Consider the following 57,671-nt stretch of genomic DNA (forward strand, 5'->3'; position numbering starts at 1 on the left):
GTCATGCCACGACCGTACAAGGACAAAAATCTTGTCGTCAAAGTCTGTCCAGCCGGGTTTGATGTTTCGGGGATCAGTTGCGGCTCAAAGCTGCTTTGCCGGTCGCGCGGAATTTCGATAGGCAATTCGCCAAACTCACCTTTGAGCGTCTTGCGGCTGGTGCCATTACGGGCGTTGCCAGCGGTATTGGCGATGGGCTCATGCTTGTCATGCCCAAGGTGGGCTGCCATCTCGGCTTGCAGCGCACGTTCCACGACAGCCTTGGTGAGCTGTTTAAGCAAGCCATGCTCGCCCAGTATATCTTCGGGTTTCTGGTAGCCGGCCAGCAGTTGGTCAATCAAATCAGGCGAGGGGGATTTCTTTGTTACGGTCATGTTCACTTCCTTTTCAAAGTTAGGCAGATTTTCCTGCCAAATGACCGTTTACACAAAATTTCTTACACCCTCAAACCGTCGGTGCATTATCGCCCCAAATAGTCCTCCATTCCTTTTCAGCCTGACATGCCTCACGAAACACCGAGGTCCCAATTTCTAATATGATACGACTGGATTCTGCTATCGGAATAAACATTGACGGAGGAATATCTTCTCCTAAGAGACTCCAACGTAACAGTAATTCTGCACTGACAATTCGACCAGATTCAGACTCTACAATAGGCTGAAAGCGAACAGACAACTCATTTCTCTCTATTGCTAATCTAAGACCATTAATAATTTCAAGGCGTTTTTGTGCAAGTTTTTGTAAGTTATTATTAAAAAACACCCAACTGTCTCTTCCTTTTTCTTTCACAGAGTACATGGCTGTATCAGCTTGGCGTAATAGTTCGTCTGCGTTCTGCGTAGTAGAGTTGCTAATAGCTATCCCTATACTTGCACTAAGAAACAATACCCGTCCATCTACCTCAATTGGCTTTCTCAGTACGATGTTAATTCGTTCAGCGAGTGCTGATAGAGCTGAGGGTTGATCCACTTGTTCAAAGAGGATAATAAATTCATCACCCGATAATCGAGCGACTGTATCACTGGGTCTAACTTGTTCAACTAATCTATTGGAAATTATTTTGAGTACATCATTTCCAGTTTCGAATCCGTGTAAATCATTAATTGGCTTAAATCCGTCAAGATCAATATAGAATACAGCTACCAAACTTTCATTTCTCAGTGAATACTTTAATGCGTTTGTTAATCTTTCTTGGATAAATATTCGATTAGGTAGTCCCGTAAGTGGGTCATGCATAGCACGATAAATTAACTCTTGTTCGATTTTTTTTCTTTCTTCAATATCACGTAGAGAACATGCAAAATAGTCATAGAGTTCATTTTTAATATGGCTTACATTGATTTCTACGTCACGTTTTTCATTATCTTTTGTTCTAATTTTTATTGTTAATCTCTTAGCTGTCTTACTTAAGATGGAATCTAGTAAAGAATTATGATAAGTTGATTCAATAACGGTACTTTGTATTTCTTCAAGAATAATGTCTTCTAATGACTTTCCAATTAATTCTGTGACCGAATAACCTAATAATTTCTCCACTTGTTGGTTTACCATTTTAATAATCATTTCTGAATTACAAATGATTATTGCCTCAGGTGTGGTGTCGAATATAGCGTTAAGCCGAGATTCACTTTCCTTAAGTTCAGCTTCTATCTTTTTATGGCTTGTAATATCCCTCGCTATCTTGGATGCCCCTACAATTTTTCCTTGGTCATCAAAAATAGGTGATATGGTTGCGGATACGTTAATGTAACGACCGTCTTTTCTTCTTCTAACTGTCTCAAAATGTGAGACCCTCTCACCTGATGAGATTTTTGCTAAGACCTTTTGCTCTTCGTATTGACGTTCCTTGGGAGCTAAAACCACCGTTGAACAACCCATAATTTCTTTTGCTTGGTACCCAAACATTTTTTCAGCGCCAGGATTCCAACTAGTTATTATTCCATCTAATGTCATAGAAATAATAGCGTCGTCAGATGAGGTAATAATTGCTTCAAAAAAGCCCAAACCATAGTTTTTATTATTAGAAATAGCTGAAAACAATAGATCCCTCACTGTAGAAATAGTTTTTCATAACTATTATAACATGCACAGTTCATCGTTATTTATAAAGGAATTATCTTTACCGCTTGGATCTATAAGTAATTACTTATTAATTCGACATTCAACGTTCGCATAACAATAATTAAAACTCCTTATTTTTACTAATAAGAGCCGTGATCTACCCACCGAATGACTGCCCTACCGGTATTCTTTAACGTATTGATTAGGAATACGACTATAGCTATGGACATGGCTAAATGAGGATTTATTAAATGAGTAGCTCCAGCGACGTTGATATTGGACCGCTGAGTAACAGCTTGAAATAGTTAAATAGACCAACGAACCAGGGCGTTCCCTCTCTTTAGTAGCCTGTAAGGTTAGCCTTCCCCACCCAACTCGTTCAATGGTGTAAATTATTTATAAGGATCATTGGCGAGTAGAGGAGCGAATGATGCAGTGGTGCCAGCTAGAAAAGATTCAGGAAGCAATGAAGAGATAAAACAACTAAAAAGAGCTTTAGAGAGAAAGGGGCCTCCACCAAACAAGGGGTGCTCTTTAATCGTGTTTATCTAAACTAACCTCATGATTTTGCGATGAGAAATGAGATTAAAGTGCTCAAGAACTATCTTATCCTAAATTGACCAGGTTTTCTACAGTAAAAGTCAGGGGTTATCAACCTCTATGGAAGTGAAGTGCAATCGCTTGGCCCGTTGTAGCCATAGCCACAGTAAACAGGTACGTCCAACAGATTCCTATTCCTATACACGAAACAGTTCATCATGAACTATTGGGCCTCAGGCGCACTGTGTTAAGGTTACTCGCCCATAAGTTGTACCGCCCAATAAAAAGGCTAAAAGAGATCTGTTCTTAGACAGGTATCCAGCTATTGCAGCCATTTATCCATTCCAACAACCACTTCATACGTTATTGATGAAAAGAGCTTTAACGCAACGGGCATGTGGTGATGTGATTCCTGTATTCCTAACTATGTTAACTGAGTTAAAACAAAGTGCCTTTAAACCAGTGGCTGCTTTAGGTAAAACACTCAGCTCCTGGAAAGAGGAGAGTGCCAGAATGTGGCGGTTAAGTAAATCTAATGGCATTACAGAAGGATGCCACCGTAAGATGAAACTGATTCAGAGAAGAGCTGATGGATTCAAAAACTTTGAGAATGTCAGAGTGCGTGTTAAGGGGCTCTGTGGATGATTAAAAGTGCCCCCTTAAATGGGAAAGAGCCGCAAAACGGGCAAATGGTGTGTAGTAAAAGGAAAAGCGGGCTATTGCCCGCTAATCTTTGCTGTGTGGTGGGTCGGGCGAGATTCGAACTCGCGACCAACGGATTAAAAGTCCGCTGCTCTACCGGCTGAGCTACCGACCCCTTAAATTAATCAAAAATTTTAACTTATGAAAGGGCTTTTAGTCAAACTAATTGTTACTTTTTGTTAGCGCAAAGTAGTAATGTCCGGTTTCTCCCAAATAGAAATGTCCGCTGGTAGTTAAACTCACGCTGTTAGAAACAGTGGCGGATATTTTGAAGATGGACAAACTCATGAGTCAAAAAGAAGTGAAGCGAGCCCAGATGCTGGATCTGTTGACAGAGGGCAAAATCGACCAACAGGAAGCCGCGCGGCGACTGGGTATCACTACCCGCCAGGTGCGCCGCCTGACCCGGCGTTATCAGGCAGCGGGGCTGTCCGGACTGATCAGCAGGAAGCGCGGCAAGGCATCGAATCGGCGGCTGGACGATGCCATCTGCACGATGGCCATTGATCTCATTGGCGCGCATTACAGCGACTTCGGGCCGACGCTGGCCTGCGAGAAGCTGGCCGAACTGCATGAGGTAAATCTGTCTGTCGAGACCACGCGCCAGCTAATGATCAAGGCGGGCCACTGGCACCCCAGGAAAGGCGGCTCCATATGCGCACACCCGATGCGCGAGCGTCGCGCCCGCTTCGGCGAGATGATCCAGATCGACGGCAGCCCCCACGACTGGTTTGAAGACCGCGGCGAATATTGCACTCTGCTGGTATTCATCGACGATGCTACCGGACGGCTGACGCAACTGCGCTTTGCACCGAGCGAAACCACGCTGGACTATATGCAGGTGTTGCACGATCATATTCTGGCGCACGGCGTACCTGCGGCGTTGTACTCTGACCGCCACAGCATCTTCCGCATCAACGCCAAGGAGTCCGATCCGGAGGCCGAAACACAATTCTCGCGTGCGGCGCGCGAGCTGGGAATCGCATGCATCCACGCGCACAGCCCGCAGGCCAAAGGACGCGTGGAACGCGCCAATCAGACCTTGCAGGACAGGCTGGTCAAGGAAATGCGACTGGCCGGCATCAACAACATGGACGAGGCCAATGCGTGGTTGCCGGGCTATATCGAGGACTTCAACAGGCGCTTTGCGGTCGCGCCCAAAGACCCGTCTGACGCGCACCTGGCCTATGCCGGAACACCCGCCAGCCTGATGCGCACCCTGTCGGTTCAAGTAACGAAAACGCTCTCAAAAAACCTGTCTTGCCAGCATGAAAACCAGTTGCTGCAGGTCGAAACGACGGGCACGGGTCTGGGACTACGGGGCGCGAAAGTGACGGTGCATCGGCACTTTGACGGCACGTGTGAACTGCTTTGGAGAAAACGCGAATTGACATACAGCGTGATGGACAAACCGGAACGACAGTCGGCGGTGGCCGATGGCAAATCGGTCAATGCACGAGTCGACAAGGCACTGACTCGGCGCAACACCGGACACAAGCCTGCAGCCAATCACCCCTGGAGAAAAATGCCCGTCGGCAAATCCGCCCACGACGGGCAGCGCGCAACACCGTAGCGCAAGGGAAACAGCAAAAGCGGACATTTCTACTTTGCAGGAAAGCGGACATTTCTATTTAGCGTTGACAACTAATTGTTACTTTTTTTGATGTTTTTTGAGCTTTGCTGTAGCTTCACTATCTGGAAATTTGCTTTCCAATTGGTGCTCAATAGCTTTCGCTTTACTGCTTTCCCCTAAGGCTTTATAGGCTCGTGAAAGATTCAACATGGCATCCGGAACTTTATTTGATTTAGGATAATCCTTAATAACACGCTTATTAACAATCACTGCCTCTTTATATTCCTTAAGTACTAAATCATTCAAACCAATCCAAAACAATGCATTAGGAATTTTTTCATCATCAGGGTTGGCAAGAATAAAGGCTTTCAAAAGCTTCACTGACTGTTCGTATTTACCTGAATTAAACGCATTTAATCCGCTATCATAACTTGGTCCATGATGCACAGGCGCTTCTTTGATTTTGCTATTATCTTGAACAGATTTATCCGTGTTGTCGGCAGTCACTTGTTCATTGCTATTTTGTTTAGATTGTTTTTCAGTTTTATCGCTTGCCACCACTTGTTCAGCAGGTTGTTCTTTTTTATCGCTAGAACTCGCTTTGCTATCCAAGATAGCTCCATCAGGCTTATTCTTCAGTGCACCCATTGAAGCTTGTGGATTCCCTCCCTCTAACACTTTGAGGCGAGAATCTAAATCTAGGTAGAGCTCTTGGTTACGTTTAGTCATCTGATCTAAACGATTATTTAATTCGTCAATTTTGCCTTTAATATCAGCCAAGCTTTGCGTCATGTTATCAAATTGACTCACCATATCAGGTAAGTTTTGATTAGCAGCCTCTAGTCGCTCCACACGCTCTAGTAAATCTTGAACTTGTTTATTGAGATTACTTTGTACGGCTTTTAAATCCGCTAACTGTTGGTCATCAGAAAAAATGCCAGCAGAAGCCTGATTAAAGGTAAGGGTAAAAAAAACAATAGCCCCGAAAACTTTCAGGGCTACTGTTTTACAGTTAGTTGTTTTCAACTAATTACTCACCACGATAAACGATGTCGGTACGACGGTTTTCTGCCCAAGCAGCTTTGTTATGACCTGGATTGTGTGGTTTTTCTTTACCAAATGAAATGGTATCGATTTGATCAGCATTGACACCTTTTGCCATCATTAATTTTTTAACGCTATCAGCACGACGTTGACCTAAAGCCAAGTTGTACTCACGGCTACCACGCTCGTCACAATTACCTTGTAAAGTGACATGAGCAGCTTTGTGACTAGATAAGAAACCTGCGTGAGCGGTAACGATTGGAGCATACTGATCTTTCACGGCAAATTTATCGAAATCATAATAAACGCTACGTTGGCCCAATGCACCGCCTACACCTTTAGCAGGGAACATTTCATTTGCCATGGGTGCTGCTGCTGCAGGAGCCTCAGTCTTAGTACCGGTATCCGCAGTTGGGGCTGGGGTTGGGGTTGAGCTGCAAGCAGCTAAGGCACCAGTCATTATTAGAGCTAACATTAGTTTTTTCATAATTTTCCTCGGGTTGTGATGTTTGTTAAAGTAAACTAAATTCTTAAAAAAAGCATTATAAATCAAAATTTCCTTAATTGTAACGCATATTCACGGATTTGGTTTACTCAAATGGTCCCCATACGGGTTCATACACATCCCCTTTAGTTGCAGCAAGAGATTGTCGACTGCGTCCATCGCTACTGACTATAGCTAATTCCCCACGCTCGTGAATTCTTGTGGCGTACAAAATATACTGACCATTGGGTGCAAAAGTTGGAGATTCATCTAAATCTGTATCCGTCATGATTTGGCTAGTATTACTTGCTAAATCCATTTGCATCACATGAAAGGATCCCTGATCGCGTTCAATATAAACTAGCTTTCGTCCATCAGGACTGAGTCTTGGCGAGACACAGTATGTGCTGCCATAGGTCAAACGAGTTGCCTCGCCACCATTCACAGAGATACGGTAGATCTGTGCGTTACCCCCTCTGTCGGAGGTAAAATAAATGGATTGCCCGTCCGGCGAAAAGGTAGGTTCTGTATCAATACTTTCACTATAAGTTAAGCGTTTTGGATAACCTCGACCATCGGAAGGAATTAAGTACATTTGCGCAATCCCTTCTTTTGATAACACTACCGCTAAATACCTGCCATCTGGGGACCAGGCTGGAGCACTGTTGTTACCACGGTATTTTGCGACAATTACACGCTTTCCCGTGGCTAGGGTTTGCACCACCACCATGGGACGACCTAATTCAAAAGTAACATAGGCAATTTTTTTGGCATCCGGCGACCAACGCGGTGAAATAATCGGCGCTTTAGCGCTCAAAATAGTCACTTCGTTATAGCCATCACTGTCTGCAATTTTTAATGCTCTTGTCTGCCCCTGCTGTTCAATATAAGCAATTTTAGTGCTAAAAATTCCACGAATACCTGTTACATCCTCATAGATGACATCAGCAATATGATGAGCTAAGGCACGGTACTGGCTAGGTGTGCCAGTAAAGGACAACGCCTTTCGTGAAACTTGACCGTTCACATCCCACAGCCTAAAAGAAACTTGGAACTGCCCATTGCTAACTGATGTAACACTACCATCCACTAAATACTGGGCATTACGTGACTTCCAATCAGCCCAAGCAATATTAGGGGAATCAGGGGGGATAGGTTTGACTTCCGTTGCATCCAGTACCGAAAAAATTCCAGAGCGTTTCAAATCGGCACGCACCACATCGGTGACACTTTTACCAAAGGCTGATTCATCCACAAAGTTTAATACTGCAATCGGGTATTGCTGAGCTCCCTCCGTTGTAATATCAAGGGCCAACTCAGCATGAACCTGGGTCACAGCGAAGGTGAGGAATAATAGTAAAAAACGAATTATTTTATTTTTCATGGGTAAAGTTAAGTTCCATATCTCTGAATTGTCGACGCAATTTTATATCATCTGGTAAAGGCAAGGGTTGTGAACGATCAATTCCCTCTAATACTGCTTGATCATAAGCGGTATTGCCACTACTTTGTGTAATCACTTTATTTAATACAGTGCCGTCAGGCAAAACTGTAATTTTAATAATGGTAGTACTTCCTTTAGGCACTGACAAAGGCACTTTAGTATGATGTTTAATTTTAGCAATAATCGCTAACTTAAAAGCGTCAAGCTGCACCTCTTGCTCAGCAGCCTGCTTTGCTGCTGCCTCCGCCGCTTTCTTTTCCTGGAGGGCTTTCACTTTAGCTGCCGCAGCCTTGGCTTTTTGATGACGAATATCATCAAGGAGTTCCTGACGAGCCTCTTCCTGCTCTTGTTTGAGCAACTCCTTCATCTGTTTTTCTCGTGCTATTTTCTTAGCTTTAGCTTCCTTAGCTTTTTCTTCCTTAGCTTTTGCTTCCTTAGCTTTTGCTTCCTCAGCTTGTTTCCTTTTCTTTAAAGCAATGTCAGCGTTCTGCTCTTTCACATCCACCTGATGAGTAGACTGCGGCTTAGAAGGTTCCACCGGAGGCAAGGGTTTAACAGGCGGCGGCAAAGGCTTGGGCGGTTCAGGCTTGGGCGGTTCAGGCTTGGGCGGTTCAGGCTTGGGATGGGGCTGTGGCGGCTCAGGTTGAGGTGCTAAAGTAGGATGCGGACTACTCGGCGCCTCGGGTTTTGGGATATCCGTCCATAACTCTGCCTGAAAGGTACTACTTACTGAACGATGCCATGAAACACCAAAAATCAAGAAAAGTATGAAAAACCCATGCACCACTAAAGCCAAAATAATTGCTTTGGTGTTATCTTGTCGGCGAGGGGAGCGTGAAACAGAGCGACGCATTAAATGGCCTTGGGCGTTGCTAACAATCCAATGTGCTGCACCTGTGCTTGCTTTAAAATATCCATAATTTTTAACACTTCTTGATAACGAATGTTTTTATCAGCAGCAATGACTACAGGACGATTTGCATTACTATGTTGTAAACTTACGATTTTTGTTGCCAAGTCTCCGCGTGCTATATTCACTTCTCCAGAGTTGTCATAAATAATACTGACATCCCCATTTAAATGTAAATTCACCTGTATGGGGGATGCAGGGGTCGCCATGCTCTGTCCCACACTGGGTAAATCAATTTGTCCAGGACTAATCATGGGTGCTGTGACCATAAAAATAATCAGTAATACCAGCATCACATCAATATAAGGAACCACGTTGATTTGATTCATCAAGCGGCGAGGTTTACGCAACATAGCCTATTTCCCTTGCTGAATTTGACGTTGCAAAATATTTGAAAACTCTTCCATGAAGCTCTCAAAACGAATCGCTAATCGATCCACTTCATGGGCATAACGATTATAGGCAATCACCGCGGGAATGGCCGCAAACAAACCCATGGCGGTAGTAACAAGGGCCTCAGAAATACCTGGAGCCACATTAGCAAGAGTAGCCTGCCCCACATTAGACAAACCTCGAAAAGCATTCATGATGCCCCACACTGTGCCAAACAGACCCACATAAGGACTCACTGATCCCACTGAAGCCAAAAAGGCTAAGCCATATTCCAAAGTATCCATTTCTCTTTGAAAAGTCGCTTTCATGGCGCGCCCAACGCTGCTGGTAACCATGGCAGGATCTGCATAGCCTGCTTTAACGTGACGCATAAACTCTCTAAAGCCTGCTTCAAATATCTTGTCTAAAGAGCCACTATAGCGGTCAGCAGAGACCCTCTGGTAGAGAGCGTTCAAATCCTTGGCGGCCCAAAACTCTTCCTCAAATAAAGTAGTTTCTTGTTTGGCGCGTTTTAATAAAAACATTTTCCTAAAAATGGATGTCCAGGAAAAGAGTGAGGCTATCAATAGTAACCCCATCACCACTTGTACCAACACGCTAGCATTGGTGACCAGCGACATTAAAGATATATCTGTTGTTACATTCACCATATCACTCCTAAAGCTTGTTTCATTGAATTTGGCACATTAATGGATTTGAAGGTTTCTGTCGAGACACTCACCACACGAATTAATGCTCTTGATAACTCTTGCTCTTGTCGCCACACCCGCTGATCAAAGGTTAACAGTCCTCGCTCAAGGGACAACAGTTGCGCGCTGACGGTTAATAAATCTCCAAGTAGCGCTGGGGCAAGATATTTGATTTCTATAGAGCGCACCACAAACAGCAGCTGATAACTCTCTTTTAATTGGTGCGGATCAAAGCCCCGCTCCCGCAACCATTCAGAGCGAGCACGTTCCATAAACCGCAAATAGTTAGCATGGTAGACCACCCCGCCAGCATCGGTGTCTTCATAGTAAACACGGCAGGCTAGAGAAGTTAATAGTGCCTCTTGATGTGCTGTGGTCATGGTGTTTTATCCCAATGTACTCCAAGGTGTTGGTAAGCTAATGCTGTGGCAACACGACCACGGGGAGTACGCTGTAAAAATCCTTTTTGAATCAAAAAGGGCTCTAAGACATCTTCAATGGTGTCCCTTGCCTCTCCTAGGGCCGCAGCAAGGTTATCCACTCCCACCGGACCGCCAGCAAATTTTTCAACGATTAAACTTAATAATTTTGCATCCATAACATCCAGCCCTTGGCTATCCACCTCGAGCAAAGTAAGCGCTTGTTGAGCCACTGACAAATTGACGAGGCCACCTGCTTTCACCTCAGCAAAATCACGTACACGCTTTAATAAACGATTAGCAATACGTGGTGTTCCTCGTGAGCGGCCCGCGAGCTCCTTAATACTGTTCTCATCAATATTCATCTGTAACAGGTCAGAGGAGCGAGAAACAATTTTTGCCAAATCCACGGTCTCATAAAACTCAAGACGGGCAACAATACCAAAACGATCCCGCAATGGATTGGTCAACATGCCAGCGCGGGTAGTGGCCCCAACCAAAGTAAACGGTGGTAGGTCTATTTTAACGGAACGGGCGGCGGGCCCTTCACCAATCATAATATCAATTTGATAGTCCTCCATGGCAGGATAGAGTATTTCCTCCACCACAGGGCTTAAACGATGTATTTCATCAATGAAGAGCACATCACCAGACTCCAAATTAGTAAGTATTGCCGCCAAATCTCCCGCACGCTCTAATACGGGGCCAGAGGTTTGACGTAATTGTACGCCCATTTCATGGGCAATGATGTGCGCGAGGGTGGTCTTACCCAAGCCTGGCGGACCAAAAAGTAAGGTATGGTCTAAGGCTTCACCCCGCCCTTTTGCGGCCTCAATAAAAATAGCTAGCTGTTCACGTACCTTATGTTGACCGATATAATCATTTAATTGTTTAGGGCGCAGCGCTCGATCGAGCACTTCCTCATCACGGGAGTGACTGTTAGCATCAAGAAGTCGTTCTGTTTCGATCACTTACCACCTCCACCGCGCATTAGAGACTTGAGTGCTGCGCGAATACCCTCTTCCACTGACACTGATTCGGGTAATAACTCAGTGGCTTTGTTAGCCTCTCGTTCTTGATAACCTAAGGATAACAGCGCTTCAATCACTTCCTCTTTAACAGAGGGAGTCAAACTTACCAAGGGGTCAGACAATGCAGCAAATTGACTAACGCTTTGTTTTAGCTCTAGCATTAATCTCTCCGCTGTTTTCTTTCCCACTCCAGGGATTTGCGTTAACCGAACAGCGTCTTGGGTCATGATAGTGCGCTGCAATTCCTCCACCGACAAGCCTGACAATACGCTTAAAGCCAGCTTAGGCCCTACTCCAGAAATTTTTAATAATTGTCTAAACCATTGACGCTCAAGATCCGTATAGAAACCGTAGAGTAATTGAGCGTCCTCTCGCACCACATGGTGAATAAGAAGAGTCACAATTTGATTGATAGACGGCAATTGATAGAGGGTACTCATTGGTACTTCAACCTCATAGCCCACTCCCATCACATCCACCAACAGGCGTGGCGGCTTAACCACTAACAAAGTCCCCTGCAGTCGTCCGATCATAGGCTCACCAATCGACCATGTCGCATCTTCAACCCTTTTAAGCGGGGGGGCAATAGGGGATTACCTTGCTCGTTAGCATGGCGTATGGCGCAAGCAAGGGCATCAGCGGGATCCGTTGCGGGAGGGGTTGGCAGCTGTAACAGTCGCATTACCATATTTTGAATTTGTGCCTTTTGGGCATGGCCATAGCCCACTACCCCTTGTTTAATTTGTAACGCTGTATATTCTGCAACAGGTAACTGTTTATGAACCGCCGCCGCAATAGCAACGCCACGGGCCTGCCCCAACAATAACGTTGATTTCGGATTAATGTTGACAAAGACATTTTCAATTGCCACCTGTTCAGGCTGATACCTGTCAATCACCTCACAAACCCCCTCGAAAATCATCTTAAGCCTTGCTGGCAAAGTATCTGTGACTGTTTTTATGGAGCCGCTCGCCACATAGGTGAGCGCTGACCGATGATGGTCAATCACCCCATACCCTGTCACTCTCAAACCAGGATCAAGTCCTAAAATACGAATAGAGGCTCTCCTAATAATGAATTAATCAATGATCATGGCAGTGGTATACACCGCTTGAACATCATCAAGATTTTCTAACGCATCCAACAATTTTTGCATTGTTATCGCCTCATCACCCGATAATTCCGTGTCCGTTGAGGGCTTCATAGACACCTCAGCAAACTCAGCCACTAACCCTGCTTTCTCAAGAACTTCCTTAATATGAGAAAACTCATAGGGTGGGGTCACCACTTCAAAGCTACCATCATCATGACTCAACACATCAAGGGCACCGGTTTCAAGGGCCACTTCCATCAAGCGATCCTCACTGGTACCCGGAGCGTACATCAATTGTCCGCAATGCGTAAATAAAAAAGCCACTGATCCGTCAGTACCCAAATTTCCACCATACTTCGTGAATGCGTGCCGCACATCAGCCACAGTTCGCACGCGGTTATCGGTTAAACAATCCACCATCACTGCGGCCCCATTGATGCCATAGCCCTCATACCGCACTTCTTCGTAATTAACGCCCTCAAGATCCCCAGAACCGCGCTTAATGGCACGCTCAATGGTGTCCTTTGGCATATTCTGATCGTAGGCCTTATCCACGGCGAGGCGAAGTCGTGGGTTAATACTCACATCGCCACCCCCCAGGCGGGCAGCCACCGTAATCTCTTTAATTAACCGAGTAAAAACCTTGCCCCGCTTCGCATCGGCTGCTGCTTTTTTATGCTTAATATTGGCCCATTTTGAGTGTCCTGCCACAATTGCCACCCTCTGAAAATAAAAAAACCTATTTTATCATGGATGTCCTCAAGAACACGTCGTTAAACACTGTTGAACAGCCCGATGTGATACCATGCCACAATCCTATTTTATTCATGACAATCAATGATGAGTGGCGAGAGACGCAATCAAATCCTACAAGCCCTAGCAAGTATTTTAGAGCAACCCCTGCTTGCTAAAACCACCACCGCTTATTTGGCTGAAAAACTTAACCTGTCTGAGGCGGCGCTGTATCGTCATTTTGCAAGTAAAGCGCAGATGTTTGAGGGGTTAATAGAATTTATTGAAGAGACCCTTTTTACACGCATGAATCGCATCATCGAAGAGCAGCCCCACCCGCTCAATCAAATTGAATCCATCATGACTTTATTACTCGCCTTTGCCGATAAGAATCCCGGTATGACCCGAGTGTTAATTGGTGATGCTCTGGTGCACGAGAATGATCGACTGCAGTTACGCGTCAATCAAGTTCATGACCGAGTTGAGGCTACGCTGCGCCAAGCCATACGCCTACGACTTGCTGAGCATCCTGCCACTCAAACAACGCAGCCTTCTGTTAGCGCTAATTTACTGATGTGTATTGTTATTGGACGTTGGCATCAGTTCGCCAAAACTGGGTTTAAACGTCGCCCTCTTGATGGTTGGGAGGAGCAGTGGCGTCAAATTAACCTTCTTCTTTAACAGTTAAAAACGTCATCTCATCACCCACAAAAAACCCTGCCAAAGCAGGGTTTTTTATAAGAAGCATTGGTGGGGTTTACTTGGCCACCTGCCTCTCACGCATTTCCTCTAGCTGCTTACAATCTATACATAAACTGGCTGTAGGACGAGCTTGCAAACGGTTTAAACCAATTTCTACGCCACAACTGCCACAATAACCATAATCCCCAGCTTCGATTTTAGCGATAGTTTCATCAATTTTCTTGATTAACTTGCGCTCACGATCACGGTTACGAAGCTCTAAAGCCATGTCAGACTCTTGACTCGCACGGTCGTTGGGGTCAGCAAATACCGTGGCTTCATCTTGCATAGTATGAACAGTTCGGTCGATATCCTGACTTAACTCTGATTTCCAATCTTCAAGCAAAGCCTGGAAATGCTCAAGTTGTTTTTTGTTCATATAGCTTTCGCCCTTTTTAGGGACGTAGGGCTTAAATTGTTTTAATGTCTCTGCCATAACCTTGAACTCGTTTTTCGTTAATGGAGCTTAATTTAATTTTTTAAAAAACCAGTTTAATACCGCTCAATTACAGCCGTATTATACCCCTTCCTCAACCGGTGCTGCGGGAGCCACGGGAGGCTCAACTAACGCTTTCATACTTAAGCGTAAACGTCCCTTCTCGTCGGCCTCAAGAACTTTCACTTTCACCTGCTGCCCTTCTTTCAAGTAGTCTCCCACAGCATTGACTCGTTCATGAGCAATTTGTGAGATATGCAGTAAGCCATCGCGCCCTGGGAGAACACTCACTATGGCACCAAAATCCAATAATTTAAGGACTGTGCCATCATACACATGACCCACTTCCACTTCAGCGGTAAGCTCTTGAATGCGTTTCTTTGCTAACTCTCCAGCATCACCGCTAACGCAAGCAATACTGACGGTTCCATCATCTTGAATTTCAATGGTGGTTCCCGTCTCTTCCGTTAAAGCGCGAATCACAGCACCACCTTTACCAATGACGTCACGAATTTTTTCTGGATTAATCTTCATGGTAATAATGCGTGGCGCAAAGCTCGATAATTCTTCACGCACATGAGGTACCGCTTGTTTCATAATACCTAAAATGTGAATACGTGCTTCTTTGGCCTGCGCCAGAGCCACTTGCATAATTTCTTTAGTGATACCAGTGATCTTAATGTCCATCTGCAAAGCAGTGACACCACTATCTGTTCCAGCCACTTTAAAGTCCATATCGCCCAGATGGTCTTCATCGCCTAAAATATCTGTTAATACAGCAAAACGGTTACCCTCTTTAATTAATCCCATAGCAACTCCTGCGGTATGGGATTTAACAGGTACCCCTGCGTCTAATAAGGCCAGCGATCCGCCACAGACAGAGGCCATGGAACTGGAGCCGTTGGACTCAGTGATTTCTGACACCACACGAATGGTATAGGAGAAGTCCTCTGGTTTAGGTAATGTTGCGACCAAGGCGCGCTTAGCAAGACGGCCATGACCAATCTCACGGCGCTTAGGAGTACCCACCCGGCCTGTTTCCCCTGTTGAGTAAGGGGGGAAATTATAATGCAACATGAAACGCTCTTTATATTCCCCTTGGACGGCATCAATCACCTGCTCATCTCTGGCTGTACCTAAAGTAGCAATCACTAAAGCTTGGGTTTCACCGCGGGTAAATAGCGCTGAACCATGAGTTCGTGGCAACACACCCACGCGCACAGTGATGGGGCGCACTGTTCTGGTATCGCGCCCATCAATACGTGGCTCCCCATCTAATATTTGTCCACGAACAATACGTGCCTCAAGGTCACCAAAGAGTGTTTTGATATGGTTTTCAGTGTCCGCATTGCCACTCTCTGGCAATAGTGTTGTTAAGGCTTTACTGCGCAATTCACTAATTGTTGTATTACGCTCTTGTTTAGCATGAATGCGATAAGCATTCTTTAAGTCCTCTTTGACCAAAGCCTCTAATTGGCTGATCAAAGCATCATTCTTAGCTGGTGGTTGCCAATCCCAATCATCTTGACCTGCTTCCTGGGCGAGCTCGTTAATTGCTTGGATAGCCACTTGCATTTGCTCATGACCAAATACTACGGCACCAAGCATCACCTCCTCAGACAATTCCATGGCTTCAGATTCCACCATCAATACGGCATCTTTCGTTCCCGCCACCACCAAATCCATCTGTGACTGGGGCAATTCACTCACTAGGGGATTCAACAGATATTGACCATTACTGTAACCCACACGGGCAGCACCAATGGGGCCATCAAAGGGAATCCCCGCTAGTGCAACAGCCGCTGAAGCACCAATCAAGGCTGGAATATCAGGATCAATTTCATTGTTACTGGACATCACCGTAGCAATGATTTGCACTTCGTTATAAAACCCTTCAGGAAACAGGGGACGCAAAGGACGATCGATCAGTCGAGAGGTCAGCGTTTCTTTTTCCGTTGGCCGACCTTCACGTTTAAAAAACCCGCCAGGAATTCTGCCGCCTGCATAAAAGCGTTCTTGATAATCCACGGTTAAGGGGAAAAAGTCTTGGCCAGGTTTGGCTGATTTTTGTGCGACGCAGGTGACCAATACCACGGTGTCATCCATGCTCACCATCACAGCGCCATCAGCTTGACGAGCGATTTCGCCAGTTTCAAGCGTGACTTGATGACGACCCCATTGGAATGTTTTTGTGACTTTATTCACAGGAAAATCCTCCTGAATGTGAAATTAAAATTAAAACGCGGTGTACCTGAGTGAGGCAACACCGCGTTTATGTATAGTCAGGGGCAAGTCCCCAATTACTTGCGAATACCTAAACGGCCGATCAACTGACGATAACCGTCAATGTTCTTGCGTTTGAAATAGTCCAGTAAGCTGCGACGTTGACTCACGAGTTTTAATAAACCACGACGAGAATGGTGGTCTTTAACGTGGGATTTAAAATGGTCTGTTAACTGATTAATGCGATTCGTTAACAAAGCGATTTGTACTTCAGGTGACCCAGTATCACCGGGGGCACGACGGTAATCCGCCATAATTTGTGCTTTTTCTGCGGCAGTGCTTGCCATGGATATCTCCAAACTGTATTAACTAATAAGAAAGCTTTGCATTATACGTCTAAAACCCACTTTTATGCAAACATAATGATACGAGGGCAATTATTGATAACCCACGCTGCCATCACGCCGTGGATCCGCTGCTCCCCAGTAATAATGATACTCCTCATCTAAGCCTACGGCTTGCACAGACCCTTGCGCATCTGGATTAACCGTTAGTTGATGGCCAAGCTGCTTAAGCTCGTTTTCAAGCGCTACCGGGAAGGACTGTTCAATTAAAGTGAAGCCAGCCCCATTCATTACCGCATAGCGTGGTTCGCTGATCACCTGCTGGGGAGTATTGTGCAAATCCAACAGCCCCTGCGTTACCTGCAGTAAGGTACTAATGATAGTCGGTCCGCCAGGAGAACCATAGGCGAGAATCCACCGTCCTTGGTGAAAGACCAATATAGGCGACATACTACTTCTTGGTCGCAATCCTGCCTTAACTTGGTTGGGCGAGGGCTTGCCATCCGCCAACAGAGGATTTGCGTCAAAATCTGTTAATTCATTATTTAATAAAAAACCATATTGGTTGACCCATAACCCACTGCCCCATAATTGCTCAACGGTACTCGTACAACTCACCACATTACCCTCTTTGTCTACAATAGAAAAATGAGTAGTGTTTGTCCCACTAGGCTTTGGCAAGGGAATCAGTTGATTAGGCAACTTGCCTAACAATAGGGCTTTACTGCGTTGATCGAGAAAGGAGGGAGTGAGTACCGCGTTAGGGTTTAAGGTCATTTGCTCCGGATCACCAAAAAAATTCTCTCGATCTTGAAAAGCCATGGATAAGGCCTGCAAGGAGAGGTGATCTCGATAAGCCCTATCTTGCCATGTCTTGTCATGGGTATAGGGGGACACAATACCCAAGGCTTCAAATAAACTACTGGCTCCCGATGAGGGCGGGGGCATCCCCACTAAATGATAACCCTGGTAATCAAACGCTAAAGCTTTTCTGATATACACGTGATAGTTAGCCAAGTCAGTCAAGCTCATACGACCCCATCCAGCCGGGCCCATTCTTGAACTCCGTTGAGCGGCCACAATGGCGTGGGCTATCTCCCCTCGGTAAAAGGAGGTCGCCCCTTCTTTAGCTAGAATCTCAAAGGTATGGGCAAGTTCAACCTGAACTAGGCGCTGACCCACCCTCAAGGGCGTGCCATCCTGATTAAAAAAAGGACTGTTTGACTCACGCAGAAGTTTGGCTCGATGATCTTTTAGCGCTCCCGCCAAATAGGGTGTCACGGCAAATCCTTGTTGCGCCAAACGCATGGCAGGTTGCAATACTTGGCCCAAAGTCATTCTGCCCCATTGGTTCAATAGTGCGTTAAACCCAGCCACCGTCCCCGGAACCCCAACGCTAATGCCACTAGAGGAATTTTCCTCAAACCGATGCCCCATGAACTGATCAGGGGTAGCGAGTTGCGGTGCCACCTCCCTTGCGTCCACTGCATAAACCTGATGGGTTTTAGCGATATACACTAAAATAAATGCCCCCCCACCCATACCCGAGGACTGGGGTTCCACCACATTAAGAGCAAATTGTACTGCCGCGGCGGCGTCAATAGCATTGCCGCCAGCTCGCAGGATCGACAGTCCAGCCTCCGTAGCAAGCGGATGCGAAGTGGCAACAACTCCCACCACAGGAGCCTCTTCAGCTGCCAGCGTTGGAAAAGTCAGTATTAGTAACAAATAGAAAAAAGTAAAAAAATTAAACTTAAACATATAGTTAGAAATATTTGAACGATGCATTCTTATGGTTTCGTTATAAATATTTACAATTTAATGGCCTTAAAATGAAGTTTTATAGATTCATCTCTGATATTGTTTTATTGCAGACAGTGAAATCAGAGCTACACCTTAAGGACAATTTGGTAACAGATTGTCCTTTTTTTATTTTTCAGTGGTACCCTGTTGTTGACGATGAGCTAACCATCCTTTTATTGATACCGCGTAACCGGATAAGGCATAAATCAGAAAAACTCCCCACAGTACCCGCGCTTGATCAATACTGACAATGACAAACCCCAACAGAATCAATAGTACCGCCCAAAAGGGAACGCTGCGTCGTAAGTTAAGATCCTTAAAGCTATAAAAACGCACATTAGAGACCATCGACAAACCAGCAAATACGGTTAACGCCCACACCAGCCAAGCAATTTTTCCACCTGGAATCTGATAACTGGCATCCATGACCCATACCATCCCAGCTAACAAGGCAGCGGCTGCAGGGCTGGGTAAACCCGTGAACCAATGTTTATCAGCAATGCCAAGTTGTGTATTAAATCTTGCTAGACGCAGCGCCGCTCCGGCACAGTAAACAAAAGCTGCAATCCACCCAAGCTTACCTAAGCCTCTTAGGGACCACTCATAGATAACCAGGGAAGGAGCTGCACCAAAGGACACCATATCCGATAGAGAATCATATTCTGCGCCAAAAGCGCTTTGCGTATGAGTTAAGCGCGCCACACGCCCATCTAAACCATCAAAAACCATGGCAATAAAGATAGCTTGAGCGGCCATTTCAAACTGGCCATTCATGCCTTGGACAATAGAAAAAAATCCAGCAAAAAGTGCGGCAGTGGTGAAGAGATTTGGCAGTAAATAGATGCCTCGGCGCTGCGCCGCACGCTCCTTCAAGGATAAGATTTTAAATGGTTGCGCTCTTTCTTGTTCATCCACCCTCACTCTCCCCATTCGGCCAGTAGTGTGCTACCAGCCCACACTCTATCACCAATGGCAACTTTAATCACGCTACCCAAAGGTAAATACAGGTCCACGCGAGAGCCAAAACGAATAAAGCCGTATCTCTCGCCAGGACTTAACTGTTGCCCCACCTTAACATAACAGAGAATTCTTCGTGCAATTAAACCTGCCACTTGGACACAGGATAAAAGCTGTTTATTGTCCGCACGAATAATCAAGGCATTGCGCTCGTTGGCCTCAGAGGCCTTATCCAAATCCGCATTGACAAAGGATCCTCTAAAATAACGAATGTCCTCCACCACTCCATGAACTGGGCTGCGATTTGAGTGCACATTAAACACATTCATGAATACGCTAATTTTAATGGCTTCACAATTCAAATAAGGATCGAGGCAAGGCATCACTGCCACAATGCGTCCATCTGCGGGAGAAACAATACCCGGTTGAGGTGGGAGCACGCGGGGCGGATCCCTAAAAAACTGTATCACAAACAGCAATACCACATAGAGGGGAAGCGCTACGAAGGCACTCAAGTACATCGTGCACAGCAACGAGACAAGGGCGACACCTACAATGTAGGGCCACCCTTCACGAGCAATAATGGGGTGAGGGTAAGGAGCTTTCAAGGATTAATTTTTCGTTTGATCGACTAACTTGTTTTTCTTAATCCACGGCATCATGTCACGCAATTTAGCTCCCACTACTTCAATAGTGGATTCTGCGCCCAAGCGACGCATTGCATGCATAGAGGCAGCGCCAGCTTTGTTTTCGAGAATAAACTCTTTGGCAAACTGACCCGTTTGGATCTCTTTTAATATTTTACGCATTTCCTGGCGTGTTTCCTCTGTGATCACACGAGGACCCCGGGTTAAATCACCATATTCTGCGGTGTTTGAGATGGAATAACGCATGTTAGCAATACCGCCTTCATACATTAAATCTACAATCAATTTCAATTCATGCAAGCACTCAAAATAAGCCATTTCTGGCGCGTAACCCGCTTCCACCAATGTATCAAAACCTGCCTGCACTAAGGCTGTTGCGCCACCGCACAACACGGCTTGCTCACCAAATAAATCCGTCTCAGTCTCTTCACGGAAAGAAGTTTCAATCACGCCGGCCCGTGCCCCGCCGTTAGCGGCTGCGTAGGATAGCGCTACGTCTCGAGCGCGTCCTGAAGCATCTTGATAAACCGCAATTAAACTGGGCACACCACCGCCTTGCGTGTAAGTGGAGCGCACAAGATGCCCTGGGCCTTTGGGGGCAATCATAATCACATCAATATCAGCACGGGGAGTGATCTGACCAAAATGAACATTGAAGCCATGAGCAAAAGCCAAGGCAGCACCTGCTTTAATGTTAGGAGCAATCTCATCTTGATAGACTTGTGGTTGGCTTTCATCGGGCAACAGAATCATGACCAAATCAGCGTCCTTCACTGCCTCCGCCACAGCTTTCACCTTCAGTCCAGCTGCTTCAGCTTTTTTCCAAGAGGCACCACCACTGCGAAGGGCCACTGTCACATCAACACCAGAATCTTTTAAGTTATTGGCGTGAGCATGTCCTTGAGAACCATATCCAACGATAGTGACTTTCTTACCTTTAATTAATGATAAGTCGGCATCTTTTTCATAAAACACATTCATTTTCACTTCTCCCAGTTAAACTTTTAATATCCATTCACCACGTCCAATACCGGAGGCACCGGTTCTAACGGTCTCAAGAATCATGGAGTTATCAATGGCCTCTAAAAATGCATCCAGCTTATCTCGTGGCCCAGTTAATTCAATGGTATAGGTTCGATCGGTCACATCGATAACCCTACCTCTGAAAATATCAGCAGTACGTTTAATTTCCTCGCGATCAGCGCCTTCAGCACGTACTTTTACCAGCATTAATTCACGCTCAATATAACGGCCTTCATTGAGATCAAACACCTTAATCACATCAATTAATTTATTGAGTTGCTTAGTAATTTGTTCGATTACATCATCAGAACCACTCGTCACTATGGTCATTCGTGAGAGAGTGGGATCCTCAGTAGGAGCCACACTTAGCGCTTCAATATTATAACCACGGGCTGAGAACAGACCAGCCACTCGAGAGAGGGCTCCAGACTCGTTTTCCAGTAACAAAGACAAAATATGACGCATTATTTACTATCCTAATAATTACAGATCTTCAGCACCAAGCAACATTTCTGTTAAACCGGCTCCAGCTTTTACCATTGGAAAAACATTTTCCGTTTGATCCGTCAGGAAGTCTAAAAAGACCACCCGATCCTTCAATGAAAACGCTTCTTTTAATGCCCCTTCAACATCTGCGGGATTTTCAATACGCATCCCCACATGACCATAACTCTCGGCCAATTTAACGAAATCAGGCAAAGCATCCATGTAAGACTCTGAATACCGATTGCCATGCAAGATTTCCTGCCATTGCCGAACCATGCCAAGGTAGCGATTGTTCAAGTTAACGATTTTTACTGGCAGGTGATATTGTTTGCACGTAGACAATTCCTGTATACACATTTGAATGCTGGCTTCTCCTGTTACGCAGGCCACCGTCATATCAGGAAAGGCCAACTGAGCCCCCATGGCTGCCGGCAACCCAAAACCCATGGTGCCAAGTCCGCCGGAATTCAACCAACGCCGAGGTTTATCAAATTTATAGTATTGAGCAGCCCACATTTGATGCTGGCCCACATCGGAGGTCACAATGGCATCGCCATGGGTTACTTCATAGAGTTGCTCTATTACGTATTGGGGTTTGATCACCTCAGTAGAGTTGGTATAGTTCAGGCACTGGCGTTCTCGCCATGTATTAATTTGCTGCCACCATTGTTTCAGTGCCAAGGCATCCACGGAAACAGTACTTTCTTCAACCAACTTAAGGATTTCATGTACCACATCAGCAATATTGCCAACAATAGGAACGTCAACCCTTACCCGTTTGGAAATACTAGAAGGGTCAATGTCGATATGAATAATTCGTCGTCCCTCAACAAAAAAATGTTGCGTATTACCAATCACGCGATCATCAAATCTGGCTCCCACAGCCAACAACACATCGCAGTGTTGCATAGCAAGGTTAGCTTCATAGGTACCATGCATACCAAGCATGCCCACAAATTGAGGGTCTGTGGCTGGGAAAGCGCCGAGTCCCATGAGAGTATTGGTGCAAGGAAAGCCAAGGTCCCTAACCAGCTTCGTCACCAAATGAGTAGCATCGCCTAAAATAGCGCCTCCCCCCACATAAATCATCGGACGTTTCGCTTCCATTAACATTTGTACGGCTTTCTTAATCTGTCCTGAATGCCCCTTAGTCACTGGATTATATGAGCGCATACTCACCGTTTTAGGATAAACAAACTCTGTCACATGTTGCGAGATATCCTTAGGGATATCCACTAACACGGGACCAGGGCGACCAGAGGTTGCCACATAAAAGGCTTTTTTCATGGTACTCGCTAAGTCGTCCACGTTTTTCACCAAGAAGTTATGTTTCACACAGGGGCGAGTAATCCCGACTGTATCCACCTCTTGAAAGGCATCCAAACCAATGGCCGGAGTAGGGACTTGTCCCGAGATAATAACCATTGGAATGGAATCCATATAAGCCGTAGCAATTCCCGTAATGGCATTGGTCACACCAGGACCGCTGGTGACCAACGCGACGCCAGGCTTGCCCGTGGCCCGCGCATAAGCGTCAGCGGCGTGAAGCGCCGCTTGCTCATGACGCACGAGAATATGCCTGAGTTTATCTTGATTAAATAAAGCGTCATAAATATGAAGCACAGCCCCGCCTGGATAGCCAAAAACAAAGGGAACCCCTTCTTCAACTAAACATTGAATTGCTATTTCTGCACCGGTTAATCTCATGATTCAACCATTTTCCGTCAAAGTGTTTATTGTAAGGTTAAGTAATACGAACAGATTACCTCTGCTGCGTACTGAAAACCTATCAGCGTATCCTTTTCATAGCTGAAGGTCAAGAGCTAACCTGCCATGTGTTAACCTGCCATGAATACGCCACAAGCCTTAGCCCCTGAGGTGCAAAGCATAAGATGAGGGAAAGATTGCGCATTAGGATAACCCTGATAGGTGTTTCATCCCCCCATCACCTGAACATAGCACCACTTTGCGTGGCTGACTCTCTTCACGCCGTTTTCATTATGATGTGGGGACACTCTCTTCTTGGTGCTAAAGAATGAGTCCACCACCCTGTGAAGCCCTATGGCTTTAGCCATAGAGACCTCGACTCTGTTACACTTGGCATTTTTAGGGAAGTTACTGCTCTGGCCACAGCACAGGAATTAGATATTTTTTTAGCAGAAGTGGAAAAACGCGCTTTCAAGCATGCGCTTTTCGCTGTTAAAGACGAGAGTAGCGCTTTGGATGTAGTCCAGGAGGCAATGGTTAAATTGGCTGAAAAATATAGCCATTTACCCGTAAAAGAGTTGCATCCCTTGTTTCATCGTATCTTACAAAACACGATTCGTGATTTCTACCGGCGACAAAAAATTCGTCATTGGTGGACCCCCTTGTTTAGTAGTTTTCAACAGAGCGATGATGACAGTTCCGACCAAGAATGGATTGAACAACTTCACCCGGAACAGGAGCAAGTATGTCGACCCGACAGCCTCCTAGAGCAAAAGCAACTCCTTGAAATCATTGATAAAGCTATAGAAAAATTACCGCCACGTCAACGCGAAGCATTTTTACTGCGTTATTGGGAAGGGTTAGATGTGCGAGAAACTGCGAAGGCTATGGGTTGCTCTGAGGGCAGTGTTAAAACACACAGTTCTAGAGCTCTTGCCAGCCTTACTGCGCTGCTTAGTCAAAAAGGAATCGCTCCATGAAAGATGATCAATTCATTCAACTACTCTGTCACAATTTAGACCAAAGTAGTCAAGCTATTGCCGTGACGACTCAGGAAAAACTACAAGCCATTCGCCATCAGGCGGTTAAGGCGAGTGGTCAACGCACGCTGTATCCAGGTTCCACTTTAGCTATCCCTCCTATAGTATGGCGTGAACAATTGGTCGCTATTATTGGCTCATTAGTCTTAATATCTGCCGTAGCAACCTATAGCGCATGGATCCATGAACAAAACGAAGAGGATCAGGGTTTTCTTGATGCCAAATTACTGTCAAGCGACATGCCTCTGCAAATTCTTGCCAACCCAGAGCTCAGTCAATGGTTAGAAAACTAATCCTATTGGTGTTGAGTTTGATCTTGGCACTGTTCACTGCCTTGATCCCTGCCCACGAGCCTAATATGCATTGGGATGGGTTAACCAAAGAACAACAAACGATACTGGCCCCTGCGCACAACAATTGGGAGCGTTTGTCACTGCAACGGCGTCAACGTCTATTAAATGCCGCCAAGCATTATAAAAAACTCAATACTCAGCAACAACAGCGCTTTCAAAAAAATATCGTCATCTGGTCAAGACTCCCTAAAGTGGTACAAGAAAGAGCCCGTAAAAATTATAAAAAATGGCATCACCTCCCTAAAGAGAAAAAAGAAGCCATTAAATCTCAGTGGAGTAAACAACATCCCGAGCCTGCCCCTGCAGACCCAGCTAAGCCTTAAGTAATGCCAGCTAAAGTTCTCTCACGTATGATTTGTTTGGTTTATGAAATACTGATTCTCATGGGGCTCGGCATTCTTGCCGGCTTACCTTTTGTCTATCTTACCGATTACCCCCATCACCCTGAACTTCGCTCATGGTATCGCGCTTATTTATTACTCATCATAGCCATTTACTTTATCTATCAATGGCAGCGAAGTGGACAAACGGTACCCATGAAAACTTGGCGTCTAAAAATTGTCGACCAGTACAGTAACGCCCCTCCCACCTATTTACAAAGCATCAGGCGCTTTTCGGCAGCTTGTTGTGGGTTTATAACAGGCATTAATTTTATTTGGTTGGTACTGGACAAACAACACCGTTGGCTCCATGACATCATTGGCGGCACTAGAACCATAGAGTTGCTCAAGACCCCGCCTTCTGATTCAACACAATAAAGGACAGGCGCGTGTTTAACGTGCGCGCAGCGAAGGGCTTACGCCGCGGGTCCTAGAATTGTAGTATTAGTTAAAGACGTCGTTCCTGCCAACGGTTTAGGCCATAGGCAAGCGCTAAAAAAAGGACACTTGGGGTAAGCGTACTAAAGAGTGGCCACCAATTATTGAGCTGCCCAAGATAGGCAAAAAAACGACTGAGCAAATAAAAAGTCAATCCCAAACCAATACCAATTAGCATGCGCGTCCCCACGGCACCTGAACGCGGTCTTGACAGGGAAAAAGGAATAGCCAGCATCATCATGACGAGAATCGAAAAAGGATAAATCAACTTACTATATTGTGCAATTTCAAAGCGACTGGTTTGTTGCTTATTCTCCTTTAAGTGCTTAATGTAACCAAATAAATTCCACAACGACATCTGCTCAGGCTCAACCAACAAGGTTGATAATACTGAAGGGGATAGAATAGAGTTCCATTCTTCTGCATCATCACGACTCACATTAACGCCTTCTTGCGTAAAAAAGGTATGCTGAACGGCAACCAAACGCCATTTATGCTCGCCCATAAAGGTTGCGCTTTGCGCCCGTGAAATTTCCTTCAAATGACGGCTGTCATCAAAACGATAAATACGAATATCGTGCAGAGAATTATCGGGCAACATTTCTCGTATATTAATAAAACTGCCATTGTCTTTTACCCAGATACCTGAGCGAAATTGAGTTGCCACAAAATTGTTTAAGGCTTTTAAACGCCACTGTTGGGCCGCCTCCTCAGTAGCCGGTACAATCAACTCACCCAGCACAAAGGCGAGCACAACAAAGTAGAGCCCTACTCGAATCATTGATCGGTTAAGTTGCGCCTTAGATAACCCCGAAGCACGCATCACGGTAATCTCTGAATGCTGAGCTAAGGTATTCAAGCCATATAAAGTACCAATCAAAGCCGCGATCGGAAAAAGCTCATAGCCATGGTTTGGCATCGCCAGCAATACATACACCACAATTTGTGTGATGAGATAGCTGCCCTTTCCTAAATCATTGAGTTCATGAATGAAATCAAAAAAGGAAAACAACGAGACCAGTGCCACAAACACCAGTGCTGTCCCTAATATGACCTCTCGGGCAAGATAACGATGTAATAACCTCACCCGAGCGTATCCTCCTTAGGTGCTTTCTTTAAGTTGTTGCAAAATTGCCGGGTTTTCCAGGGTCGAGATATCCTGCGTCACCTCTTCCCCCTTAGCAATCACTCTTAACAATCGACGCATTATTTTACCAGAGCGCGTTTTAGGTAAGTTATCACCAAAGCGTATTTCTTTGGGTTTGGCGATGGGACCAATTTCCTTCCCGACCCAATTCCTTAACTCCGTAGCAATGGCCTTTGCTTGATCGCCAACAGGTCGCGTTTGTTTTAACACCACATAGGCCACAATGGCTTCACCAGTTAAGTCATCAGGACGCCCCACCACCGCTGCCTCAGCCACGAGAGGATTGGCCACTAACGCTGACTCAATCTCCATGGTTCCCATACGGTGACCAGACACGTTCAGGACATCATCAATGCGGCCGGTAATCGTAAAGTTACCGGTATCCTTGTCGCGAATCGCTCCATCTCCTGCTAAATAATATCCTTTTAACTCATCAGGGTAGTAGCTCTTACGAAAACGCTCAGGATCACCCCAAATAGTTCTAATCATGGACGGCCAAGGACGTTTAATGACTAATATTCCACCCTGGCCATCGGCCATATCCTGACCCGTCTCATCCACGATGGCCGCTTCAATGCCGGGCAAAGGCAGTGTACAAGAGCCGGGTACCATGGGAGTCACTCCGGGTAGCGGGGTAATCATATGCCCACCTGTTTCCGTTTGCCAGAAGGTGTCCACAATGGGGCAACGCTCGCCACCCACTTGACGGTAATACCACATCCACGCCTCAGGATTGATAGGTTCACCCACAGAACCCAACAACCTTAAGCTCGATAAATCATAATTCTTGGGGTGAACAGAAGGGTTACTGTCAGCGGCTTTAATTAATGAACGAATGGCTGTGGGGGCGGTATAAAAAATAGACACCTTATGCTTGGCGATCATATCCCAAAAACGCCCCGCATTAGGATAAGTGGGTACTCCCTCAAAAACAATTTCCGTGGCGCCCGCCGCCAGAGGTCCGTAAACTATGTAAGAATGTCCCGTCACCCAGCCTATGTCTGCGGTACACCAAAATATATCCTGGTTTTTAATATCAAAGGTCCAACGCATGGTCAGCAGGGCCCATAATAAATATCCCCCAGTGGCATGTTGCACACCCTTAGGTTTACCCGTGGAACCGCTCGTGTAGAGCACAAACAAAGGATACTCAGCCTCCACCCACTCGGGTTCACATTGATCACTTTGGCCACTTTCCACCTCATGGAACCAGACATCACGAGCTGCCACAAAGGGTATCGCTCCGCCAGTACGGCGATAAATAATCACGGTTTTTAAGGCCTCACAACCGCCCAGGGCGATGGCATCATCAACAATACTTTTGAGAGGTAATTGTTTACCGCCACGCAACTGTTCATCGGCGGTAATCAGAGCGATCGCTCCAATATCAACAATTCTCTCCTGCAAGGACTTGGCAGAAAAACCACCAAATACTACGGAATGGGTAGCGCCAATGCGCGCGCAAGCTTGCATGGCCACGACCCCTTCAATGGACATGGACATGTAAATAACAACGCGATCGCCCTTTTTAATGCCCTTTGCCTTTAAACCGTTGGCGAAGCGACAGACCCGAGCATGAAGTTCTTGATAGGTGATAGGGGTCACTGTGCCATCATCTGCCTCAAAAATAATCGCTGTCTTGTTACCCAATCCCTTATTGATATTGCGATCAAGACAATTGTATGAGGCGTTAATTAAACCATCATCAAACCAGCGATAAAAAGGAGCATGGGACTCGTCCAACACACGGGTGAAAGGTTGATGCCAATCTAAATGCTCATTTGCCAATCGTCCCCAAAAGCCCTGTGGGTCGCGACGTGCTTCATCACATAGCGCTTGATATTGCTCTATCCCTTGAATATTGGCCTGCGCTACAAACTCTGGGCTTGGATGAAAGACGCGGGTTTCGTGTAATAATGCTTCGGTAGACATAAACCTCCTCCATGTATTGTTTTCAATGAGTCTTTTTTAATGTATTAATCATAAGCGTTTAGGGTGCCTAGGATCAACAGTTCATTATAGCCATGAGAAAGTGGTTTTGAGGATCCTTTCATAAAACTTTAAGGCGGGTTATAGTAGTGAGATCAGTATTTAACCTTCATATAGGTATAGTTGATGACTACTCTTATTCGCGAAAACGATTTCATTCAGAGCATCGCCGATAGCTTGCAATTTATTTCCTACTACCATCCTGTGGATTATATCAAAGCCCTAGGACACGCCTATGAGCTCGAAGAGTCTGAGGCGGCTAAGGATGCCATCGCACAAATTCTCACTAATTCAAGGATGTGCGCCGAAGGGCACCGGCCCATTTGCCAAGACACAGGGATTGTGGTGGTCTTTGTTAAGGTGGGCATGAATTGTCGTTTTGACAGCCAAAAAAGCCTGGAGCATCTTGTGAATGAGGGAGTTCGCCAAGCCTATACCAACCCCTTAAATCCGCTCCGATCCTCCATTCTGTCAGACCCTGCTGGCGCCAGAAAAAACACCCGAGACAATACGCCAGCCGTGGTTCATGTGAGTCTCGTGCCGGGCAATGAAGTGAGCGTGGATATTGCCGCCAAGGGAGGAGGATCAGAAAACAAATCTAAGTTTGTGATGCTGAACCCCTCGGACTCCGTGGTAGATTGGGTGATCAAGACGGTGCCCACCATGGGCTCAGGGTGGTGCCCTCCTGGCATGCTTGGCATTGGCATTGGAGGCAGCGCGGAAAAAGCCATGATATTGGCTAAGGAAGCCTTGATGGAACCCATTGACATGGCCGAGCTTAAACAACGGGGTCCAAAGAGCCGCGTCGAAGAACTGCGTATTGAGATTTACGACAAAGTGAATGCCTTAGGTATTGGGGCCCAGGGTTTGGGGGGGCTCTCCACGGTTCTAGATGTCAAAATTTTGGACTACCCCACCCACGCAGCGAGTTTACCTGTGGCAATGATTCCAAACTGTGCCGCCACTCGCCATATTCACTTTACCTTAACAGGAGAGGGACCCGCTCTTTTCACTCCTCCTTCCTTAACCGACTGGCCGAAGGTCACTTGGAGTCCATCGCCTAACTCACGCCATGTGAATCTTGATCATATCAGTGCCGCGGAAGTACAGTCTTGGAAACCAGGAGACACCTTGCTGCTCTCTGGTAAATTACTCACCGGCCGTGACGCTGCCCATCAACGTATTCAACAGTTATTGAACCAAGGGCAACCCCTCCCAGAGGGCTTAGATTTTACTGGGCGCTTTATTTATTATGTGGGTCCCGTGGACCCGGTGGGCGATGAGGTAGTGGGTCCTGCCGGCCCTACTACGGCAACCCGCATGGATAAATTCACCCACATGATGCTCTCTCAAACCGGCTTGCTTGGCATGATTGGCAAAGCTGAACGAGGTCCCGTGGCCATTGAAGCGATTCGTCAACATCGCTCAGTGTCCCTTATTGCCGTGGGCGGTGCCGCTTACCTTGTGGCCAAAGCCATTCGAGCATCAAGAGTGGTTGCCTTTCCTGAGCTCGGCATGGAAGCGATTTACGAGTTTACTGTGGAGAACATGCCCGTCACGGTGGCCGTGGACAGTCTTGGTGAATCGATACACCACTTGGGGCCCAAAAAATGGCAGAGTAAAATTGGCACCATTCCTGTGGTTAGTGTTTAAAAATAAGCTTACCTAAATCCTCTAACACTTCTTTAATATGAGTCACTCGCTCGAGGGGCGAGTGACTCACACGGTTTACACGCAGTTTATCCTGGCCTGACAGACGATAGCGTCCATCTCTTTGTAGCAGTAAAATCAAATCCTGTGGCTCCAGAGGAGTATCCTTGCCAAACTGCAACACAATATTCTCATCATTGGCGTCAATTTTTTGTACGGCCAAGGGTTGGCCTAACAGGCGCAGCGCGTGGCAGTGAAACAGTAATTGTGCCGCCTCTGGGAGCAAACCAAAGCGATCAATCAACTCAATACGCAATTCATCCAAACTATCACGATCCTCACAGTTTGAGAGGCGTTTGTATAAGATCAAACGCTCTTGCACATCACCACAATAGTCGCTGGGTAAGAGTGCTGGAGCATGTAAATTAATCTCTGTATTCACACTAAGGGGTGTCTCAATATCCCAATTGGTGCCTTGTTTCAGGGCCTTCACCGCTTGTGTCAATAAATCATTGTATAAAGAAAACCCCACCTCGATCAGGTCCCCGCTTTGCGAGTCTCCCAGCACCTCTCCTGCCCCGCGAATTTCCAAGTCTTGCATGGCGAGATAAAAACCTGAGCCTAACTCTTCCATCATTTGAATAGCTTCTAAACGCTTCTTTGCTGCAGCCGTCAATGCATCACTGGGAGGGGTCAATAAATAAGCATACGCTTGATGATGGGAGCGACCCACCCGACCGCGTAATTGATGTAATTGAGCAAGACCAAAACGGTCGGCCCGGTGAATTAAAATGGTATTGGCAGAGGGTACGTCAATGCCCGTTTCAATAATTGTTGAGCACAACAGAATATTAGCCTGTTGATGATAAAAATCTCTCATAACCTGCTCTAACTCTCTTTCTCTGAGCTGCCCATGGGCCACAGCAATTCGTGCTTCAGGGAGTAAACGGGTTAAGTGATCACGCATATTTTCAATGGTATCCACTTCGTTATGCAGAAAATAAAGCTGCCCCCCGCGCTTGAGTTCACGTAACGCTGCCTCGCGAACCAGAGCGTCACTGTAGGGGTAAACAAAGGTTTTAATGGCGAGGCGCTTTTGCGGAGCCGTGGCGATAACAGAAAAATCTCGCAGACCCTCCAGTGACATGGCGAGAGTTCTAGGGATAGGAGTGGCAGTTAAGGTTAAGACATCCACCTCAGCGCGCAAAGCCTTAAGGCGCTCTTTTTGACGCACACCAAAACGATGTTCCTCATCAATAATCACTAAACCTAAATTAGCAAATTTGACTTCTTCGGCAATGAGTTTATGGGTACCGATAACAATATCAACGGTTCCTTGGCGAATGCCCGCCAAACTGACCGCCACCTCTTTACTGGAGCGAAAACGTGATAGCTCAGCTATTTTCACAGGCCAGTCTGCAAAGCGATCAGAAAAATTGTTAAAGTGTTGCTCGGCGAGCAACGTGGTGGGGACAAGGATAGCCACCTGCTTTCCAGCACTTACCGCAAGAAAAGCAGCGCGCATAGCCACTTCCGTTTTACCAAAGCCCACATCGCCACAAATTAACCGATCCATAGGTTTGCCAGAGCGCATATCGGTCATTACCGCGTCTATGGCCGCCAATTGATCAGGCGTTTCCTCGAAGGCAAATCCCCCGCTAAAGGCCTCATAATCATGATCTTTAACTGGAAAAGCAAAACCCTCTCGCGCTAAGCGTTTGGCATATAAATCTAATAATTCTGCAGCGGTATCTCGAGCTCTCGTAGCAGCTCTTGTCTTGGCCTTCTGCCATTGACCACTGCCCAGTTTATGAAGAGGAGCCTGCTCTGGTGACCCACCTGTATAACGGGTGATTAAATGCAGCTGCGTAACGGGTACATACAAAACATCCTCTCCCGCGTACTGTAACTGCATATACTCATTGATCCCCTCCCCAAAATCGAGATTCACGAGGCCACAAAATCGTCCTATCCCATGGTCCAAATGGACCACGGGATCATTGATTTTAACTTCCGACAGATCCTTAAACAGAGAATCGGTGGAACGACTGGTTCCCTGTCGACGGCGTACCTGACGAACTTGACTGGCAAATAACTCGGCTTCAGTAATAAGCGCTAAGCGTTCATCTTTGAAAATAAACCCTGCAGCAATAGGACCCACGAGAAGTGATAGTTGATGGGGAGCGTGAATGGCCTCTTGCCAAGTCTGTAGAGAGGTAACGGGTAAATGATGTTCGCTCAGCAGTGTCAATAAACTCTCTCGTCGACCAAGGCTCTCCGCCATGACAATTAAGCGCCCATCAAAGTTCTGTGCAAACTCTCTTAACAGTTTAATGGGATCGGTATCGCGTCGGTTGACGCAGAGGGGGGGCAAAGGGTCACTGCGAGTTAACGCTTGCTGATGCGTCAGCGCCTTTGAAGGGCGCATGATGATATCAATACGCTGGTAATTGTTGAGCGCTTGATGAAACTCTTCTTCAGAGATAAATAATTCACGGGGCTCGAGTATTGGATGAGCACGATTACCTTTTAATAATTCCCAACGAGGTTTAACAGATTGCCAAAAAGATTGGATGACCTCTGCCACGTCAGCACAAAGATAAACGGTGCTGGTCCCAGGTAAATAATCAAAAATCGTAGCGGTTTCCTCAAAAAACAGGGGCAAATAATATTCAATGCCACCCGGAGCTAAACCATTACTCACATCTTTATAAAAATCAGAGCGCGAAGGATCTCCCTCAAAGCGATCGCGGAACCGCTGGCGAAACATTTTTCTGCCCGCCTCATCGATAGGAAACTCCCGGGCTGGTAATAAGCGGATGTCATTGACAGGATAGAGAGTACGCTGTGTATCCACATCAAAGGTGCGTATGCTTTCAACCTCTGTATCCATCAATTCAATGCGAAAAGGCAAGATGCTGCCGGTGGCAAATAAATCAATTAAGCCACCCCGCACACAGTATTCTCCCGGGCGCAGTACCTGTGCCACATGGGTATACCCCGCTATTAACATCTGCTCTTGAAAAGCGTTACGATCAAAGTCTTGTTTACGTTGAATAAAAAAAGTTCGTGCTGCCAAATAAGCATGGGGAGGCAGACGATTTAAGGCGGTGGCAACGGGAATGAGTGCCACATCAAATTGCTGTTGGCTAAACTGCCAGAGGGTGGCTAAACGCTCAGAGATGAGATCAGGATGAGGAGAAAAATGGTCATAGGGCAGGGTTTCCCAGTCAGGAAAAAAGTAAACCCCTGCCTCAGGCTTAAGCCACTTAATCTCCTCCATGAGGCGCTGGGCATGGGCCACATTCTCTGTGAAGATAACAAGTGGACGGTGTTCGCTGATTTTTTCGGCAAAATAAAAGGCATCTGCCGAGCCATGAGGCGCAAAATACACTTGCTTGACCATTCTTACTCTTTCGTTTTAAACGCTGTGGGCACGGGTAGTAAAGCTTTCTCCACAACCACAGGAGTCGGCAACATTGGGATTATTGAATTTAAAAGCGAAGTTGATGCCCTCTTTGCAATAATCGAGTTCAGTGCCATCAATAAAAGGAAGGTCAGCTTGTTTTACTAATACCGCTACGTTGCCAGGTTGCGTAAAAATCAGGTCTTCCGGTCCCGCTTGATCGGCATAATCCAATACATAAGCCAAACCGGAGCAACCGGACTGCTTAACACCGAAACGTAAACCTATCCCACTGCCGCGTTTATCTAAAGCTTGCCGAACGTGCTTGGCTGCTGCTGGAGTTAAAGTAATAGCCATAATTATTAGTTTCCCTTAGAGTTATTAAGACTATCCAATTGCTTTGAAAGTTCTTGGCTCTTGGCTTCAAGATCATGATACTGTTGCATTAATTGGTTAACCACTACCACCAAAGGATCCTTATCATTGTCGGTGGGGCCGTAAGCGCTGAAGGGCATGGCTTCTTTTTTCATTTTCAGCGATAAGTCTTCTTCAACCACCCGCCCTGGAATGCCAATTACCGTCGCACCTGGAGGCACTGCCTTAACCACCACGGCATTGGATCCCACCTTCGCCCCTTCACCAATCGTGATGGGCCCAATAATTTTAGCTCCTGCGCCAACAATCACTCCTCTCATTAAAGTCGGGTGACGTTTCCCTTTTTGCCATGATGTGCCACCTAAGGTAACCCCCTGATAGAGGGTGCAATCATCTCCAATTTCTGCCGTCTCACCCACGACCACCCCCATGCCGTGGTCAATAAATACCCGTCTACCCACCTTCGCACCGGGATGAATCTCAATGCCAGTTAAGCCTCTTGATAATTGCGAGATAAAGCGGGCCAACCAATACCAATGTTGTTGCCATAATGAATGCGCTAACCAATGCAAAATAATGGCATGGAAACCAGGATACAACGAAATCACTTCCCAGCGACTCCTGACTGCGGGATCTCTGTCAAAGACAATGTCAATTTGCTCACATACTCTAGACCATATTGCCATATTTTTTATTCACCAATATTAACGATTACTGCCAGCCGCAGATCGATCACTACCCACAGTTTTTCTATCAGGAACCAATGCATTGAGCATACCACGAAGAATATTGACCTCTTCATGCTCTAATCTTACTCTGCCAAACAACCGACGCAATCGGGTCATTAACCGCCCAGGATTGGCAGGGTCTAAAAATCCTTGATGTAATAAGACATCCTCAAGATGCCCATAAAAATATTCCACTTCCTCATGACTGGCTAAGGGAGACATCTCTTGGGCGACTGTTACCTGTTTTTCCATTAAGGCCATGCGTGCCTCATAGCACAGTATTTGCACCGCAGCGGCCACGTTCAAAGAGCCAAACTGGGGGTCGGTGGGAATAGAGCACAGCACATGACACAGGTCACATTCGGCATTGGTCAAGCCTGACATTTCAGTACCCAATACCACAGCCACCTGGCCCGCTCTCACTTCCCTCGGTAGACGCTGCGTAAAGTCTTGAATTGAAATGTGTTCGTGGGACAAATCCCTTGCTCGAACCGTCATGGCCACCGCCCAAGTGCATCCCACAAGAGCCTCTGCCAGGTTATCGACAACACGAGCCTCTGCCAGCACATCATCAGCCCCAGCGGCCATGGCACTCGCTTGGGGGTGCGGAAAACATTTGGGTTGAACTAACACCAATTGGTGCAAGCCCATGGTTTTGATGGCCCGCGCCGCCGCTCCAATATTACCCGGGTGGGTAGTCTGGCACATGACAACACGGATATTTTCTAACCCGCTCAAGTAACTCATGGGATCAATTAAGCTTTGGTAACTAAACTTAACAACTGCGAGAAAATCTTAGGCGTGGCGGCCACAACATGTCCGGTCTCCAAATAACGTTGCTCACCCTCTAAATCCGTCACGAGACCACCGGCCTCTTGAATGAGCAGCACTCCAGCTGCCATATCCCAGGGTTTTAAGCCTAACTCCCAAAAACCATCATATCGACCTGCCGCCACATAGGCCAAATCTAACGCCGCCGATCCCGGGCGACGTATGCCTGCACTCTCACGCATCACCACAGCGAGCATGCGCAAATACCGCTCCTGATTATCCATGCTGCTGTAAGGAAATCCTGAACCGATCAACGCGTCTTCCATTCTGGTTTGCGCACTCACCCGAAGGCGTCTTTCATTCAGAAAAGCTCCCGCACCGCGAGTCGCGGTAAAGAGGTCATTTTTAAGGGGATCATAGATAACCCCTTGAGTGATGACCCCCCTCACAGAGAGGGCAATGGATACCGCATACATCGGAAACCCATGTAAAAAGTTAGTGGTTCCATCAATGGGATCAATAATCCATTGATACTCCGATTGCCCCAGAGCGCCCGACTCTTCACCCAAAAAAGAATGGTCAGGATAGGCTTCCTGTAGAACACTTATAATTGCCTCTTCAGCGGCCTTATCAATTTCTGTGACATAATCCGCCGGGCCTTTTCTGGCAATTTTTAAGCGATCTATATCAAGAGCGGCGCGATTAATAATACTGCCTGCACGGCGCGCCGCTTTAATTGCTGTATTCAGCATAGGATGCATAACAATCCTCTTATTTCAGGGTTGGCATAGCAAATTGGGCACCTGCCTCAATACTTGCTGGCCAACGTTGGGTCACGGCTTTTTGACGGGTATAAAAACGGACCGCCTCGGGACCGTGGGCGTGATGATCACCAAAGAGGCTGCGCTTCCAACCACCAAAACTATGGAAAGCCATGGGCACTGGAATAGGAACATTAACCCCTACCATCCCCACCTTGACTCGCGATACATATTCTCGGGCAAAACCTCCATCACGAGTAAATATGGCGGTTCCGTTACCATACTCATGGCCATTGACGAGTTCTAGCGCCGCCGCAAAATGAGGAACGCGCACCACACACAACACTGGCCCAAAAATCTCTTCACGATAAATGGTCATCTCCGGGGTCACATGATCAAACAAGGAGCCTCCCAAGAAAAAGCCATTTTCAAATCCCGGCACCGTAATGGACCTACCATCTACCACGAGCTGAGCCCCCTCTTTCACCCCTGTATCAATATAACCTTGAATTTTTTGACGGTGTGGTTGCGTCACCACGGGACCCATCTCTGCTGACAAATCCATGCCTTGAGTCACTTTTAACTCTTTAATACGAGGAACCAGGGCATCAATTAATGGGTCAGCAATGTCCCCCACCGCTACCGCAACGGAAATAGCCATACAACGCTCTCCCGCAGAGCCATAGGCGGCGCCCATTAAGGCATCAACCGTTTGATTCAAATCCGCATCAGGCATGACCACCATATGGTTTTTCGCGCCACCCAAGGCTTGCACACGTTTGCCTTGAGCCGTCCCTGTTTGATAAATATATTCTGCAATAGGCGTTGACCCCACGAAACTAATGGCGTCCACATCTGGATGATGGAGTAACGCATCCACCGCCACCTTATCGCCGTTAATAACGTTAAAGACGCCATCAGGAAGACCCGCTTCTTTGAGTAATTGTGCCATAAACAAGCTGGCAGAAGGGTCACGTTCGGAAGGTTTCAACACAAAGGTATTGCCACAAGCAATGGCCATAGGAAGCATCCACAAGGGTACCATCACCGGAAAATTAAAGGGCGTAATGCCCACTGTTACTCCGATGGGTTGACGCATGGTCCAACCATCTACGCCCGTGGCCATGTGTTCTGTGTATTCCCCCTTCAGCATTTCCGGAATGCCACAGGCGTATTCCACCACCTCTAACCCACGGGTTACTTCGCCCTTGGCATCGGTAAACACTTTCCCATGCTCCGCAGTAATTATCTCAGCCAAACGGTCATGGTTTTTTTCAATCAGTTCTTTGAACTTGAACATCACCCGCGCACGGCGCAGTGGGGACAATCCTGCCCAGGCGGGAAAAGCGGCTTTCGCAGCGGCCACAGCCTGGTTCACTTCATCCACTGATGCCAAGGCCACTTGCCCTGATACACGGCCTAAGGCAGGATTAAACACCTCTGCTTGACGTCCACTGTTTCCAGCAACACTACGACCTTGGATATAATGGCCTATTAATGCGATTGATTGAGTCATAATCATCCCTGTTGTACAAAAGTGAAGAACCTTCTATTTTACGCCAAAACCAGTAGGTTAGGCGAACATCTTTGTGGCAAAATAGTGATCCAAGGATAACAAACCCATGATTATTATAAAAAAATTATATTTTATTTTTATTGCTTTAGCTCTTGGCGCAGCCTGTCAAGCCAAGGCCACCTTAGGCGCCGCTCCCTTGGCGCAAATCGAACCTTACACCATCATGAATCAGACACCCTTACAAACCGCCACGGGAGTTCCTTATTTAGTAATCATCCAGCAAAACACGCGGGGCATGGTATTGAAAGAATTTGTTTACCAAGGTTTGGTATTTGCCCAACTGTGGTTTGGCTCGGCTCTACCTAACCTAAATATTGTCTTAGGCGATCAATATTATGCGCGTTATGAGCAAGCCCTCAATCATTCCAATCGAACAAGTCATCGTCAATTGCAACTCATCGATAATGAATTCACCCTCACTAACTATGGACGCATGGGCGATTTTTGGGGAACCAGTTATTTGAGTAATCGCTTCCCTTCAGGGTTTTCTATTAACAATATTCAGTAACACAATAACCATGCAATCACTTTCATCCCTTCTCAGCTATCTACTTATCTTGAGCACCACGTTTTTATTGGCAGCCTGTGGAGGTGGCGGTGGCGGCGGATCTTCCGCAGCCTCCACCATGTCAAGCATTACTCTAACCAACCCTGCCCAGGGGCAAAACGTCACCCCTATTATTGTCGATGGTGGACTCTCCAATAACGTCAATATTCCCTCTGTGAGCGTCAAAGTATGCTTACCCGGCAGTACCAGCCAATGCCAAACGATTAATCACATTCTCGTGGATACAGGCTCCTATGGTCTTAGAATTTTTAGTAATCAAGTGACGAGCTTTACACTCCCTAACGCCAACCAGATTAATCAAGGCTCCCTCACCGAATGTGTGCAATTTGCCGATGGTTACACCTATGGCCCAGTGGTTAATTTAGACGTATCCATTGCCGGAGAGACAGCCAGCAACATTCCCGTCAATGTTTTGACTTCTCCCCTCTACACTAACGTTCCCTCTACTTGTGCTGCGGGCACTGCCCTCCAATCTCCCTCCCTTTTTGGTTCAAATGGAGTATTAGGCATTGGCGATCAAATTAATGATGGGGACTATGGGATGTACTACACCTGTGCCACCCAGGGAAGTTGCACCCCTATCACGGCCTCCTTCACTTCCGGTTTTGTGGTAGTCAATCCCGTTAGCAATTTTCTTGTTGATCACAACGGCGTCATCATTAACTTACCTGCCATCAACTCAACCACTGGCGCTGCCAGCGCCACGGGTCAACTGATCTTTGGTATTAACACCCAAACTAATAACACTCTACCCAGCAACGCCTCTGTGATCACCCCCAATGCTTATAACTACTTTAATTCAAACTTAAACAACATCAACTACCCCTCTTCTTTTATTGACAGTGGCTCTAATGGATTGTTTTTTAACACTAATTTAGCTATCCCCCAGTGCCCTCAAGGCACTGCCTGGTTTGGCTTTTACTGCCCCAGCACCCCACTCAGTCTCACTGCGCAAATCACTTTAGCCAATGGCACGCCAAGCCCTGTTCCGTTTTCTGTCAGCAACCCGCAAAATTATCCTAGTAACGCCTACGCCTTAGACAATTTGGCAGGCACGCAACTTGCCCAGTTCAATAACTCCTTTGATTGGGGATTGCCCTTTTTCTTTGGTAAAAATGTCTATGTTTTTATTTCCAACACGCCACAAATTGCCTTTGTAACGAATTAATGAACTCACCACAGCACACCCCAATGATGACCCAGTATCTGGCAATTAAAGCGCAGCATACGGAATACCTTTTGTTCTATCGTATGGGGGATTTTTATGAACTCTTTTTTCATGATGCAGAAAAAGCCTCCCGTTTATTAGATATTACTCTTACCCGACGTGGCCAGTCGGCGGGGCAACCTATTCCTATGGCAGGGGTTCCTGTGCATGCGGCTGAACAGTATCTTGCTAAACTGGTTCGTCTTGGAGAATCTGTGGCCATTTGTGAGCAGGTGGGGGACCCGGCCACCAGTAAAGGGCCCGTGGCACGAGAAGTGGTAAAAATCATCACGCCGGGGACCCTCACAGAATCCTCCCTGCTGGAGGATGACAAAGATACCTTATTAGCTTCTGTCTGGATCAACACAGCACAAATGGGGTTGGCGGTTATAAATGTATTAACTGGGGTATTGACCTTAACTGAACACCACATTAGTGATCTTGCCTCCACCTTAGAGCGCATTGCTCCTGCTGAAATCCTGCTACCCGAGGGGGTCACTCTGCCCTTTACCCATCACTCACACTACACCGTCACGCGGCCGCACTTTCACTTCGATAGGGAACGCGGACAAAAAATGTTATGTGAACAACTGGGGGTCTTTGACCTCAATGGCTTTGGCGCAGCCTCCCTCTCCTTAGCCCATGGCGCTGCCTGCGCGTTAATCTATTATATTGAACACACACACAAACACACCCAACACATTATTCATTCCCTTCGTGTTGAGAACGCCACGGACTTTGTCCAAATGGATCCTAACACCCGTCGTCATTTAGAAATCACAGAAACTCAGTCAGGGCATCACAGCCCCTCATTATTATCAGTGTTAGATGTCTGTAAAAATCCCATGGGACGACGGTTATTGCGCCACTGGTTACACCATCCCTTACGTGATCTCAGTCAAATTACAGCGCGTCAAGCATGGATTGAAGTATGGGTGGCCCCCGAACACCAAGAGGCTTTACAAGACCTCAGAAAAACCCTACAGCATATTGCTGACATCGAGAGGATTTTGGGCCGCCTGGGGTTAAAGCAGGCTCGCCCCAGAGACTTAAGCGCTCTCAGAGAATCCTTGAGCCTGTTGCCCACTGTGAGCGCTCTATTGGGCCAAGTCAATCGTCAATTATTCTCAAGCTTTATTAGTCAAATCCAAGCTCTTCCCAGCGCCCCGCTCAATCTCTTGCAGCGGGCGATTAAGGATGAGCCCGCCGTATCACTCAAAGACGGGGGAGTGATTGCCGCGGGCTATGACAGTGACTTAGATGAACTACGCCTGCTGCAACAAGATCAAGGACAATTCTTGATCGACTTGGAGTTGGCAGAAAAAGAGCGCACTAACATCCCCACGCTGCGTGTCGAATACAATCGGGTTCATGGTTTTTTTATTGAAGTCTCACGCTCCTATAGCGATCGAGTCCCAGTCCATTATCAACGTCGGCAAACCCTGAAAAACAGTGAACGTTACACCACAGAGCATCTCAGTGCTTTTGAAGAAAAAATCCTACATGCCAATGAGCGTGCCTTGAGTCGTGAAAAATACCTGTTTGATCAGCTGGTGGATCAGTTAACAGAATACTTGACGCCACTCAAAACCTTAGCTTCTCTGGTGGCCACCTCTGATGTAATGACCACACTGGCACACCAAGCCATTCACCTTAATCTGGTGAAACCCATCCTGACAGAGGAACAGGGCATCCATATCACTCAAGGACGCCATCTGGTGGTGGAGCAACAGGTGGAACGCTTTATTGCCAACTCAGTGGCACTCCATCATCAACGCCGTTTACTGATGATCACCGGCCCTAACATGGGCGGCAAATCCACTTACATGCGACAATGCGCCTTAATTACTCTGCTCGCTCACGTGGGCTCCTTTGTCCCCGCGAGCCATGCCACCCTTGGCCTCGTCGATCAAATCTTTACTCGTATTGGCGCCAATGACGACTTGGCTTCTGGCCGCTCTACTTTCTTGGTTGAAATGTCAGAGGCCGCCACCATTCTTAACCGCGCTACGGCGAAGAGTCTTGTGTTAATTGATGAAATTGGTCGTGGCACCTCCACTTACGATGGACTCTCCTTAGCTCACGCCATTGCCCTAGACTTGGCTCAACGCATTGGCTGCTTGACTTTGTTCGCAACCCATTATTTTGAATTAACCGAACTCGCTGGTGAAGTAGACGGGGTGGTGAATGTTCATTTTGATGCCCTTGAACATGGTGAGCATATTGTATTTCTACACAGCCTAGAGGAGGGACCTGCCTCGCAAAGTTACGGCTTACAGGTGGCACGCCTCGCTGGCGTTCCACGGCCTGTTATTGAACTGGCACGCACTAAATTAAAGGCTCTGGAAAGCTCTCGTCCTCTGTCCCTGACGCAAGAGCCTCCTGGACCAATGAGACAACAGGAGCTTTTTGCCAACTCTCCTATCATAGAGGAATTAAAGGGCTTAGATCCCAATCAATTGTCCGCACGCCAAGCGCTCGATCTCATCTATCGCTGGCGTGAGGACATTGACCTATATTAGTGATGGTGACCGTGTTCGCCGTGAACATGACCATGGGTGAGCTCCTCCTCCGAGGCGACTCTGACTCCTTCCACTTTACAATTGATGGTGAGGGTTTTTCCTACCAAAGGATGGTTACCATCCACCATGACTTTATCTTCCGTCACTTCAGTGACCGTATATAACACCGTCTCATCCTCGTCCGCCCCTTCAGGCTGCCCTTCAAACTGCATGCCAACTTTGACGTGTTGCGGGAATAAATGACGGGGCTCCATGCGCTGTAGACTCTCATCATACTCACCAAAGGCCTCATCAGGAGACATGGTAATGGTGCACTCATAGCCCACCTCTTGGCCCTCTAGAGCTTCTTCTACGATGGGGAAAATACCGTCATAGCCACCATGTAGGTAACTAATACTGGGATCACTCTGCTCGAGTAGTGTCCCGTCTGCATCAGTTAGCGTGTAGCTCAAAGTGACCACTGAATCTTTACAAATTTGCATACTTAATTTAACTCCTTCACTAGTTTTAATACCTCAGCAATATGCTCCTTGCCGTGCAATGCCGCTGGCACAGCGTAGCGCACCACTCCTTGACCATCAATGATATAGGTGACTCGATCCACACAGGTTCTTTTAAAACCATCAGTATTTTTTTCATGTAAGACGCCATAACGCTTACACACTTCACCATCCACGTCAGAGAGTAACTTAGCATTTAAGCCATTGGCTTCACAGAAATCCGCATGACACATCACATCATCCTGCGATACACCAATTAACACAGCACCGAATTCCAAGAAATCCTCTTCACGGTCACTAAAGTTAATGGCCTCATCGGCGCATTGAGGCATACTATCATGAGGATAAAAGAACAGAACAACTTTATTTTTTCCTTTAAAGCGCGCTAAGGATACCATTTCCATGGAGGCATCAGGTAATTCAAAAGAAGGCGCTTTATCACCACTTTTCAACATGTTGCTCTCCTTGATATCGATTAGTTTAACCTCTTGATAACCATCCTGTATCATATGGTAAAAACATTGTCATGCGGGAAACAAGTTTATGGCTAACAACCTACTGGGTTCTTTAACAGTTAACACATTTTTACAACAATATTGGCAAAAAAAAGCCCACTTATTTCACCAAGCCATTCCCGATTTCCTGGGTTATCTGACTGTCAAAGAAATCAAAAAACTAGCCACCCATCCCGATGTGCAAGCCCGCCTCATCCTGCGTCACGGCCGTCAGTACACCTGTCATCAAGGCCCCTTTCGTCCCATTGATTTAAAGGATCTTGGAGAGACCAACTGGACGCTGTTAATTCAATCTTTAAACCATTGGCAAGAGGAGGCCGATCAACTCCTACAGGATTTTCGTTTCATTCCCTACGCCAGACTCGATGATATCATGGTCAGCTACGCGACCCCTGGCGGTGGGGTAGGCCCTCATTTTGATCATTATGATGTGTTTTTGTTACAAGGCTATGGCATCAGGCGCTGGGAAATTGCCAAGACCTCTGATCTTGCTGTGCGTCCCAACCAATCTCTGAAGCTATTGCAACGCTTTAAGGCACAACAATCCTGGGATTTAGAAGCAGGCGACATGCTTTATCTTCCCCCTCTTTGGGCACATCACGGCGTCGCACTCACCGAGTGTTTCACCTATTCCATCGGTTTTAGGGCGCCGACCCATCAAGAATGGGTCAATGCCATGCTCGATTATCTTCGCGATGAATTACAGGTGACGGGGGCCTACACAGACCCCGATTTAACCCGACCGTCTCACCCCGCTAAACTCCCCGAACCACTTATCCAGCAAGTGCATCGCATCACGCAAAAAATACAATGGGGTAAAAAAGAAGTGGTTGATATGGTGGGACGCTATTTGAGTGAGCCCAAAGCGACGGTATATTTTGACGGAGCAACCCAGTCTCTGTCTTTACAAAAATTTACCCGTCGCTGGAGCGAGCAAAGTCTCCGACTTGACCGACGAACACAACTATTGTTTTATCAGTCCCGTTGTTTTATTAACGGTGAGGTCCTCAGCCTGAGCGGTAATGATCTCGCACTATTAATCCAATTAGCTGATGACAAGAGGCTTCGTCCTCAACCAAAAAACAAGCAACCCAAAGCGCTGACGGGATTATTACATGCTTGGCATGAACAAGGATGGCTTCATTTCTTCTAGTTGCAAAGCAACAAATTTAACTCTATAATTTTTGTAGTAAGATTATAGAATTTTACAAGCTCTGATTTTCATTAACTATCGATAGGAACTAAACCATGAAACAAAATCTCATTATCGCTGCCTTATTTGCCGTAGCGCTGGCAGCTTGCAGCAAGCCAGAAGCTCCTAAAACCGACGCCGCCGCTCCAGCAGCTCCCGCCGCAGCACCAGCCGCCGCTCCTGCCGCTGACGCTGCAGCACCTGCCGCTGACGCTGCAGCACCTGCCGCTGCTCCCGCAGCACCAGCCGCAGCCGCTCCTGCAGCAGCCCCCGCTGACAAGAAATAAGCTTTTCTAGTCAATAGGTTAGGGGTGTAGTTGAATGACTACACCCCTTTTCTTTGTTGCAGAGTTTTAATTCACCTAATCGGCTATTGAAATAAAGTCTTACCACTGTTGTTTAACGTGGCACCGCGCACGTTGTTGTTACCCAGCTATCCACCATCACTTCCCTCAACATTGGCGCCAATCTACCCCCTCTTGTTGTGTTGCCATAGCAAAACGTTTCTCATCCTGGATCACGGACATAAATAACTCACGAACAATTTCAGGTCGGTTATTAGCTTGACTTAAATGGGCTGCTACCACATGGGAGAGCTGATTAACATTCAACTCTCGTAATAAATCCACTGCTTGATCATTACTTAAATGACCAAACTCACCCACCACTCGATTTTTTAGTTGCCGCGGATAGGATCCTTGTAACAGTAACTGCTCATCATGGTTACTTTCCAAGGCAAGGGCATCAAGATTGTATAAGCATTGGATCATATGCTGCGTCACATGACCGACATCGGTGACAATGCCCAAACGCTTTAGCTGATCGTCAAAAACAAATTGCAAGGGTTCCCGTGCATCATGGGGGACTAAAAAAGGAGTGACCTTCATATCGCCAATAATAATGGGATCATCACTGAACAACTCATGACACAACTCCTCAGGCATGTCTTCACGACAAAAAGAGAGTGTGCCAAAGCTGGCATAAACGGGGATATTAAAGCGCTTTGCAAAACGGGCGACCCCCGACAAATGATCGCTGTGTTCATGGGTCACTAAAATCGCTGTAATATCTTGCGCAGATTTACCGAGTCTTATCATGCGACGCACTACTTCGCTCACTGAAAACCCGCAATCTAACATCAAGCATGTGTTAGTGGACTCAATCAGCCAGGCGTTTCCTTCACTACCACTTCCCAGTGAGGCAAAACGCATGCTCTTTACTGTAACTGATCTTTAATCAATTTCAATATTTCTTGATTAAGCGCCTTGGGGATTGGTTGATCCAATTCGTTTCGAACCAATACTTCCGAGGGGGCACCCACGCCCTTAGCGACAACTTTCACTCGATAAGTTTGCGTCTCTTTAGACTTATCCTCTGAACGCCAGAAGGCCAAACGATCAAAGAAACCGGGTTTCTTGGCGAGTACGCCCTCCGTATCCGTGTAGCGAACATAATACACTCCCTCTTCTCGATCACGGTCTTGCACCGTAAACCCAGCGCGATCCAAAGCCAAGCCCACACTTCTCCAAGCGCGATCAAAGGGATCATTTAAGGTTAAAACATCCCCTATCGCTTGCTCTTTCACGACAGCATTGTTCTTTTTAGCTTGAAGCGCTATTTGCTTATCTTGTTTAATTTCTTTATCAATCAGAGGTTGCTGAACACCCAGACTCAATGCCAAGCGGCGAATGAACTCATCTTCGAGCTCAGGGTCAGCGGGTCGCGCTTCCCACACTGAGGTGGAAGCATCATTACTGAGAACCTCCTCCATCCCTTTGTGAGTAATAAAAACCTCCGCAGTACCTGGTGTTTTGCCCTGCTCAACACGTGTTCTAAACCGATCTCTCAAGGAGGAGGAATAGAGGTTAGTGATCACTTTACTTAACATCCGTTGCACAAAATCCTGCGGCAAATTAGCACTGTTTTCATTCCAATTGGTTTCCATAATGCCAATTTTTGGATTATCCAAGGTCAGGGTAAACCCTTCTTTCATCCAAAAATCCCGCAACTTTGGCCACAATACCTGTGGAGACTCATGAATCACCAGCCAACGCTGCGCCCCATCGCGCTCAATGCTGACCAAGGAAGAGGTTTTCGGTAACACCTGCTGGGTGCCTGCGCTAACTGCTTCTGTAGGGTTGTTTTTTTGCTTTTTTTGATACTGCGAATAAGTTTGGGTATCTTCACCTGGCACACTGTAGCGATCATCCTCTTGCGCCGGGGTGAGATCAGGAGGGACATCTAAATTCGGCTGTGGCAGTGTTTTTGCTTCACTTTGGTAATCCACTTTTTTCGATTTAAATAATGTGCTGTTAGTGGTGGAACAGGCAGACAACACACAAACCAGTAAAACCATTCCCCCTCGTTCTAACTGACCTATTCTGCGTGGTAACCCCATAATTATCCTTTTAATCACTCTGTATCTCTCAATTAAATCGCTTCTGCTCGTTGTAAGGCGGCACGGATTAAATGATGGTGCGCCTCTGACAACGGTGTCAAGGGCAAACGGATATACTGACCCATGCGCCCCATTTCCGCCAACGCCCATTTAACAGGAATCGGGTTGGCTTCAACAAATAAATCTCGGTGGAGTCCTAGAAGCTTGTTATTAATTCTTCGCGTGGCAGCCACATCACCCGCCAGAGCATGGCGACAGAGGTCGGCCATCAATTGGGGGGCCACATTGGCCGTGACAGAAATCACGCCATGCCCGCCCATTAGCATAAAGGCGGCGGCTGAGCCGTCATCACCGGTGTAGCAAGCAAAATCCGCTGGCAGACGATCAAATAAATCACTGGCCCGGTATAAATCCGCCGTAGCGTCCTTAAGCCCCACAATATTTTTAATGGCCGACAAACGCACCACTGTATCATTGGCCAGGTCAGCCACCGTACGCCCTGGCACATTATAAAGAATGATAGGAATGGTAACCGCTTCAGCAATGGCCTTGAAATGCTCATACATGCCCTGCTGCGTCGGTTTATTGTAGTAGGGCACCACTGACAAACTGTAGTCCGCCCCAACCTGTTGCGCAAAGCGCGTGAGCTCAATGGCTTCCTGAGTGGAGTTAGCCCCTGTGCCGGCGATGACCGCAACGCGACCCGCCACATGCTTGACGGTGATGTCAATTAAGGCCTTGTGTTCTGCCACAGACACCGTGGGCGATTCTCCCGTGGTTCCCACAATCACAATACCCGCTGTACCCGCATCAATATGCCAATCTATCAACGATGTTAATGCATCAAAGTCTAACTCCCCATCGTCTTTCATGGGAGTTACAATGGCCACAAGACTACCTTGTAACATACTACGAATTCCCGAACATAAAAACACAATTCTACACTAAAATAGTAGTGTTTCTGTCCTTACTTATTTTTTTTATCCTGCCCATGAAAATACTGATTACCGGTGCCCAAGGACAACTTGGTTCAAGCCTAGCCACCACACTCACTCCCCTTGGCACCCTGTTTGCTTTTGGGCGCGCGGAGTTGGATTTGGCTAACATGCCCTCGGCACTGCGCACCTTGGAGCGCATCCAACCCGACCTGATTATCAACGCTGCCGCCTACACTGCCGTAGACCGTGCTGAAGTGGAGATGGAGCTCGCTTATCAAGTCAACGCCGAAGCCCCGATGCTCCTTGCTCAATATTGTAGCCACCATGCTTGCGCCCTGATTCACTACTCCACCGATTATGTATTTAATGGGCAAAAAGATAGTGCCTACACGGAAGAGGATGAGCCTGACCCCATAAATGTCTATGGCCGCACTAAACGTCAAGGAGAAGTCGGGATACTAGAAAGCGGTTGCCCGGCCTTCATTTTTAGAACCAGTTGGGTCTATAGCTTGACTGGCCGCAATTTTTTAACCACCATGCAGCAACTTGGCGCCACGCGCGATGAGTTACGGATCGTCAATGATCAGTGGGGTAGCCCCACCTGGACCTATTCCCTGGCACGGGCAACTTTTGCCATCATTGATTCCCTGGCACAGCAACCTTCATTATTAAAAGCCATAGATCAGCATCGGGGTATTTATCATATGAGTAATCAACAACTCACCACTTGGTATGATTTTGCCCGAGCTATTTTTGCTCTAGCGCCCACCACAGCACGAGTGACGGGTATTCCATCCAGCCAATACCCAACCCCTGCACAGCGTCCAGCCATGAGTGGTCTTAATAACCAAAAACTCAAGGACCACTTTGACATCAGCCTTGCTAATTGGCATGATGCTCTGCAAGAGTGTTTACAGAATACATAACCATGATCATTACCCCTACCCTGTTAGCTGATGTCTTATTAATTGAACCCAAAGTATTCGGCGATGACCGGGGGTTCTTCTTTGAAAGTTTTAACCAACGAGAGTTTGAACGTTTAACGGGGGTTCATGACAGTTTTGTACAAGACAATCACTCCGCCTCTGTGCGTGGCGTTTTACGAGGACTCCACTATCAACAGCAATTCGCCCAGGGCAAACTGGTGCGGGTCATTGAAGGGGAAGTCTTTGATGTGGCGGTGGACTTAAGAGAGCACTCCCCCACCTTTGGGCGCTGGGTGGGAGTTAGACTATCGGCTACCAACAAACACATGTTATGGATTCCAAAGGGGTTCGCCCATGGTTTTGTTACACTCAGTGAACGGGCGCAGTTTTTATATAAAACCACGGATTATTGGCATCCTGAGGATGAGCGCTGCATTCGGTGGAATGACCCCACCCTCAATATCCTTTGGCCCATTGATGAAGCGCCCACCCTATCAGCGAAGGATAGTCAAGGGGTAGCCTTTGCACAAGCCAGTTACTACCCTTAGTGCTTGGCCTTAACGCAAAAACAACCAAATAGTTAAGAGTAGCCCGACCCCTACCACATAGATTTTAAGCCAACGGTTAGCAATGTGTTGAATCAGCCAGGCTCCTAACCAGGATCCTGCCAATGCGCCCAAGGCCAAGGCTATGGCTATTGGCCAGTTGACCCGTGCGGAGAGGGCATAGATCACAAAAGACATGGAGGTAATAGCCACAACCAATACATTTTTCGTGGCAATAGCCCGTCTCGTCTCAAGACCACTCATGGTTAAGGCGGCCAGCATTAAAAAACCTATGCCAGCAGCAAAATAGCCCCCATACAGGGCAATGACAATTTGCGCTATCAGTAAGCGCCTGTCGGTATGTTGCCTAGCCTCTCCCCCTCCGCCCTTAAGCCCATCCGCCACAGCGCTCTGGGTCACAAAGGATCCCCAGGCGAATATCAATGTCGCCAATAAGGTCAACCAGGGGACCAAATGACTAAATACTCTTGAGGGCGTAATACTTAACAAAATAGAACCCGTGCATCCCGCCAGTAAACTCACTACAATCAATTTTTTCAACGAGAGGGTATTAATGCCCGTGGCGAGGGTTCGGCTAACATGAGCGGAGCTTAACTGATTCGGAAAGAGTCCCATGGCCGCGGTCATGCTTGCCGTAACCGGATCAAGGCCGATTAATAAGAGCACCGGGAAGATAATAAAAGTCCCTCCTCCCGCCATAAAATTCTGCGCTCCCGTATACACCCCCAACAGCACCACACCGATTAAAACTGAAATAGGTTCCATGGCCTCAACACCACCGCCCCAACCAATCCATCACCGCTCCATCGCTGTGAAACTCATCTAAAGAGCGCGCCATAATCCCCACATCAAGCTCACGCACCATGCTAGCCAGAGCGTTACCCGGGCCTATTTCAAGCACAACCTGGGGCCGATACTCTCTGATCACCGACAAGCAGTGATGCCAATCAAGCAGATGACAGGTTTGGTAAGCGAAAGCTTTTTTAAGTTCAGTGACTGAACTCACCACCGCTGACACTCCCCCAGCCAGAAGTGGATAAAGGGGAGCGCTGAGCTTCAGGGTAGCTAAATAATCCAATAAAGGTTGTTCTACCCCATGCATGAGTGGCGTGTGGGAAGGAACGCTAATGGGTAACCAACGCCAATTCATGTGATGCTGAGTGCAATGTGACGCTACCGCCAGTAACCCCTTAGTTTCACCGCCCACAATCAAGCCACCATGGGCGAGGGTAATGGCCCCAAACACCCCATGCTGCGCTAACACATCCACCATGCCAGGGGTTTGTCCCTCTTCAATATAGGCCAGTGCACAGGGTCCAAGCGAGGCGATCGCCTGATCCATCAATCGCGATCGCACGAGGCTAATAGCGAGGGCATCCTCCTCACTCCATACGCCTGCGGCCGCATAAGAAGCACTCTCGCCGGCGGAATAACCGGCAATTAAAATAGGAGAGTGGGCAAGTTGTGAGGAGAGCCTTTGCCAACGCACTAACTGCAACGCAGTAATCAGAGGTTGGGCAAACTGATTGTGGGCGAGTTTAGCCTCATCCACCACCTTGTCTGTCAGCATCAACTTGACACTCTGAGGCCAGTGCTGTGTTGCAATAGCTTGAGAGAGCTCATGATAATGCTTCATTTGCTGAGCTCCTTGACCGCTAAAAATAATGGCTAGGCGCATACACGGTGCGGTGTCAGTAAGGGGGAGCGAGGAGCCATGGCGGGAGGGGGAGCGGCATAGCGATCGAGGGCTAGGGTAAAAGACAATAAATCAGCACTGCCACCAGGGCTCAATCCTTTGCCCACCAGTTGATAATGAAAAGCGACATATCTTGCCCATACAGGGGGTTGCGCAAGGCTTCCCATGGCCAAGATATGGCGCGCCTCTTGTTGTACCTCAAGTAAGGCCTGCTCGCCGCCGCGCCACAGGAGCGTGGAATCATCCACCTCGGCCATTAACAATAATAGCGTTGCTGAGCGAGCATGACTGGGGGATTCAGTGATTCGTTGGTGTTGATAAAAGGGCAATACCTCACGCACAATCAGCTGATATCCGGACAAAGCCATTTCTAGTGCACCGGGCCTTTTCCAGCGCTGGTAGACAAGCTGTCCGTGACTCGGCCGCTGCCGAACGAGACGTTGATGTTGGGCTAATTCATCGCCCCATAAATCTAAAATTCGTGCGCAGATATTGCTCGCCGAGGTGATGGGTTGAGAGGCCCTGGCGGCCAATAACAAGCCCAAATGAAATATGGCGCCACGGTAGGTATTGACCCCACCTGTAATGGTCAACATGTGTTTTTCAGCGCGTACGCCCTCTTGCCGCAATCGCTCAAAGGAAACCTGCTGTTGTCCCAGACTCACCATCTTTAAAAAATAATGGCGTAAGCTCTGTATACTGCGCCACAAAAGTGGTACATCCATATCGCTGTGTGAGCCCTTATCAAGGGGGCTGACAAGACCAGGTTTAGGGTAGAGCATTAATTCGTCATATAAAGCCTGGATGGCAATTTGTGACAAGAACAGCCTCTCTTGCTTGAGAGCCTGAGACAAATCCTTGCGCGCCACCCATTTCACTTCCTCGACGCTTTTGATTAAGCAGGGTTGATTATCCTCTTTGAGATACTCTCGCCAAGGAACATCTTGATTTAACCAGCGCACTTCGCCATCCACCCGGGGGTTGGGCAAGCGCAAAGTTAAGCGCTCCAGTTCTACCAAAAAGGTCTTTAACTGGGTACCTTGAGTGGGAATGAATAACAGATCCACATCACTGTCAGGACGTAATTGTCCTCCCCCCAACCAAGCTGCCATCACCAATGCCCCGTAGACACGCACCGTGACCCCGTAGGGTTCGGCGAGACTCACGATGGCTTGCAACAGGGAATGCCATGAGGCGGGGGCTTTAGTGAGCACTTCCTCCAACCTTGGCGGGGCTTGATAATGCTTTAATGCCTGCCAAGGGATACTCACCTTTATGCGCTCTTTGCTTGTCTCGGTGTAGTGAGTGATGCCCACCTGGCAGTGCGTTGCGTTACTCTCTCGCGTTAACCAAAAGGGATACCCCGATTGTTGCCAGAGCTCAACAAAAGGCCGTTGATGAGCAGGCTTGACCGCGCAAGACTCATCTAGCGCCATGAAAAAAACCAGGTCATGCCTTTGGAGTGGCAGGGGTAGCATGAAGAACTCGCTGTGCAACGGAGAAAGCCAGTAAGCGCCCTTTTCTCTCCAACCCTAAGGCCGCTCGAGTATCTTGGGAGTCACCCCCACATTGCGCCACCAAACGCTCGGCCCAATTGTCCTCCTGGGTCCATAGTTCATGGATGCCCCCCATCCGCCAATAATTCTCCGGGCCGGGAGCAAAAACAGGCGAGTCTTGAGCGAGTTCTGTTAAACGCGTGTAATCAATGCGGGTAATACGCGCCATGGCTCTCAAATCCATAACCCGCACCTCCACCTGAGGCAGTGCCACAATGGCATCGGCCAGTAAGCCAAAAGCCAAAAAGCCACCGGAAACCGCCTCACCATGAATCAGCGTCACAAGACGATGACCTCGCAAGCGAGCCGCTTCTACACAGCGGGCGAGGTGGGCAAAGTAACCGTTTAAACCGAGTAATTCCTCGCGCCGCGATAATTCTTGTCCCTGAGTGTCGGCTATCATGATGATGGGTCTTGGTTGATGAGTCTCTTCATCCTGCAGCATACAGTCCATCACCTGTTGAGCGAGGGTTAGGGCAATCCTTGAGTTCACGGCCACATGGTTGGTGGTCCCAAGCACATGCACGGGGCCTAGGGTCGTGTTGGCGCTGCCACACAAAGTGTCCCCGGTGACTTGAATAGCGTAACCCAGCGGAAACAACCGCTGCCATAGGGCTATTAACTCATGACTCATGATCAATTCCCTTTAAACGTTGATTAAACTCTGCCACACTCAACAAAGGAACGTCCCCTTCCATGCCGAGGACGCGCCACAGTTGAGCCCCTTCACGAATAGCAGGATCCAATTGTGTGCGCTCTAACAACTTAGATTGTTGTTCTTGTAAGGTCGCCATAGAAAAACCCCTGGGCTTCACGCCGGCGTCTAGGAGCCGCTCTAGCGCCTCACGAAAAGCTGGGAAGGTATCCTCAACCAGAATTTGCGCCTCATTCAACGTTCGACGAACTTTGCCTCCTGTCACGCGCCATACCAAGGCACGATCCTTGGCGTCAAACTCATCGATGCCTTTTACCGTTTCAATAACCTCAGGACCAGAGAGCCCCATGCGACCCTCCTCAGACATAATCACCACATCGCACAGGCGAGTAACAATACCCATGCCACCAAAGGCACCGCAACTGCCGCCCACCAGGGCTAACACGGGAATATTGGCCTCCTGCACGGCGAACAAGGCACGCATGATCTCTGAAATAGCAATGAGTCCAGCGTTTGCCTCATGTAAGCGTACGCCACCGGAGTCCACCGCCAAGATCACATAATCCACCCGTTCCTCAACTGCTCTTAGCAAAGCACCACGAATCTTAGCGCCATGGACTTCGCCCACGGCTCCGCCATTGAATAATCCCTCTTGGGCGATTATGACCACTGTCTTACCCGCTAGGAGTGCATGGCCCACCACGACGCCATCATCAAAGGCGAGGGGGGCATCTAAAGCGTGTAAATGAGGACTGGTGAGCCGCTCTAAGGGGCCCACCCACTCATGAAAGCTGTGCCTATCACACAAATGGAGTATTCGTTGACGGGCAGAGGCCTCACGGTAACTGCGTGGTCTCTGAGTCATTGCGATTGACACCAGTTGTGGAAGGCTTGATCCAGACGTAAACTGACCACCGCGGGAGTGGCTCCTGCATCGTTCACATCAAAGGCCAAGCCGCCCACCCTGTGGCGCTGTGCGAAATCCTGCAGGACTGCATGCCAGATGTCTGTAAAACCATGGGCTGCGGTGTGAACATTAAAATGGGTAGCACTTTGGTCTTCATGGCAATAGACCAGAATTTCAAGGTTACCCGAGGACACCACGCCACAGAGCACAGACTCCGCCAAGGCGGGCGGGTGGGCCTGTGATGAACAAGTGAGTTGAATGTTTTCCATAAAATCACCAATTTCTAAAACGTTTAGGGGGGTGATACAAACCGTGCGAAGCCATCACTAAATCCTTAATAGATCTTGCGGCCAGCCAATCACGATTGGCCTCAGTCACATTAACACCCAAGTCTTCTGGACGTTGAACGATACCCCGATCGCGTAAGTTTTCCACGATTCGCCGATCTCTTTTCATGCCAGCTGGGGTATACCCTGCTACAGCACGAATTGCCTGCTCACGCTCCTCAAGGCCGCGGGTTAATAATAAATTAGCGATCCCTTCCTCGGTGATCACATGAGTGACATCATCGCCGTAGATCATAATGGGTGGCAAGGCCATCCCCATATCATCCATCAGTTGCCAGGCATCCAAACGCTCCACAATGGTGGGTTGGCCTGGCGCCTGCCAAGTCTCAAACATCTGTACCACTAACTTTTGGCCACGCAAAAGAGCTTGTTCTCCCGCCTTTTGTCGCCCGGCCATTAACCAAGCGTGACTCGCGTGACGCCGGCCCCTGGCATCAGAGCCCATATTGGGCGCTCCCCCAAATCCCGTGATTCGCCCTAGGGTCGCCGTGGAACTGTTGCCCATTAAATCTAACTGTAGGGTGGATCCGATAAAGAGATCACAGCCATAAAGCCCCGCCGTTTGAGAAAAGGCACGATTAGACCGCATGGAACCATCACGGCCGGTAAAAAAGATATCCGGACGGGCAGCAATATACTGTTCCATGCCCACTTCAGAGCCAAAACTATGTACACTCTTCACAAACCCCGCTTCAATGGCAGGAATAAGCGTTGGATGGGGATTGAGGGCCCAGTGTTGACAAATCTGACCCCGCAAACCGAGTTGCTCAGCATAGGTGGGTAGCAATAACTCAATGGCTGCCGTATCAAAACCAATACCATGATTTAAACGTTGCACTTGATAGGGAGCATAAATACCCTTGATAGCCATCATCGCCATCAGAACTTGAAGTTCGGTGATATGCTGTGGATCACGGGTAAACAAGGGTTCTATATAACTGGGTTGTGGGGCGACAACACACATATCCACCCAATCTGCGGGAATGTCTACACGGGGGACTTTATCCACCCTCTCATCCACCTGGACAATAACAATGCCACTTTTAAAGGCAGTGGCCTCAATAATAACTGGCGTATCTTCCGTATTGGGGCCTAAATAGAGGTTTCCCTCGCGATCAGCACTAACCGCCGCCACAAGACAAATGTGAGGAGTTAGGTCGATAAAATATCTGCCGAACAATTCGAGGTAGGTGTGAATAGCCCCAATTTCAATTTTTTTACTACTGACGAGACGAGCCAATTGATGGGATTGTGGCCCAGAAAAGGAGAAATCTACTTTTTTGGCTATCCCCTTTTCAAACAAAGCAATGTGGCTTGGCAGCGCCAAAACTGACTGTACCACATGTAAATCGTGCACACGCTCAGGACGACAACGACTTAAGGCCTCAGCCAGAAAGTCAGCTTGCTTTTGATTATTCCCCTCCAGACAAATTCGATCTCCTGCTTCGCAGAGAGTCTCTAACACCTCAGTGACGGCTGCGGCTGCCACCCATTTGCCTTGCAAGAAGGGTTGCAGGCGAGATAAACGCTGTTCTCTTTTTTTGACTTGTGTTTCCCACATAGCGAGTTACTCTGACTCAAGTGCTCGCTAAACCCAATGCAGCATTGGGAATAGCGGATACGATGGCAGGAAAAAGCGACAGCAATATCAAGGATAACACCATCAAGATAATAAAGGGGACCACGCCCCATACCACCTCTTTTAATGGAATATCAGGCGCCACGCTTTTAATCACAAACAAGTTAAGCCCCACGGGAGGATGAATCAGTCCCATTTCCATCACCACTGTCATCATTACCCCAAACCAAATCAAATCAAAACCTGCGGCTTTTAGGGGTGGCAAAATAATGGGAGCTGTCATGAGAATAATGGAGACGGGGGGCAAGAAAAACCCTAACACAACAACAAACAAAAGAATGGCAATTAACAGCAACCATTTAGATAAATGCAGCCCCACCACCCACTCAGCCGCTGATTGACTAATTTGCAAATAACTCATCACGTAAGAATAGAGTAAGGACATGCCCACAATCATCATCAACATACTAGACTCTTTTAAGGTGGCTCCCAAAATGGGGGCAAAGTCCCGTGGCCGCCAAATACGATAAATAATAAACACCAACACTAATGCTAACAAACCACCGAGACCGGCGGTCTCTGAAGGCGTAGCGTAACCTCCATACAGAGCAATCATGACCCCGATTAATAAAATCACAAAGGGCAAAACGCGTGGCAGCATGGCTGTTTTTTGTTTTAAGGTGAGCACCTGATTATCAAGGTACGCAGATTTCACGCCACCCGACTGGTAGATGTGCAAGGCTTCGCGATACTCCTTTTTGTAATTCCAGGCGGCGTAACCAGAAAATAAAATAACCAATAGTAAACCGGGACCCAGAGCCCCTAAAAACAATCGGCCTAGGGATACCTCAGCGGCCACGGAATATAAGATCATGGTAATGGAAGGAGGTAACAATATGCCCAGGGTCCCGCCAGCGGCAATGACTCCCGCAGCAAAACGCGATGAATAGCCCCGGGCACGCATTTCAGGAATCCCTGCGCTGCCAATGGCAGAACAGGTGGCAGGGCTTGATCCCGCCATGGCGGCAAAGAGAGCGCAGGCGAGAATATTAGCAATACCGAGCCCCCCAGGAACCCGTCCTAACCAAGCATGGATAGCCGAATACAAATCCGCTCCCGCACGAGATTTACCAATAGCCGATCCTTTTAAAATAAATAAAGGGATAGATAACAAAGTAATACTCGACATTTCATCATACACATTCTGCGAGACGGTATCCAAGGAGGAATGCGGCATAAAAATTAACATAAAGGTTAAGGCCACAGAACCCAGAGCAAAGGCAATGGGGACACCGAGCAACATCACACATAAGGTAGCCACCCCATAGAGAATACCTATCCATTCAACACTCATTGACGAACTCCCCGTAGTTTGCTGCCCGGTGTTAACAGTTGCAGCAATAACTGCAGAGTTAATAACACCATACCAATACTCATTAATCCGTAGGGAATCCATAGGGGAGGAGCCCAAATGGATGAAGTCGTCATGCCTTGCTGGTAAGC

General features: G+C 47.3%; 58 protein-coding genes, 1 tRNA gene and 1 pseudogene (1 of these 60 running past the window's edge). 15 read left to right on the forward strand and 45 right to left on the reverse strand.

All coding sequences use genetic code 11. The annotated features are described in order from the left end of the window. Positions 1-374 (reverse strand): transposase (locus FERRO_RS09540; protein ID WP_192839868.1); only part of this gene is annotated, 374 nt, incomplete at its 3' end. Between the two features lie 70 nt (positions 375-444). After that, positions 445-2,040, reverse strand: a complete 1,596-nt coding sequence (locus FERRO_RS09545) for a sensor domain-containing protein (RefSeq protein WP_056930669.1) — start codon at positions 2,038-2,040, stop codon at positions 445-447. An 843-nt stretch (positions 2,041-2,883) separates the two neighbouring features. Between FERRO_RS09545 and FERRO_RS09550 the strand changes: the two are divergent. Continuing rightward, positions 2,884-3,246: pseudogene (locus tag FERRO_RS09550) on the forward strand (transposase); the annotation flags it as partial. 96 nt (positions 3,247-3,342) lie between these two features. On the opposite strand, the gene FERRO_RS09555 reads toward FERRO_RS09550, so the two are convergent. After that, positions 3,343-3,418, reverse strand: a tRNA-Lys gene (locus tag FERRO_RS09555). A gap of 171 nt (positions 3,419-3,589) precedes the next feature. Between FERRO_RS09555 and FERRO_RS09560 the strand changes: the two genes are divergently transcribed. Next, complete coding sequence (locus FERRO_RS09560) at positions 3,590-4,876, forward strand: ISNCY family transposase (RefSeq protein WP_152975674.1); 1,287 nt, start codon at positions 3,590-3,592, stop codon at positions 4,874-4,876. A 78-nt stretch (positions 4,877-4,954) separates the two neighbouring features. Here the strand turns inward: FERRO_RS09560 and FERRO_RS09565 are convergent, their stop codons facing one another. From FERRO_RS09565 to FERRO_RS09615, 11 genes are all read right to left on the reverse strand, one after another. After that, a complete protein-coding gene (locus tag FERRO_RS09565) occupies positions 4,955-5,902 on the reverse strand; it encodes a YbgF trimerization domain-containing protein (RefSeq protein WP_056930670.1) in 948 nt (315 codons plus the stop codon). A gap of 4 nt (positions 5,903-5,906) precedes the next feature. Then, positions 5,907-6,407 (reverse strand): peptidoglycan-associated lipoprotein Pal, encoded by a 501-nt coding sequence (gene pal, locus FERRO_RS09570; protein ID WP_056930671.1) that lies wholly within the window; start codon positions 6,405-6,407, stop codon positions 5,907-5,909. Positions 6,408-6,510: 103 nt separating this feature from the next. Continuing rightward, entirely contained in the window at positions 6,511-7,788 is a 1,278-nt protein-coding gene (gene tolB, locus FERRO_RS09575) for a Tol-Pal system beta propeller repeat protein TolB (protein ID WP_056930672.1), read from the reverse strand. Continuing rightward, positions 7,778-8,701: a cell envelope integrity protein TolA gene (gene tolA, locus FERRO_RS09580; RefSeq protein WP_056930673.1), complete on the reverse strand. Its 924-nt coding sequence runs from the start codon at positions 8,699-8,701 to the stop codon at positions 7,778-7,780. Before tolA ends, tolB begins: the two co-directional genes overlap by 11 nt. After that, positions 8,701-9,111, reverse strand: a complete 411-nt coding sequence (locus FERRO_RS09585) for an ExbD/TolR family protein (protein ID WP_056930674.1) — start codon at positions 9,109-9,111, stop codon at positions 8,701-8,703. Before FERRO_RS09585 ends, tolA begins: the two co-directional genes overlap by 1 nt. Positions 9,112-9,114: 3 nt before the next feature. Further along, a complete protein-coding gene (gene tolQ, locus FERRO_RS09590; protein WP_056930719.1) occupies positions 9,115-9,798 on the reverse strand; it encodes a protein TolQ in 684 nt (227 codons plus the stop codon). Then, positions 9,795-10,220 carry a tol-pal system-associated acyl-CoA thioesterase gene (gene ybgC / locus FERRO_RS09595; protein ID WP_056930675.1) on the reverse strand — a complete coding sequence of 142 codons (426 nt, stop codon included), beginning with the start codon at positions 10,218-10,220 and terminating at the stop codon, positions 9,795-9,797. The genes tolQ and ybgC overlap by 4 nt, the downstream gene beginning before the upstream one ends. Then, positions 10,217-11,230 carry a Holliday junction branch migration DNA helicase RuvB gene (ruvB, locus tag FERRO_RS09600; RefSeq protein WP_056930676.1) on the reverse strand — a complete coding sequence of 338 codons (1,014 nt, stop codon included), beginning with the start codon at positions 11,228-11,230 and terminating at the stop codon, positions 10,217-10,219. Before ruvB ends, ybgC begins: the two co-directional genes overlap by 4 nt. Then, on the reverse strand, positions 11,227-11,823 hold the full coding sequence (gene ruvA / locus FERRO_RS09605; RefSeq protein WP_056930677.1) for a Holliday junction branch migration protein RuvA: 597 nt from the start codon (positions 11,821-11,823) through the stop codon (positions 11,227-11,229). The genes ruvB and ruvA overlap by 4 nt, the downstream gene beginning before the upstream one ends. Next, entirely contained in the window at positions 11,820-12,347 is a 528-nt protein-coding gene (ruvC, locus tag FERRO_RS09610) for a crossover junction endodeoxyribonuclease RuvC (protein ID WP_056930678.1), read from the reverse strand. Before ruvC ends, ruvA begins: the two co-directional genes overlap by 4 nt. Before the next feature lie 21 nt (positions 12,348-12,368). Beyond that, a complete protein-coding gene (locus tag FERRO_RS09615; RefSeq protein ID WP_056930720.1) occupies positions 12,369-13,094 on the reverse strand; it encodes a YebC/PmpR family DNA-binding transcriptional regulator in 726 nt (241 codons plus the stop codon). A 129-nt stretch (positions 13,095-13,223) separates the two neighbouring features. Here FERRO_RS09615 and slmA point away from each other — a divergent pair, with 129 nt between their 5' ends. Further along, on the forward strand, positions 13,224-13,796 hold the full coding sequence (gene slmA, locus FERRO_RS09620; protein WP_056930721.1) for a nucleoid occlusion factor SlmA: 573 nt from the start codon (positions 13,224-13,226) through the stop codon (positions 13,794-13,796). Positions 13,797-13,872: 76 nt separating this feature from the next. Here the strand turns inward: slmA and dksA are convergent, their stop codons facing one another. From dksA to FERRO_RS09665, 9 genes are all read right to left on the reverse strand, one after another. Beyond that, positions 13,873-14,292 (reverse strand): RNA polymerase-binding protein DksA, encoded by a 420-nt coding sequence (gene dksA, locus FERRO_RS09625; protein WP_056930679.1) that lies wholly within the window; start codon positions 14,290-14,292, stop codon positions 13,873-13,875. 81 nt (positions 14,293-14,373) lie between these two features. Beyond that, positions 14,374-16,497 (reverse strand): polyribonucleotide nucleotidyltransferase, encoded by a 2,124-nt coding sequence (gene pnp / locus FERRO_RS09630; RefSeq protein ID WP_056930680.1) that lies wholly within the window; start codon positions 16,495-16,497, stop codon positions 14,374-14,376. Between the two features lie 95 nt (positions 16,498-16,592). Continuing rightward, entirely contained in the window at positions 16,593-16,862 is a 270-nt protein-coding gene (gene rpsO / locus FERRO_RS09635) for a 30S ribosomal protein S15 (RefSeq protein WP_056930681.1), read from the reverse strand. 90 nt (positions 16,863-16,952) lie between these two features. Beyond that, positions 16,953-18,647: a gamma-glutamyltransferase gene (gene ggt, locus FERRO_RS09640; protein ID WP_056930682.1), complete on the reverse strand. Its 1,695-nt coding sequence runs from the start codon at positions 18,645-18,647 to the stop codon at positions 16,953-16,955. A 141-nt stretch (positions 18,648-18,788) separates the two neighbouring features. Then, the gene (gene pssA, locus FERRO_RS09645; protein ID WP_239683516.1) at positions 18,789-19,577 is read right to left on the reverse strand and encodes a CDP-diacylglycerol--serine O-phosphatidyltransferase; all 789 of its coding nucleotides are present in this window, start codon (positions 19,575-19,577) and stop codon (positions 18,789-18,791) included. Between the two features lie 2 nt (positions 19,578-19,579). After that, entirely contained in the window at positions 19,580-20,227 is a 648-nt protein-coding gene (locus FERRO_RS09650) for a phosphatidylserine decarboxylase (RefSeq protein WP_056930683.1), read from the reverse strand. 3 nt (positions 20,228-20,230) lie between these two features. Beyond that, positions 20,231-21,247 (reverse strand): ketol-acid reductoisomerase, encoded by a 1,017-nt coding sequence (gene ilvC / locus FERRO_RS09655; RefSeq protein WP_056930684.1) that lies wholly within the window; start codon positions 21,245-21,247, stop codon positions 20,231-20,233. A gap of 15 nt (positions 21,248-21,262) precedes the next feature. Beyond that, a complete protein-coding gene (gene ilvN / locus FERRO_RS09660; protein ID WP_056930685.1) occupies positions 21,263-21,754 on the reverse strand; it encodes an acetolactate synthase small subunit in 492 nt (163 codons plus the stop codon). A gap of 18 nt (positions 21,755-21,772) precedes the next feature. Continuing rightward, entirely contained in the window at positions 21,773-23,482 is a 1,710-nt protein-coding gene (locus FERRO_RS09665; protein WP_056930686.1) for an acetolactate synthase 3 catalytic subunit, read from the reverse strand. A 416-nt stretch (positions 23,483-23,898) separates the two neighbouring features. Here FERRO_RS09665 and FERRO_RS09670 point away from each other — a divergent pair, with 416 nt between their 5' ends. Genes FERRO_RS09670 through FERRO_RS09685 form a run of 4 tightly spaced genes read left to right on the forward strand, consistent with a single transcriptional unit; the run spans position 23,899 to position 25,633 of the window. After that, positions 23,899-24,462: an RNA polymerase sigma factor gene (locus tag FERRO_RS09670; RefSeq protein WP_056930723.1), complete on the forward strand. Its 564-nt coding sequence runs from the start codon at positions 23,899-23,901 to the stop codon at positions 24,460-24,462. After that, positions 24,459-24,815: a DUF3619 family protein gene (locus FERRO_RS09675; protein ID WP_056930687.1), complete on the forward strand. Its 357-nt coding sequence runs from the start codon at positions 24,459-24,461 to the stop codon at positions 24,813-24,815. Before FERRO_RS09670 ends, FERRO_RS09675 begins: the two co-directional genes overlap by 4 nt. After that, positions 24,800-25,198 carry a DUF3106 domain-containing protein gene (locus FERRO_RS09680; RefSeq protein ID WP_082601294.1) on the forward strand — a complete coding sequence of 133 codons (399 nt, stop codon included), beginning with the start codon at positions 24,800-24,802 and terminating at the stop codon, positions 25,196-25,198. The genes FERRO_RS09675 and FERRO_RS09680 overlap by 16 nt, the downstream gene beginning before the upstream one ends. Before the next feature lie 3 nt (positions 25,199-25,201). Next, positions 25,202-25,633: an RDD family protein gene (locus FERRO_RS09685; protein ID WP_056930689.1), complete on the forward strand. Its 432-nt coding sequence runs from the start codon at positions 25,202-25,204 to the stop codon at positions 25,631-25,633. A 70-nt stretch (positions 25,634-25,703) separates the two neighbouring features. On the opposite strand, the gene lptG is transcribed toward FERRO_RS09685, so the two are convergent. Both lptG and acs read right to left on the reverse strand, forming a co-directional pair. Further along, positions 25,704-26,780 (reverse strand): LPS export ABC transporter permease LptG, encoded by a 1,077-nt coding sequence (gene lptG / locus FERRO_RS09690; protein WP_056930690.1) that lies wholly within the window; start codon positions 26,778-26,780, stop codon positions 25,704-25,706. 15 nt (positions 26,781-26,795) lie between these two features. Continuing rightward, a complete protein-coding gene (acs, locus tag FERRO_RS09695) occupies positions 26,796-28,772 on the reverse strand; it encodes an acetate--CoA ligase (RefSeq protein ID WP_056930691.1) in 1,977 nt (658 codons plus the stop codon). A gap of 183 nt (positions 28,773-28,955) precedes the next feature. Between acs and FERRO_RS09700 the strand changes: the two genes are divergently transcribed. Then, complete coding sequence (locus FERRO_RS09700) at positions 28,956-30,482, forward strand: fumarate hydratase (RefSeq protein WP_056930692.1); 1,527 nt, start codon at positions 28,956-28,958, stop codon at positions 30,480-30,482. Here FERRO_RS09700 and mfd read toward each other — a convergent pair. Genes mfd through FERRO_RS09730 form a run of 6 tightly spaced genes read right to left on the reverse strand, consistent with a single transcriptional unit; the run spans position 30,472 to position 38,036 of the window. Beyond that, a complete protein-coding gene (mfd, locus tag FERRO_RS09705; RefSeq protein ID WP_056930693.1) occupies positions 30,472-33,885 on the reverse strand; it encodes a transcription-repair coupling factor in 3,414 nt (1,137 codons plus the stop codon). The two genes, FERRO_RS09700 and mfd, sit on opposite strands and share 11 nt — an antisense overlap. Positions 33,886-33,900: 15 nt before the next feature. Next, a complete protein-coding gene (locus tag FERRO_RS09710; protein ID WP_056930694.1) occupies positions 33,901-34,242 on the reverse strand; it encodes a HesB/IscA family protein in 342 nt (113 codons plus the stop codon). Positions 34,243-34,247: 5 nt separating this feature from the next. After that, complete coding sequence (cysE, locus tag FERRO_RS09715; protein WP_082601292.1) at positions 34,248-34,946, reverse strand: serine O-acetyltransferase; 699 nt, start codon at positions 34,944-34,946, stop codon at positions 34,248-34,250. A gap of 18 nt (positions 34,947-34,964) precedes the next feature. Further along, positions 34,965-35,735 (reverse strand): RNA methyltransferase, encoded by a 771-nt coding sequence (locus FERRO_RS09720; protein WP_056930695.1) that lies wholly within the window; start codon positions 35,733-35,735, stop codon positions 34,965-34,967. A gap of 8 nt (positions 35,736-35,743) precedes the next feature. Beyond that, a complete protein-coding gene (locus tag FERRO_RS09725) occupies positions 35,744-36,520 on the reverse strand; it encodes an inositol monophosphatase family protein (RefSeq protein WP_056930696.1) in 777 nt (258 codons plus the stop codon). Positions 36,521-36,530: 10 nt separating this feature from the next. Then, positions 36,531-38,036, reverse strand: a complete 1,506-nt coding sequence (locus FERRO_RS09730; RefSeq protein ID WP_056930697.1) for a CoA-acylating methylmalonate-semialdehyde dehydrogenase — start codon at positions 38,034-38,036, stop codon at positions 36,531-36,533. Between the two features lie 106 nt (positions 38,037-38,142). Here FERRO_RS09730 and FERRO_RS09735 point away from each other — a divergent pair, with 106 nt between their 5' ends. The 3 genes from FERRO_RS09735 to mutS are packed head-to-tail and all read left to right on the forward strand — an operon-like array spanning position 38,143 to position 42,393. Continuing rightward, positions 38,143-38,604 (forward strand): DUF2844 domain-containing protein, encoded by a 462-nt coding sequence (locus FERRO_RS09735; protein WP_056930698.1) that lies wholly within the window; start codon positions 38,143-38,145, stop codon positions 38,602-38,604. A gap of 10 nt (positions 38,605-38,614) precedes the next feature. After that, a complete protein-coding gene (locus FERRO_RS09740) occupies positions 38,615-39,832 on the forward strand; it encodes a DUF3443 family protein (protein ID WP_056930699.1) in 1,218 nt (405 codons plus the stop codon). Next, complete coding sequence (mutS, locus tag FERRO_RS09745) at positions 39,832-42,393, forward strand: DNA mismatch repair protein MutS (RefSeq protein ID WP_056930700.1); 2,562 nt, start codon at positions 39,832-39,834, stop codon at positions 42,391-42,393. The genes FERRO_RS09740 and mutS overlap by 1 nt, the downstream gene beginning before the upstream one ends. Here the strand turns inward: mutS and FERRO_RS09750 are convergent. Then, positions 42,390-42,875, reverse strand: coding sequence for an FKBP-type peptidyl-prolyl cis-trans isomerase (locus FERRO_RS09750; RefSeq protein WP_056930701.1), 486 nt, complete (start codon positions 42,873-42,875; stop codon positions 42,390-42,392). The two genes, mutS and FERRO_RS09750, sit on opposite strands and share 4 nt — an antisense overlap. A gap of 2 nt (positions 42,876-42,877) precedes the next feature. Further along, positions 42,878-43,348 carry a peroxiredoxin gene (locus FERRO_RS09755; RefSeq protein WP_056930702.1) on the reverse strand — a complete coding sequence of 157 codons (471 nt, stop codon included), beginning with the start codon at positions 43,346-43,348 and terminating at the stop codon, positions 42,878-42,880. An 88-nt stretch (positions 43,349-43,436) separates the two neighbouring features. Between FERRO_RS09755 and FERRO_RS09760 the strand changes: the two genes are divergently transcribed. After that, a complete protein-coding gene (locus tag FERRO_RS09760) occupies positions 43,437-44,561 on the forward strand; it encodes a cupin domain-containing protein (RefSeq protein WP_056930703.1) in 1,125 nt (374 codons plus the stop codon). Between the two features lie 95 nt (positions 44,562-44,656). After that, complete coding sequence (locus tag FERRO_RS09765; protein WP_056930704.1) at positions 44,657-44,887, forward strand: hypothetical protein; 231 nt, start codon at positions 44,657-44,659, stop codon at positions 44,885-44,887. 165 nt (positions 44,888-45,052) lie between these two features. Here the strand turns inward: FERRO_RS09765 and FERRO_RS09770 are convergent, their stop codons facing one another. From FERRO_RS09770 to dapA, 3 genes are read right to left on the reverse strand one after another with little or no spacing between them, the layout of a single operon-like run. Then, positions 45,053-45,811 carry an MBL fold metallo-hydrolase gene (locus FERRO_RS09770; RefSeq protein ID WP_056930705.1) on the reverse strand — a complete coding sequence of 253 codons (759 nt, stop codon included), beginning with the start codon at positions 45,809-45,811 and terminating at the stop codon, positions 45,053-45,055. A 5-nt stretch (positions 45,812-45,816) separates the two neighbouring features. After that, positions 45,817-46,998: an outer membrane protein assembly factor BamC gene (bamC, locus tag FERRO_RS09775; protein ID WP_056930706.1), complete on the reverse strand. Its 1,182-nt coding sequence runs from the start codon at positions 46,996-46,998 to the stop codon at positions 45,817-45,819. Positions 46,999-47,030: 32 nt separating this feature from the next. Next, complete coding sequence (dapA, locus tag FERRO_RS09780; RefSeq protein WP_056930707.1) at positions 47,031-47,906, reverse strand: 4-hydroxy-tetrahydrodipicolinate synthase; 876 nt, start codon at positions 47,904-47,906, stop codon at positions 47,031-47,033. Between the two features lie 83 nt (positions 47,907-47,989). Between dapA and rfbD the strand changes: the two genes are divergently transcribed. Next, positions 47,990-48,862: a dTDP-4-dehydrorhamnose reductase gene (gene rfbD / locus FERRO_RS09785; RefSeq protein ID WP_056930708.1), complete on the forward strand. Its 873-nt coding sequence runs from the start codon at positions 47,990-47,992 to the stop codon at positions 48,860-48,862. Positions 48,863-48,864: 2 nt separating this feature from the next. After that, on the forward strand, positions 48,865-49,410 hold the full coding sequence (gene rfbC, locus FERRO_RS09790) for a dTDP-4-dehydrorhamnose 3,5-epimerase (protein ID WP_056930709.1): 546 nt from the start codon (positions 48,865-48,867) through the stop codon (positions 49,408-49,410). A gap of 9 nt (positions 49,411-49,419) precedes the next feature. Here the strand turns inward: rfbC and FERRO_RS09795 are convergent, their stop codons facing one another. The 9 genes in view from FERRO_RS09795 to FERRO_RS09835 are tightly spaced (at most 16 nt apart) and all read right to left on the reverse strand, a layout consistent with a single transcriptional unit that may run on beyond the window. Then, entirely contained in the window at positions 49,420-50,193 is a 774-nt protein-coding gene (locus tag FERRO_RS09795; RefSeq protein ID WP_056930710.1) for a sulfite exporter TauE/SafE family protein, read from the reverse strand. A 4-nt stretch (positions 50,194-50,197) separates the two neighbouring features. Then, on the reverse strand, positions 50,198-51,106 hold the full coding sequence (locus FERRO_RS09800) for an acyltransferase domain-containing protein (protein WP_056930711.1): 909 nt from the start codon (positions 51,104-51,106) through the stop codon (positions 50,198-50,200). Next, positions 51,097-52,560: a phosphoribosyl-dephospho-CoA transferase MdcG domain-containing protein gene (locus FERRO_RS09805; RefSeq protein WP_056930712.1), complete on the reverse strand. Its 1,464-nt coding sequence runs from the start codon at positions 52,558-52,560 to the stop codon at positions 51,097-51,099. Before FERRO_RS09805 ends, FERRO_RS09800 begins: the two co-directional genes overlap by 10 nt. 13 nt (positions 52,561-52,573) lie before the next feature. Further along, positions 52,574-53,314: a biotin-independent malonate decarboxylase subunit gamma gene (locus FERRO_RS09810; protein WP_056930713.1), complete on the reverse strand. Its 741-nt coding sequence runs from the start codon at positions 53,312-53,314 to the stop codon at positions 52,574-52,576. Continuing rightward, on the reverse strand, positions 53,304-54,200 hold the full coding sequence (locus FERRO_RS09815; RefSeq protein ID WP_056930714.1) for a biotin-independent malonate decarboxylase subunit beta: 897 nt from the start codon (positions 54,198-54,200) through the stop codon (positions 53,304-53,306). Before FERRO_RS09815 ends, FERRO_RS09810 begins: the two co-directional genes overlap by 11 nt. Further along, on the reverse strand, positions 54,197-54,511 hold the full coding sequence (gene mdcC / locus FERRO_RS09820; protein ID WP_056930715.1) for a malonate decarboxylase acyl carrier protein: 315 nt from the start codon (positions 54,509-54,511) through the stop codon (positions 54,197-54,199). The genes FERRO_RS09815 and mdcC overlap by 4 nt, the downstream gene beginning before the upstream one ends. Before the next feature lie 4 nt (positions 54,512-54,515). Continuing rightward, the gene (gene mdcA, locus FERRO_RS09825) at positions 54,516-56,150 is read right to left on the reverse strand and encodes a malonate decarboxylase subunit alpha (RefSeq protein ID WP_056930716.1); all 1,635 of its coding nucleotides are present in this window, start codon (positions 56,148-56,150) and stop codon (positions 54,516-54,518) included. A 16-nt stretch (positions 56,151-56,166) separates the two neighbouring features. Continuing rightward, on the reverse strand, positions 56,167-57,522 hold the full coding sequence (locus FERRO_RS09830; RefSeq protein ID WP_056930717.1) for a TRAP transporter large permease: 1,356 nt from the start codon (positions 57,520-57,522) through the stop codon (positions 56,167-56,169). Then, positions 57,519-57,671, reverse strand: partial view of a TRAP transporter small permease gene (locus tag FERRO_RS09835; RefSeq protein WP_056930718.1) — the 3' portion only. The gene runs 420 nt beyond the window's last position; 153 of the gene's 573 nt are visible here — the last part of the coding sequence; its start codon lies beyond the right edge, outside the window; the stop codon is at positions 57,519-57,521. The genes FERRO_RS09830 and FERRO_RS09835 overlap by 4 nt, the downstream gene beginning before the upstream one ends.

Origin of the sequence: Ferrovum sp. JA12, assembly GCF_001431705.1 — a bacterium.
Lineage (GTDB): Bacteria > Pseudomonadota > Gammaproteobacteria > Burkholderiales > Ferrovaceae > PN-J185.

Coding starts and splice junctions, on each gene's coding strand:
- rpsO (WP_056930681.1), bottom strand. CDS start 16,862: ATGGCAAGCACTGCCGCAGAAAAAGCACAAATTATGGCGGATTACCGT.
- ilvN (WP_056930685.1), bottom strand. CDS start 21,754: ATGCGTCATATTTTGTCTTTGTTACTGGAAAACGAGTCTGGAGCCCTC.
- mfd (WP_056930693.1), bottom strand. CDS start 33,885: ATGGTCAAGCAAGTGTATTTTGCGCCTCATGGCTCGGCAGATGCCTTT.
- FERRO_RS09725 (WP_056930696.1), bottom strand. CDS start 36,520: ATGCATCCTATGCTGAATACAGCAATTAAAGCGGCGCGCCGTGCAGGC.
- ilvC (WP_056930684.1), bottom strand. CDS start 21,247: ATGAATGTGTTTTATGAAAAAGATGCCGACTTATCATTAATTAAAGGT.
- FERRO_RS09735 (WP_056930698.1), top strand. CDS start 38,143: ATGATTATTATAAAAAAATTATATTTTATTTTTATTGCTTTAGCTCTT.
- mdcA (WP_056930716.1), bottom strand. CDS start 56,150: ATGTGGGAAACACAAGTCAAAAAAAGAGAACAGCGTTTATCTCGCCTG.
- pal (WP_056930671.1), bottom strand. CDS start 6,407: ATGAAAAAACTAATGTTAGCTCTAATAATGACTGGTGCCTTAGCTGCT.
- FERRO_RS09765 (WP_056930704.1), top strand. CDS start 44,657: ATGAAACAAAATCTCATTATCGCTGCCTTATTTGCCGTAGCGCTGGCA.
- FERRO_RS09760 (WP_056930703.1), top strand. CDS start 43,437: ATGGCTAACAACCTACTGGGTTCTTTAACAGTTAACACATTTTTACAA.
- acs (WP_056930691.1), bottom strand. CDS start 28,772: ATGTCTACCGAAGCATTATTACACGAAACCCGCGTCTTTCATCCAAGC.
- FERRO_RS09815 (WP_056930714.1), bottom strand. CDS start 54,200: ATGACTCAGAGACCACGCAGTTACCGTGAGGCCTCTGCCCGTCAACGA.
- FERRO_RS09740 (WP_056930699.1), top strand. CDS start 38,615: ATGCAATCACTTTCATCCCTTCTCAGCTATCTACTTATCTTGAGCACC.
- FERRO_RS09810 (WP_056930713.1), bottom strand. CDS start 53,314: ATGAGTCATGAGTTAATAGCCCTATGGCAGCGGTTGTTTCCGCTGGGT.
- dapA (WP_056930707.1), bottom strand. CDS start 47,906: ATGTTACAAGGTAGTCTTGTGGCCATTGTAACTCCCATGAAAGACGAT.
- bamC (WP_056930706.1), bottom strand. CDS start 46,998: ATGGGGTTACCACGCAGAATAGGTCAGTTAGAACGAGGGGGAATGGTT.
- FERRO_RS09795 (WP_056930710.1), bottom strand. CDS start 50,193: ATGGAACCTATTTCAGTTTTAATCGGTGTGGTGCTGTTGGGGGTGTAT.
- FERRO_RS09665 (WP_056930686.1), bottom strand. CDS start 23,482: ATGAGATTAACCGGTGCAGAAATAGCAATTCAATGTTTAGTTGAAGAA.
- FERRO_RS09830 (WP_056930717.1), bottom strand. CDS start 57,522: ATGAGTGTTGAATGGATAGGTATTCTCTATGGGGTGGCTACCTTATGT.
- FERRO_RS09585 (WP_056930674.1), bottom strand. CDS start 9,111: ATGTTGCGTAAACCTCGCCGCTTGATGAATCAAATCAACGTGGTTCCT.
- FERRO_RS09800 (WP_056930711.1), bottom strand. CDS start 51,106: ATGCGCCTAGCCATTATTTTTAGCGGTCAAGGAGCTCAGCAAATGAAG.
- FERRO_RS09680 (WP_082601294.1), top strand. CDS start 24,800: ATGGTTAGAAAACTAATCCTATTGGTGTTGAGTTTGATCTTGGCACTG.
- FERRO_RS09675 (WP_056930687.1), top strand. CDS start 24,459: ATGAAAGATGATCAATTCATTCAACTACTCTGTCACAATTTAGACCAA.
- ruvA (WP_056930677.1), bottom strand. CDS start 11,823: ATGATCGGACGACTGCAGGGGACTTTGTTAGTGGTTAAGCCGCCACGC.
- rfbD (WP_056930708.1), top strand. CDS start 47,990: ATGAAAATACTGATTACCGGTGCCCAAGGACAACTTGGTTCAAGCCTA.
- slmA (WP_056930721.1), top strand. CDS start 13,224: ATGAGTGGCGAGAGACGCAATCAAATCCTACAAGCCCTAGCAAGTATT.
- cysE (WP_082601292.1), bottom strand. CDS start 34,946: ATGGCAATATGGTCTAGAGTATGTGAGCAAATTGACATTGTCTTTGAC.
- FERRO_RS09730 (WP_056930697.1), bottom strand. CDS start 38,036: ATGACTCAATCAATCGCATTAATAGGCCATTATATCCAAGGTCGTAGT.
- dksA (WP_056930679.1), bottom strand. CDS start 14,292: ATGGCAGAGACATTAAAACAATTTAAGCCCTACGTCCCTAAAAAGGGC.
- ybgC (WP_056930675.1), bottom strand. CDS start 10,220: ATGACCACAGCACATCAAGAGGCACTATTAACTTCTCTAGCCTGCCGT.
- FERRO_RS09750 (WP_056930701.1), bottom strand. CDS start 42,875: ATGCAAATTTGTAAAGATTCAGTGGTCACTTTGAGCTACACGCTAACT.
- FERRO_RS09710 (WP_056930694.1), bottom strand. CDS start 34,242: ATGGCTATTACTTTAACTCCAGCAGCAGCCAAGCACGTTCGGCAAGCT.
- FERRO_RS09770 (WP_056930705.1), bottom strand. CDS start 45,811: ATGCGTTTTGCCTCACTGGGAAGTGGTAGTGAAGGAAACGCCTGGCTG.
- FERRO_RS09685 (WP_056930689.1), top strand. CDS start 25,202: ATGCCAGCTAAAGTTCTCTCACGTATGATTTGTTTGGTTTATGAAATA.
- mutS (WP_056930700.1), top strand. CDS start 39,832: ATGAACTCACCACAGCACACCCCAATGATGACCCAGTATCTGGCAATT.
- tolA (WP_056930673.1), bottom strand. CDS start 8,701: ATGCGTCGCTCTGTTTCACGCTCCCCTCGCCGACAAGATAACACCAAA.
- FERRO_RS09755 (WP_056930702.1), bottom strand. CDS start 43,348: ATGTTGAAAAGTGGTGATAAAGCGCCTTCTTTTGAATTACCTGATGCC.
- tolB (WP_056930672.1), bottom strand. CDS start 7,788: ATGAAAAATAAAATAATTCGTTTTTTACTATTATTCCTCACCTTCGCT.
- mdcC (WP_056930715.1), bottom strand. CDS start 54,511: ATGGAAAACATTCAACTCACTTGTTCATCACAGGCCCACCCGCCCGCC.
- FERRO_RS09720 (WP_056930695.1), bottom strand. CDS start 35,735: ATGAGTTACTTGAGCGGGTTAGAAAATATCCGTGTTGTCATGTGCCAG.
- ggt (WP_056930682.1), bottom strand. CDS start 18,647: ATGCATCGTTCAAATATTTCTAACTATATGTTTAAGTTTAATTTTTTT.
- rfbC (WP_056930709.1), top strand. CDS start 48,865: ATGATCATTACCCCTACCCTGTTAGCTGATGTCTTATTAATTGAACCC.
- FERRO_RS09700 (WP_056930692.1), top strand. CDS start 28,956: ATGACTACTCTTATTCGCGAAAACGATTTCATTCAGAGCATCGCCGAT.
- FERRO_RS09560 (WP_152975674.1), top strand. CDS start 3,590: ATGAGTCAAAAAGAAGTGAAGCGAGCCCAGATGCTGGATCTGTTGACA.
- FERRO_RS09805 (WP_056930712.1), bottom strand. CDS start 52,560: ATGGCGCTAGATGAGTCTTGCGCGGTCAAGCCTGCTCATCAACGGCCT.